Source organism: Pseudomonas sp. 3MA1 (assembly GCF_029237275.1).
GTDB classification, from domain to species: Bacteria; Pseudomonadota; Gammaproteobacteria; order Pseudomonadales; family Pseudomonadaceae; genus Aquipseudomonas; species Aquipseudomonas fluorescens_AP.
In genome coordinates this window covers 225,964-282,435 of record NZ_JAACFX010000002.1, presented here as the reverse complement: position 1 = coordinate 282,435, position 56,472 = coordinate 225,964, and the positions used below count along the sequence as shown (strand labels likewise).

Annotated in this window: 55 protein-coding genes (2 of these 55 cut by a window edge); 28 read left to right on the top strand and 27 right to left on the bottom strand. The window is 64.4% G+C overall.

Annotated elements, in window-relative coordinates:
• From tssG to GWQ44_RS06390, 6 genes are all read left to right on the top strand, one after another.
• Positions 1-491, top strand: partial view of a type VI secretion system baseplate subunit TssG gene (tssG, locus tag GWQ44_RS06415; protein WP_103741890.1) — the final stretch only. 562 nt of this gene lie to the left of the window's left edge; the window shows 491 of its 1,053 coding nt (coding positions 563-1,053); its start codon lies off the left edge, out of view; its stop codon occupies positions 489-491.
• A complete protein-coding gene (tssH, locus tag GWQ44_RS06410) occupies positions 484-3,159 on the top strand; it encodes a type VI secretion system ATPase TssH (RefSeq protein WP_275926907.1) in 2,676 nt (891 codons plus the stop codon). Before tssG ends, tssH begins: the two co-directional genes overlap by 8 nt.
• 84 nt (positions 3,160-3,243) lie before the next feature.
• Positions 3,244-5,181 carry a type VI secretion system tip protein VgrG gene (locus tag GWQ44_RS06405; protein WP_047306642.1) on the top strand — a complete coding sequence of 646 codons (1,938 nt, stop codon included), beginning with the start codon at positions 3,244-3,246 and terminating at the stop codon, positions 5,179-5,181.
• A gap of 18 nt (positions 5,182-5,199) precedes the next feature.
• Positions 5,200-5,625 (top strand): DcrB-related protein, encoded by a 426-nt coding sequence (locus tag GWQ44_RS06400; RefSeq protein WP_275926906.1) that lies wholly within the window; start codon positions 5,200-5,202, stop codon positions 5,623-5,625.
• A gap of 9 nt (positions 5,626-5,634) precedes the next feature.
• On the top strand, positions 5,635-10,095 hold the full coding sequence (locus GWQ44_RS06395; RefSeq protein ID WP_275926905.1) for an RHS repeat-associated core domain-containing protein: 4,461 nt from the start codon (positions 5,635-5,637) through the stop codon (positions 10,093-10,095).
• A 15-nt stretch (positions 10,096-10,110) separates the two neighbouring features.
• Positions 10,111-10,737, top strand: coding sequence for a hypothetical protein (locus tag GWQ44_RS06390; RefSeq protein ID WP_275926904.1), 627 nt, complete (start codon positions 10,111-10,113; stop codon positions 10,735-10,737).
• 25 nt (positions 10,738-10,762) lie between these two features.
• Here GWQ44_RS06390 and GWQ44_RS06385 read toward each other — a convergent pair whose 3' ends face one another.
• From GWQ44_RS06385 to GWQ44_RS06335, 11 genes are all read right to left on the bottom strand, one after another.
• Positions 10,763-11,023 carry a hypothetical protein gene (locus GWQ44_RS06385; RefSeq protein WP_275926903.1) on the bottom strand — a complete coding sequence of 87 codons (261 nt, stop codon included), beginning with the start codon at positions 11,021-11,023 and terminating at the stop codon, positions 10,763-10,765.
• A gap of 54 nt (positions 11,024-11,077) precedes the next feature.
• Positions 11,078-11,410 (bottom strand): hypothetical protein, encoded by a 333-nt coding sequence (locus GWQ44_RS06380; RefSeq protein WP_042940740.1) that lies wholly within the window; start codon positions 11,408-11,410, stop codon positions 11,078-11,080.
• Positions 11,411-11,584: 174 nt separating this feature from the next.
• Positions 11,585-11,848, bottom strand: a complete 264-nt coding sequence (locus GWQ44_RS06375) for a hypothetical protein (protein ID WP_275926902.1) — start codon at positions 11,846-11,848, stop codon at positions 11,585-11,587.
• Between the two features lie 40 nt (positions 11,849-11,888).
• The gene (locus GWQ44_RS06370) at positions 11,889-12,173 is read right to left on the bottom strand and encodes an immunity protein Tsi6 family protein (RefSeq protein ID WP_047306647.1); all 285 of its coding nucleotides are present in this window, start codon (positions 12,171-12,173) and stop codon (positions 11,889-11,891) included.
• Positions 12,170-13,462, bottom strand: a complete 1,293-nt coding sequence (locus tag GWQ44_RS06365) for a polymorphic toxin type 46 domain-containing protein (protein ID WP_275926901.1) — start codon at positions 13,460-13,462, stop codon at positions 12,170-12,172. The genes GWQ44_RS06370 and GWQ44_RS06365 overlap by 4 nt, the downstream gene beginning before the upstream one ends.
• Before the next feature lie 22 nt (positions 13,463-13,484).
• A complete protein-coding gene (locus tag GWQ44_RS06360; protein ID WP_103741766.1) occupies positions 13,485-13,919 on the bottom strand; it encodes a DcrB-related protein in 435 nt (144 codons plus the stop codon).
• A 121-nt stretch (positions 13,920-14,040) separates the two neighbouring features.
• The gene (locus GWQ44_RS06355) at positions 14,041-14,412 is read right to left on the bottom strand and encodes a hypothetical protein (protein WP_179599075.1); all 372 of its coding nucleotides are present in this window, start codon (positions 14,410-14,412) and stop codon (positions 14,041-14,043) included.
• On the bottom strand, positions 14,400-14,888 hold the full coding sequence (locus tag GWQ44_RS06350) for a hypothetical protein (protein ID WP_275926900.1): 489 nt from the start codon (positions 14,886-14,888) through the stop codon (positions 14,400-14,402). The genes GWQ44_RS06355 and GWQ44_RS06350 overlap by 13 nt, the downstream gene beginning before the upstream one ends.
• A 201-nt stretch (positions 14,889-15,089) precedes the next feature.
• A complete protein-coding gene (locus tag GWQ44_RS06345) occupies positions 15,090-15,365 on the bottom strand; it encodes an HU family DNA-binding protein (protein ID WP_011064269.1) in 276 nt (91 codons plus the stop codon).
• A 189-nt stretch (positions 15,366-15,554) separates the two neighbouring features.
• Positions 15,555-16,703 carry an FAD-dependent oxidoreductase gene (locus GWQ44_RS06340; protein WP_275926899.1) on the bottom strand — a complete coding sequence of 383 codons (1,149 nt, stop codon included), beginning with the start codon at positions 16,701-16,703 and terminating at the stop codon, positions 15,555-15,557.
• Between the two features lie 43 nt (positions 16,704-16,746).
• Entirely contained in the window at positions 16,747-16,914 is a 168-nt protein-coding gene (locus GWQ44_RS06335) for a rubredoxin (protein WP_016964948.1), read from the bottom strand.
• A 202-nt stretch (positions 16,915-17,116) separates the two neighbouring features.
• Here GWQ44_RS06335 and GWQ44_RS06330 point away from each other — a divergent pair, with 202 nt between their 5' ends.
• Together GWQ44_RS06330 and ubiA are read left to right on the top strand one after the other, a co-directional pair.
• Positions 17,117-17,680, top strand: a complete 564-nt coding sequence (locus GWQ44_RS06330) for a chorismate lyase (RefSeq protein WP_047306652.1) — start codon at positions 17,117-17,119, stop codon at positions 17,678-17,680.
• Positions 17,680-18,570 (top strand): 4-hydroxybenzoate octaprenyltransferase, encoded by an 891-nt coding sequence (gene ubiA / locus GWQ44_RS06325; protein WP_016964950.1) that lies wholly within the window; start codon positions 17,680-17,682, stop codon positions 18,568-18,570. The genes GWQ44_RS06330 and ubiA overlap by 1 nt, the downstream gene beginning before the upstream one ends.
• Before the next feature lie 83 nt (positions 18,571-18,653).
• Here ubiA and GWQ44_RS06320 read toward each other — a convergent pair whose 3' ends face one another.
• Positions 18,654-19,037 carry a hypothetical protein gene (locus tag GWQ44_RS06320; RefSeq protein WP_275926898.1) on the bottom strand — a complete coding sequence of 128 codons (384 nt, stop codon included), beginning with the start codon at positions 19,035-19,037 and terminating at the stop codon, positions 18,654-18,656.
• A 151-nt stretch (positions 19,038-19,188) separates the two neighbouring features.
• On the opposite strand from GWQ44_RS06320, the gene phoB reads away from it, so the two are divergent.
• The 3 genes from phoB to GWQ44_RS06305 all read left to right on the top strand — a co-directional run bounded on the left by phoB (position 19,189) and on the right by GWQ44_RS06305 (position 22,761).
• A complete protein-coding gene (phoB, locus tag GWQ44_RS06315) occupies positions 19,189-19,878 on the top strand; it encodes a phosphate regulon transcriptional regulator PhoB (RefSeq protein WP_003177195.1) in 690 nt (229 codons plus the stop codon).
• Positions 19,879-19,962: 84 nt separating this feature from the next.
• Positions 19,963-21,303 carry a phosphate regulon sensor histidine kinase PhoR gene (gene phoR, locus GWQ44_RS06310; protein WP_275927063.1) on the top strand — a complete coding sequence of 447 codons (1,341 nt, stop codon included), beginning with the start codon at positions 19,963-19,965 and terminating at the stop codon, positions 21,301-21,303.
• A 117-nt stretch (positions 21,304-21,420) separates the two neighbouring features.
• A complete protein-coding gene (locus GWQ44_RS06305; RefSeq protein ID WP_016964953.1) occupies positions 21,421-22,761 on the top strand; it encodes a hemolysin family protein in 1,341 nt (446 codons plus the stop codon).
• Positions 22,762-22,800: 39 nt separating this feature from the next.
• On the opposite strand, the gene GWQ44_RS06300 is transcribed toward GWQ44_RS06305, so the two are convergent.
• The 10 genes from GWQ44_RS06300 to GWQ44_RS06255 form a co-directional block, all read right to left on the bottom strand.
• Complete coding sequence (locus GWQ44_RS06300; RefSeq protein ID WP_103740613.1) at positions 22,801-23,697, bottom strand: peptidoglycan DD-metalloendopeptidase family protein; 897 nt, start codon at positions 23,695-23,697, stop codon at positions 22,801-22,803.
• A 61-nt stretch (positions 23,698-23,758) separates the two neighbouring features.
• A complete protein-coding gene (locus GWQ44_RS06295; protein WP_016964955.1) occupies positions 23,759-24,073 on the bottom strand; it encodes an XRE family transcriptional regulator in 315 nt (104 codons plus the stop codon).
• Entirely contained in the window at positions 24,066-24,401 is a 336-nt protein-coding gene (locus GWQ44_RS06290) for a type II toxin-antitoxin system RelE/ParE family toxin (protein ID WP_047306656.1), read from the bottom strand. Before GWQ44_RS06290 ends, GWQ44_RS06295 begins: the two co-directional genes overlap by 8 nt.
• A 452-nt stretch (positions 24,402-24,853) precedes the next feature.
• Positions 24,854-25,810: a response regulator gene (locus GWQ44_RS06285; protein WP_016964957.1), complete on the bottom strand. Its 957-nt coding sequence runs from the start codon at positions 25,808-25,810 to the stop codon at positions 24,854-24,856.
• Positions 25,811-25,976: 166 nt separating this feature from the next.
• Entirely contained in the window at positions 25,977-26,738 is a 762-nt protein-coding gene (gene phoU, locus GWQ44_RS06280; RefSeq protein ID WP_016964958.1) for a phosphate signaling complex protein PhoU, read from the bottom strand.
• Between the two features lie 114 nt (positions 26,739-26,852).
• On the bottom strand, positions 26,853-27,686 hold the full coding sequence (gene pstB / locus GWQ44_RS06275; RefSeq protein ID WP_016964959.1) for a phosphate ABC transporter ATP-binding protein PstB: 834 nt from the start codon (positions 27,684-27,686) through the stop codon (positions 26,853-26,855).
• Positions 27,687-27,866: 180 nt separating this feature from the next.
• On the bottom strand, positions 27,867-29,537 hold the full coding sequence (gene pstA / locus GWQ44_RS06270) for a phosphate ABC transporter permease PstA (protein ID WP_047306657.1): 1,671 nt from the start codon (positions 29,535-29,537) through the stop codon (positions 27,867-27,869).
• A 15-nt stretch (positions 29,538-29,552) separates the two neighbouring features.
• A complete protein-coding gene (locus tag GWQ44_RS06265) occupies positions 29,553-31,586 on the bottom strand; it encodes an ABC transporter permease subunit (protein WP_275927062.1) in 2,034 nt (677 codons plus the stop codon).
• Positions 31,587-32,060: 474 nt separating this feature from the next.
• Positions 32,061-33,044 (bottom strand): phosphate ABC transporter substrate-binding protein PstS, encoded by a 984-nt coding sequence (locus GWQ44_RS06260; RefSeq protein ID WP_016964962.1) that lies wholly within the window; start codon positions 33,042-33,044, stop codon positions 32,061-32,063.
• 260 nt (positions 33,045-33,304) lie between these two features.
• Positions 33,305-34,594 (bottom strand): MFS transporter, encoded by a 1,290-nt coding sequence (locus GWQ44_RS06255; RefSeq protein ID WP_177435115.1) that lies wholly within the window; start codon positions 34,592-34,594, stop codon positions 33,305-33,307.
• Between the two features lie 403 nt (positions 34,595-34,997).
• On the opposite strand from GWQ44_RS06255, the gene GWQ44_RS06250 reads away from it, so the two are divergent.
• A complete protein-coding gene (locus GWQ44_RS06250; RefSeq protein WP_003229628.1) occupies positions 34,998-35,402 on the top strand; it encodes an acyl-CoA thioesterase in 405 nt (134 codons plus the stop codon).
• Positions 35,403-35,460: 58 nt separating this feature from the next.
• Positions 35,461-36,360, top strand: coding sequence for a D-hexose-6-phosphate mutarotase (locus tag GWQ44_RS06245; RefSeq protein WP_275926897.1), 900 nt, complete (start codon positions 35,461-35,463; stop codon positions 36,358-36,360).
• 215 nt (positions 36,361-36,575) lie between these two features.
• Here the strand turns inward: GWQ44_RS06245 and GWQ44_RS06240 are convergent, their stop codons facing one another.
• The 5 genes from GWQ44_RS06240 to GWQ44_RS06220 form a co-directional block, all read right to left on the bottom strand.
• A complete protein-coding gene (locus GWQ44_RS06240; RefSeq protein ID WP_060841768.1) occupies positions 36,576-37,112 on the bottom strand; it encodes a DUF3299 domain-containing protein in 537 nt (178 codons plus the stop codon).
• A gap of 139 nt (positions 37,113-37,251) precedes the next feature.
• Positions 37,252-37,497 carry a GlsB/YeaQ/YmgE family stress response membrane protein gene (locus tag GWQ44_RS06235; RefSeq protein ID WP_016967062.1) on the bottom strand — a complete coding sequence of 82 codons (246 nt, stop codon included), beginning with the start codon at positions 37,495-37,497 and terminating at the stop codon, positions 37,252-37,254.
• 107 nt (positions 37,498-37,604) lie between these two features.
• Positions 37,605-38,687 (bottom strand): 5-(carboxyamino)imidazole ribonucleotide synthase, encoded by a 1,083-nt coding sequence (locus tag GWQ44_RS06230; protein ID WP_016967061.1) that lies wholly within the window; start codon positions 38,685-38,687, stop codon positions 37,605-37,607.
• A gap of 11 nt (positions 38,688-38,698) precedes the next feature.
• A complete protein-coding gene (gene purE / locus GWQ44_RS06225) occupies positions 38,699-39,190 on the bottom strand; it encodes a 5-(carboxyamino)imidazole ribonucleotide mutase (protein WP_016967060.1) in 492 nt (163 codons plus the stop codon).
• Positions 39,191-39,561: 371 nt separating this feature from the next.
• A complete protein-coding gene (locus tag GWQ44_RS06220) occupies positions 39,562-40,479 on the bottom strand; it encodes a LysR substrate-binding domain-containing protein (RefSeq protein ID WP_016967059.1) in 918 nt (305 codons plus the stop codon).
• Between the two features lie 181 nt (positions 40,480-40,660).
• On the opposite strand from GWQ44_RS06220, the gene aspA reads away from it, so the two are divergent.
• The 15 genes from aspA to GWQ44_RS06145 form a co-directional block, all read left to right on the top strand.
• Positions 40,661-42,085: an aspartate ammonia-lyase gene (aspA, locus tag GWQ44_RS06215; RefSeq protein ID WP_016967058.1), complete on the top strand. Its 1,425-nt coding sequence runs from the start codon at positions 40,661-40,663 to the stop codon at positions 42,083-42,085.
• Between the two features lie 481 nt (positions 42,086-42,566).
• On the top strand, positions 42,567-42,920 hold the full coding sequence (locus GWQ44_RS06210) for a DUF3077 domain-containing protein (RefSeq protein WP_275926896.1): 354 nt from the start codon (positions 42,567-42,569) through the stop codon (positions 42,918-42,920).
• A 631-nt stretch (positions 42,921-43,551) separates the two neighbouring features.
• Positions 43,552-43,905, top strand: a complete 354-nt coding sequence (locus tag GWQ44_RS06205) for a DUF3077 domain-containing protein (protein WP_275926895.1) — start codon at positions 43,552-43,554, stop codon at positions 43,903-43,905.
• Between the two features lie 184 nt (positions 43,906-44,089).
• A complete protein-coding gene (locus tag GWQ44_RS06200; RefSeq protein WP_275926894.1) occupies positions 44,090-44,815 on the top strand; it encodes a hypothetical protein in 726 nt (241 codons plus the stop codon).
• A gap of 98 nt (positions 44,816-44,913) precedes the next feature.
• Positions 44,914-45,573: a hypothetical protein gene (locus GWQ44_RS06195; protein ID WP_179599063.1), complete on the top strand. Its 660-nt coding sequence runs from the start codon at positions 44,914-44,916 to the stop codon at positions 45,571-45,573.
• A 35-nt stretch (positions 45,574-45,608) separates the two neighbouring features.
• Positions 45,609-46,628 (top strand): beta-ketoacyl-ACP synthase 3, encoded by a 1,020-nt coding sequence (locus GWQ44_RS06190; RefSeq protein ID WP_275926893.1) that lies wholly within the window; start codon positions 45,609-45,611, stop codon positions 46,626-46,628.
• Positions 46,628-47,635 (top strand): NAD(P)-dependent oxidoreductase, encoded by a 1,008-nt coding sequence (locus GWQ44_RS06185; protein ID WP_275926892.1) that lies wholly within the window; start codon positions 46,628-46,630, stop codon positions 47,633-47,635. The genes GWQ44_RS06190 and GWQ44_RS06185 overlap by 1 nt, the downstream gene beginning before the upstream one ends.
• Positions 47,632-48,486: an MBL fold metallo-hydrolase gene (locus GWQ44_RS06180; RefSeq protein ID WP_275926891.1), complete on the top strand. Its 855-nt coding sequence runs from the start codon at positions 47,632-47,634 to the stop codon at positions 48,484-48,486. Before GWQ44_RS06185 ends, GWQ44_RS06180 begins: the two co-directional genes overlap by 4 nt.
• Positions 48,476-49,834, top strand: coding sequence for a F390 synthetase-related protein (locus GWQ44_RS06175; protein WP_275926890.1), 1,359 nt, complete (start codon positions 48,476-48,478; stop codon positions 49,832-49,834). The genes GWQ44_RS06180 and GWQ44_RS06175 overlap by 11 nt, the downstream gene beginning before the upstream one ends.
• A complete protein-coding gene (locus tag GWQ44_RS06170; RefSeq protein WP_275926889.1) occupies positions 49,822-50,961 on the top strand; it encodes an ATP-grasp domain-containing protein in 1,140 nt (379 codons plus the stop codon). Before GWQ44_RS06175 ends, GWQ44_RS06170 begins: the two co-directional genes overlap by 13 nt.
• Complete coding sequence (locus GWQ44_RS06165; protein WP_275926888.1) at positions 50,958-52,112, top strand: hypothetical protein; 1,155 nt, start codon at positions 50,958-50,960, stop codon at positions 52,110-52,112. The genes GWQ44_RS06170 and GWQ44_RS06165 overlap by 4 nt, the downstream gene beginning before the upstream one ends.
• A complete protein-coding gene (locus tag GWQ44_RS06160) occupies positions 52,109-53,125 on the top strand; it encodes a Rieske 2Fe-2S domain-containing protein (RefSeq protein WP_275926887.1) in 1,017 nt (338 codons plus the stop codon). Before GWQ44_RS06165 ends, GWQ44_RS06160 begins: the two co-directional genes overlap by 4 nt.
• A 429-nt stretch (positions 53,126-53,554) precedes the next feature.
• Complete coding sequence (locus tag GWQ44_RS06155) at positions 53,555-54,994, top strand: alanine/glycine:cation symporter family protein (RefSeq protein ID WP_016967122.1); 1,440 nt, start codon at positions 53,555-53,557, stop codon at positions 54,992-54,994.
• A 104-nt stretch (positions 54,995-55,098) separates the two neighbouring features.
• Positions 55,099-56,100: an asparaginase gene (locus tag GWQ44_RS06150; RefSeq protein WP_103740627.1), complete on the top strand. Its 1,002-nt coding sequence runs from the start codon at positions 55,099-55,101 to the stop codon at positions 56,098-56,100.
• A gap of 151 nt (positions 56,101-56,251) precedes the next feature.
• Positions 56,252-56,472, top strand: the 5' portion of a protein-coding gene (locus GWQ44_RS06145; RefSeq protein WP_275926886.1) for an AraC family transcriptional regulator. The gene runs 772 nt beyond the window's last position; 221 of the gene's 993 nt are visible here — the first part of the coding sequence; the start codon lies at positions 56,252-56,254; its stop codon lies beyond the right edge, outside the window.

Sequence of the window (56,472 nt, the reverse complement as noted above, 5' to 3'; positions counted from 1 at the left end):
CGGCCCAGACCCGCTACCCGGATGGCCTGCGGGCGATCATCGGCGAGTACTTCGGCCTGCCGGTGGCAATCGAGGAATACGTCGGCCAGTGGCTGGAGCTGCCGGATCGCAGCCGGCTCGGGGTGCAGTCCCACCAGCTGGGGGTGGACTTCTGCCTGGGCAGCCACGTCTGGGACCGCCAGCACAAATTCCGCATTCGCCTGGGGCCGCTGAAGCTCGACGAGTACCTGGGGATGCTGCCCGACGGCCAGCAGTTCAAGGAACTGGTGGCCTGGGTCGCCGAATACCTGGGACATGAACTGGACTGGGACCTGAACCTGGTCCTGCAGAAGGACGAAGTGCCCAAGCTGCAACTCAACGGCCGCCAGCGCCTGGGTTTCAACACCTGGCTCGGTCAACCCGGCAGTGATGCCAAGGATCTCATTCTGGCCCGGCACTACGCCGATCAGGCCACTACCTCACGTACACCAAGGAGCACAGAGCATGGGTGAAATCAGTCGCGCGGCGCTGTTCGGCAAACTCAACAGCGTTGCCTACAAAGCCATCGAAGCCGCCACGGTCTTCTGCAAACTGCGGGGCAACCCCTATGTGGAACTGGCCCACTGGCTGCACCAGCTACTGCAACTGACGGACTCGGACCTGCACCGCATCATCCGCCAGTTCAACCTGGAGCCGGCGCGCCTGGCCAAGGACCTGACCGAGGCCCTGGACCGCCTGCCTCGCGGCTCGACCTCGATCACCGACCTGTCGTCCCACGTCGAGGAAGCGGTGGAGCGCGGCTGGGTCTACGGCAGCCTGATGTTCGGCGAAAGCCAGGTGCGCACCGGCTACCTGGTGATCGGCATCCTCAAGACCCCGAGCCTGCGCCACGCGCTGCTGGGGCTGTCCCGGGAGTTCGACAAGATCAAGGTCGAAACCCTGTGCGAGCGCTTTGACGAATACATCGGCGACTCGCCGGAAAACGCCCTGAGCGCCAGCGACGGCTTCAATGCCGGCGCGGTGCCCGGCGAAGCCAGCGGAGCCATGGCCCCCAGCGCCCTGGGCAAGCAGGAAGCCTTGAAGCGCTTCACCGTCGACCTCACCGAGCAGGCCCGCAGCGGCAAGCTCGACCCGATCGTCGGCCGTGACGAAGAGATCCGCCAACTGGTGGACATCCTCATGCGCCGCCGGCAGAACAACCCGATCCTCACTGGCGAGGCCGGCGTCGGCAAGACCGCGGTGGTGGAAGGTTTCGCCCTGCGCATCGTCGCCGGCGACGTGCCGCCGGCGCTCAAGGACGTCGAACTGCGCAGCCTCGACGTCGGCCTGCTGCAGGCCGGCGCCAGCATGAAGGGCGAGTTCGAACAGCGCCTGCGCCAGGTCATCGAAGACGTCCAGGCCTCGCCCAAGCCGATCATCCTGTTCATCGACGAAGCCCACACCCTGGTGGGCGCCGGTGGCGCCGCCGGCACCGGCGATGCGGCCAACCTGCTCAAACCGGCCCTGGCCCGCGGCACCCTGCGCACCGTGGCCGCCACCACCTGGGCCGAGTACAAGAAGCACATCGAGAAAGACCCGGCCCTGACCCGGCGCTTCCAGGTGGTGCAAGTGGCCGAGCCGTCGGAAGACAAGGCGCTGCTGATGATGCGCGGCGTGGCCTCGACCATGGAGCAGCACCATCAGGTGCAGATCCTCGATGAAGCCCTGGAAGCCTCGGTCAAGCTGTCCCATCGCTACATTCCGGCGCGCCAGTTGCCGGACAAATCCGTGAGCCTGCTGGACACTGCCTGCGCCCGCGTCGCCATCAGCCTGCACGCGGTGCCGGCGGAAGTGGATGACAGCCGCCGACGCATCGAGGCCCTGGAAACCGAGTTGCAGATCATCGCCCGGGAACAGGCGATCGGCGTGGCCATCGGCAACCGCCAGGTCAACAGCGAAAACCTCCTGGCCGCCGAGCGCGAGCGCCTGGCCGAGCTGGAAAACCGCTGGGCGCAAGAGAAGACCCTGGTCGACGAACTGCTGGCGACCCGCGCCCAACTGCGGGAGAACGTCGGCCTGGTGGACAGCGACGTCGGCGACGACAGCCACGGCCTGCGCGAGAAGCTGGTGGACCTGCAGCAACGCCTGAGCGCCCTGCAAGGCGAGAGCCCGCTGATCCTGCCGACCGTGGATTACCAGGCGGTGGCCTCGGTGGTCGCCGACTGGACCGGGATTCCCGTGGGGCGCATGGCCCGCAACGAACTGGAAACCGTGCTCAACCTCGACCAGCACCTGAAGAAACGCATCATCGGCCAGGACCACGCCCTGCAGATGATCGCCAAGCGCATCCAGACCTCCCGCGCCGGCCTCGACAACCCGAACAAGCCGATCGGCGTGTTCATGCTGGCGGGCACCTCCGGGGTGGGCAAGACCGAAACCGCCCTGGCCCTGGCCGAGGCCATGTATGGCGGTGAGCAGAACGTCATCACCATCAACATGAGCGAGTTCCAGGAAGCCCACACCGTGTCCACCCTCAAGGGCGCCCCGCCGGGCTACGTCGGCTACGGCGAAGGCGGCGTGCTCACCGAAGCGGTACGGCGCAAGCCCTACAGCGTGGTGCTGCTGGACGAAGTGGAAAAGGCCCACCCGGACGTGCACGAGATCTTCTTCCAGGTGTTCGACAAGGGCGTCATGGAAGACGGCGAAGGCCGCATGATCGACTTCAAGAACACCCTGATCCTGCTCACCACCAACGCCGGCACCGAGCTGATCGCCAACGTCTGCAAGAACCCGCAGGCTGTGCCCGAGCCGGAGGAAATCGCCAAGGCCCTGCGCCAGCCATTGCTGGAGATCTTCCCGCCGGCACTGCTCGGGCGCCTGGTGACCATCCCCTACTACCCGCTCAGCGACGAGATGCTCAAGGCCATCACCCGCCTGCAACTGGGGCGGATCAAGAAGCGCGTGGAAAGCACCCACAAGGTGGATTTCGATTTCGACGACGACGTCATCGACCTGATCGTCTCGCGCTGCACCGAGACCGAGAGCGGCGGGCGGATGATCGACGCCATCCTCACCAACAGCCTGTTGCCGGACATGAGTCGCGAGTTCCTCACCCGCCTGCTCGAAGGCCGCGCCCTGGCCGGGGTGCGCATCCGCCAGCGCGACAACGAACTGCACTACGACTTCAGCGAGCCGGCCTGAAAGCCAGAAGCAAGCGGCAAGCTTCAAGCTTGTCGCTAGCCACTTGCCGCTTGCCGCTGCTTTCACCATTCAACGAGACCGACGATGTTATTTCAGCAATCCACACGACTGGCACAGGTCAACTGCCCGCTGGGACCGGATGTCCTGCTGCTCAAGAGCATGGGCGGCGGCGAGGAGCTGGGGCGGCTGTTCGACTACCAGCTGCAACTGACGTCCAGCGACGCCAACATCGACCTCAACCAGCTGCTGGGCAAGCCCATGGGCCTCAGCGTGCAGCTGGACGGCGGTGGCCAGCGGCACTTCCACGGCATCGTCGCGCGCTGCAGCCAGAACATCGACAGCGGCCAGTTCGCCAGCTACCAGGTGACCCTGCGGCCCTGGCTGTGGCTGCTCAGCCGCACCTCCGACTGCCGGATTTTCCAGCACCTGAGCATCCCGCAGATCATCAAGCAGGTGTTCCGCGACCTGGGCTTTTCCGATTTCGAAGACGCCCTGAGCCGCCCCTACCGGGAGTGGGAGTACTGCGTGCAGTACCGCGAGACCAGCTTCGACTTCGTCAGCCGGCTGATGGAGCAGGAAGGCATCTACTACTTCTTCCGCCACGAAAAGGACCGCCATGTGCTGGTGCTGGCCGACGCCTACGGCGCCCACAGCAGCGTGCCCGGCTATGCCACGGTGCCCTACTACCCGCGGGACGAGCAGCAGCGCGAGCGCGACCACCTGTTCGACTGGCACCTGGCCCAGGAAGTACAACCCGGCTCGCTGGAACTCAACGACTACGATTTCCAGCGCCCCAGCGCCAGGATCGACGTGCGCTCGGCCATGCCCCGGCCCCACGCCGCCGGCGACTACCCGTTGTATGACTACCCGGGCACCTACGTACAAAGCAGCGACGGCGAGCACTACGCGCAGACCCGCATCGAAGCCCTGCAAAGCCTGCACGAGCGCATCGAGCTCAGCGGCAACGCGCGGGGCCTGGGGGTGGGCAACCTGTTCACCCTCAGCGGCTTCAGCCGCCAGGACCAGAACCGCGAATACCTGATCGTCGGCATCCGCTACTACCTGGTCCAGGAGAGCCTGGAAACCGGCGGTGGCGGCGGCTCGGCGCAGTTCGAAAGCCACCTGACCTGCATCGATGCCCAGCAGAGCTTCCGGCCCCTGGCCAGTACCCACAAGCCGATGGTCCAGGGCCCGCAGACCGCGCGAGTGGTGGGCCCGGCCGGGGAAGAGATCTGGACCGACCAGTACGGCCGGGTCAAGGTGCACTTCCACTGGGACCGCCACGACCAGTCCAACGAAAACAGCTCGTGCTGGATTCGCGTGTCCCAGGCCTGGGCCGGGAAAAACTGGGGCTCGATGCAGATCCCGCGGATCGGCCAGGAAGTGATCGTCAGCTTCCTCGAAGGCGACCCCGACCGCCCGATCATCACCGGCCGGGTGTACAACGCCGAGCAGACCGTGCCCTACGACCTGCCGGCCAACGCCACCCAGAGCGGGATGAAGAGTCGTTCGAGCAAGGGCGGCAGCCCGGCCAACTTCAACGAAATCCGCATGGAAGACAAAAAGGGCGCCGAGCAGCTGTACATCCACGCCGAGCGCAACCAGGACATCGTGGTCGAGGTCAATGAAAGCCACTCGGTGGGCAACAACCGCAACAAGAGCATCGGCCACGACGAGTACGTGACCATCGGCAACAAGCGCACGCGCATCGTCCAGCACGTGGATGAGCTGACGGTGGGCGAGAAGAAGCTCGACAGCATCGGCCAGAGCTACGTGATCGAGGTCGGCGAACGCCTGCGCCTGGTGTGCGGGGCCAGCATCCTGGAGCTCAATGCCAGCGGCCAGATCAACCTGTGCGGGGTCAACATCAGCGTGCATGCCTCGGCCGATGCCGAGATCAATACCGGTGGCGTGCTGCACCTGAACAACGGCGGCGGCCCGGGCACCACCACCGAGGGCCAGGGCGTGCAGGGTGCCATCAGCGCCAAGGCCAAAGCCCCCTTTTCCGCCCCCAAAGGCTAATGAACGGATGCCCATGCCATGACCTATCGCCTCAATGAATTGCAGTTCCAGCTGCCTGCCAGCGAATTGCAGGACGCCTCGATCAACATCCTCAAGTTCCCGGCCCTGGGCACTTCGCTGATCGTCAGCCGCAGCCTGCTGGGCGACGGCGAAACCCTGGAGAGCAGCCTGGCCAGCCAGTTGCAGCGGCTGGAGCAGCAAGTGCAGGAACTGCGGGTCAAGGGTCCGCAGCCGGTGCTGCTGGGCCCGGCCCAGGACATTCCGGGCCTGGAGCTGCGCAGCCAGTTCAGCAAGGGCAGCGAGCAGGTGTTCCAGTACCAGCTGGCCCTGGCGCTGCCCGGCACCCGGCAGATGCTCGCCATGAGCTACGTCAAGGCACAGAAGCTCGGCGACGCCGAAGCCGCCCATTGGGCGCAGATCAAGAACACCCTGGTGCTGGGCTGAGGCGGGCCCATGTCTGACGCGCTGTGGGCCGCCCGACTGGGCGACGGGCTGGAACACACCTCGGTGATGGCCGACATCCTCGGCGGCGTGCTGGAGGTAGCGGCCAACGTCGCCATAGGCGCCCTGGCGACCATGGCGGTGGCCGCGGCGGCGGGCATCACGGTGGCCACCGGCGGCCTTGGCGCCTGCGTGCTGGGGCTGGTGGTGGGCGTGGTGGTCGGCGTGGTCATGAGCAAGACCGGGGCCGACAAGGGCCTGAGCAATTTATGCGAGGGCTTCGCCAATGCCCTGTTCCCGCCCTCGATCCAGGCCACCATCGCCAGCGGCTCGAAAAAGGTCCTGACCAACAACAAACCGGCGGCCCGCGCGGCCGGTATCGCCCCGCCGTCGCAGATCAGCGGCGACGGCGCCGAGGAAGGCGAAGCCACCGACACCCCTTCGGCCACCCCGGAGGAAGGCCCGGGCTTTCTCGACATGGCCAAGGAATTCTTCTCGCAGATGTGGCGGCCCACCGTGGCTTCCCCGGCGCCCGGCTCGCAGACCAAGGAACTGGACCTGGTGACCTGCACCAAGCACCCGCCGATGCCCGTGCAGTACCTGGCCGAAGGCTCGGAAAAGGTCAGCATCGACGGCCAGCCGGCGGTGCGCAGCGGCGACCGCAGCACCTGCGACGCCAAGGTGGTGTCCGCCGGACCGATCTCCCCCGACGTGACCATCGGCGGCGGCTCGGTGGTGGTGCGCGAGATCCGCAGCGGCAAGACCCCGGGCGTGGGCCTGGCGGTGACCGTGCTGATGATGCTCAAGGGTGGCAAGGGCAAGTTCCTCAGCAACCTGCCGTGCATGCTGATGGCCGGGGTCAATTCGTTTGTCGTCAGCCAGGCGACCAATGCGCTGACCCAGGCCGTCGTCGCCTCGACCCATCCGGTGCATGCAGCAACCGGGGCCAAGGTGCTCGGGGCCGACGACGATCTGGACTTCACCCTGCCAGGGCTGGTGCCCATCGAATGGCAACGCTTCTACAACAGCCGCGACGAACGCCGTGACGGCCTGCTCGGGGCCGGCTGGAGCCTGCCTTACGAGGTCAGCATCCAGATCGAGCCCCATCCCGAGGGCGGCGAACGCCTGCTCTACATTGATGAGCAGGGACGCCGCATCGACATGGGTGCCATTGCCCTGGGCGGTGGAGCCTTCAGCCCCGGTGAAGGCTTGAGCGTGCGACGCAACGACAACGGGCAGTTGCTGATCGAAAGCAGCGACGGCCTCTACCGTCTGTTCGAGCCGCTGGCGAGCGATCCTTCGCGGTTGCGCCTGAGCCAGCTGGGGGACCGCAACGACAATCGCCTGCACCTGGAATACGACTCGTCCGGGCGGCTCTGGCTGCTGCGCGATACTTTTGAACAGGCGCAGCTCGAACTGGGCTACAGCACGCGCTGGCCCGGTCGGATTGCCCAGGTCGAACGGCTGTACCCTGACCAGCAACGGGAAGTGCTGGTCAGCTATGACTACGATGCCGCAGGGAACCTGGCACAGGTCCGCGATGGCGAAAGGCAGGTACAGCGGCGCTTCGCCTATGACGCCGGCCACCGGATGACCGAGCACCAGTTGGCCACCGGGCTGCGCTGCTTCTACCAGTGGACACTGTTCGCCGACCAGCAGTGGCGAGTGACCCGTCACTGGACCGACGAAGGCGATAGCTATCAGTACGACTATGATCTGGAGGCCGGAATCACCCAGGTCACCGACAGCCTGCAACGCATCAGCCGCCGTCGCTGGAACAGCCAGTTGCAGATCGTCGAGTACACCGACAACCTCAACCAGACATGGGCCTTCGAGTGGAACGACGAACGCCAACTGCTCAGCGCCACTGACCCCTTGGGAGGGCGCTATGCCTATAGCTACGACGAAACCGGCAACCTGATCGCCGAGACCGATCCTCTGGGGCACAGCCACTCGACCTTGTGGCTGGAGCACTGGTCGCTGCCACAGACCCTGACCGATCCTGCCGGCAAAAGCTGGCACTTGCGCTACGACCCCCGAGGCAATTGCATCGCCGAAACAGACCCGCTAGGCCAAGTGACTCAGTACCGCCACGACGCACACGGGCAGGTGGTGGAGATCATCGATGCCACGGGAAGAAGCCGGAAGATGCGCTGGAACTCGTCCGGGCAATTGCTTGAACACCTGGATTGCTCGGGCTATCCGACCCGCTTCGAATACGATCGACGTGGCAACGTGAAAGCCATCATCGATGCCCTTGGCGAGCACACTCGCTTCCATTACGACGGCCAGGGACGGTTGCTGAGCAGCCAACTGGCCGATGGCCGCGCCGAGCATTTTCAACGCAGCAGCAACGGCCAGCTGCAGGGCTACACCGACCCGTCCGGCTACACCACGCTCTACCAGTACAACCGGCGCGGGCAGATAAGCCAGCGCACCGACGCCCATGGCCGGCAGGTCCGATTCGACTATGACGCGTTCGGACGGCTGCTGGCGCTCACCAACGAAAACGGCGAAAGCTATCGCTTTGCCTGGGATGCCGGCAACCGTCTGAGCGAACAGCAGGACCTCGACGGCAGTGCCAAGCGCTATGGCTATGACTCACTGAACAACGTCGTCGAACTCCAGGCCCATGCCGCGCCTTATGGCTCCGGATTGAGCGCCGTGCCCGCGCAACCAATCGCACCAATCATCCACAAGTTCGAGCGCGATGCCGTGGGGCGGCTGCTGGCCAAGACCACGGACGATGGGCGCAGTCAATACACCTACGATCCCTTGAACCAACTGATCGCAGCCAGCTTTACCGACAACCTCGGCAACCAGCAGGCAGTGAGTTTCAGCTACGACGCCCTGGGCCAATTACTCGAAGAACACACAGCGGCCGGCAGCCTGAAACACCGATACGACGAACTGGGCAATCTGATTCAGACCCAGCTACCGGACACGCGCTGGCTCAATCGGCTCTATTACGGCAGCGGCCATCTGCACCAGATCAATCTCGATGGCCAGGTAATCAGCGATTTTCAACGTGATCGCCTGCACCGTGAAGTGCTGCGCACCCAGGGTCAGATCAGCACCCGCAGCGAATACGACCGTTGTGGCCGCCTGCGCGCACGCCTGCGGCATTCCAGCCTGCTGGCAAACACCCTGCCGACAGCCCCGGAACGGCACCTCGAGTACGACGACAGCGATAACCTGGTGGGCCTGGCCGAGCGGCATGTCAACGGCCAATATCGGCAACTGTTCCATTACGACGCGACCGGGCGAATCATCGCCAGCCAGGACGGCCTGCAGGGCCAGAAGGAAACCTTCGCCTACGACGCCGCCGCCAATTTGCTTGACGGCCCGAAAGCGGGCGCCGGGCTGGTGGTGCACAACAAGTTGCTGACCTACCAGGACAAGCGCTACCGCTACGATGCCTTTGGCCGAATGATTGAAAAACGCAGTGGTCGGCGAGGCGTGCAACGGTTTGCCTACGATGCCGAACACCGCTTGATCGAAGTGCGCAATCAGACCGCCAGCGGCGAAACCCTGGTCAGGATGAGTTACGACGTCCTGGGTCGACGCATCAGCAAGCGTGAGTACGACAGCCAGGGCAACCTTCTGGGTGAAACCCGATTCATCTGGGATGGCCTGCGGCTGCTGCAGGAACAGCGTAATCAACAGACCAGCCTCTATGTCTATGAAGACCAGGGCCACGCGCCCCTGGCGCGGGTCGATGGCCTCGGCGCGCAGCAGAAGATCCGCTACTACCACAACGACCTGAATGGCCTGCCCCACCAGCTTTGCGAGCCTGACGGCCACAGCGTCTGGCAGGCCCGCTATCAGGTCTGGGGCAACACCATCGAAGAAATACGCGAGCCCTACTACATCGAGGAGCAGAATCTCAGGTTCCAGGGCCAGTACCTGGACCGCGAGACCGGGCTGCACTTCAACACGTTCCGTTTTTACGATCCGGATATCGGGCGCTTCACCACGCCGGACCCCATCGGCCTGGCCGGAGGCTTGAACCTCTATCACTATGCTCCCAACCCGATCGGCTGGATCGACCCGCTGGGCTGGATCTGCAAATCGGCCTACAGCGGCAGAAGGGGCACTACAAAGGCCAAGGCCGACCTCGAGAGGAACGGTTTCACTGTGGTAGCTGAAGAACTGACCATGAAGGTCAAGCATCCTGTCACTCAGAAGTCCTACCGCATCAGGGCAGATATCATCGCCCAGGACAAAGCCGGCAACTACCACGTGTTCGAAGTCAAAAATGGCAGCGGCAAACTGACCAAGAACCAACAGGGATCGGGGATGTTCGACATGAGCAATACGGCCAATACCAACGGTGGCCTGGGCGGCGGCCTGATCAAACCGTCGGGCGCCACCCAAGGCCAGTTCGAAGTTGCGACCAAAAGCGGCAAAGGCACACCGTTCGGTGGAAATGGCGCACAGCATACGGCCAACTTCTGGCTTCTTCGCTATTGAACGAGTAATCGAGAAATGAAAGCAGACACCAAGGAATTGCGCAGCAACTTCGAAAAGGCACTCCAGCTTTTCTTGAAGAGCGAGCTCTCGGCTTATCCCGGCGTCAAAGTCACCCGGAACAAAGTGGTGATTGCCCATAAAGAATCGGGCGCCGTGGCGACCTTGCATTTCGAGTACCTGGCCAACACCCGCGCCTACGAAATCATCATCTTCGTCGAACACCCGGCCCTGCAGGCGGAGATCGAGCGGATAAGCCCGCCCTACCCATCCAACCTGGCCAATCCGAAACTGGTCTACTGCATGTCGACGGTCAGCGAAAAAGACGGCTGTCCACTGCTGCCCGTGACCGAACAAGGCATTGAAAATACCTGCCAGGTGATGCTGCGCCGGCTCCAGGATGTTCACCTGCCTATCCTGTACAACCTCCTCAATGTCAGCCCCGCACTGGTGAACGATGTCATCGAGAGGCCAAAGTATTACGCCTATCCGGTCCCGCTGATCGTTATCGCCTTGAAAACCAACGCAATCCAACCGGACGACGCAACGCTGGCGAAGATTCTGAGCGAGCAGACCCTGGGCTACACCAACAACCAGGAACTGAAAGAGTCGTTCAACAAGCAACTCCTGGCAGCGCTGAGCTGAGCAATTGCCGGAGTGCCGGGGCAGATCAGGCCGAGCCGCGATTCTTGCCCGGCTGGATGATCAGCAACCGATCCAGCTCGCGCCGTCTGGCGCGGGTGACGAACGCCAGCGCGGCGGGCAGGTCCTGTTCGAACCGCTCGAAGGTCGCGCGATCGATGGCGTAGAACTCCTCGTAGTCGACCACGCCGAGGCTGACCGGGAAGGAGACGTAGTGCTGGCCGCTGAGTGCTTCGATGCCCATGGAGAACATCTCCTCGCGGTTGACCAACAGATCGATGAATTTCATCTCGGTCCCGTGTAAGACCGCCACTGACCAAGGGTGGTCTTTCGAGGCGGACGATCAGACCTCGACCAGGTGATAGCGTCCGGGCTCGCGCCAGGAAACCCGGGTGAAGGTGCCGCTGAGCAGGTTCATGTCGCGCAGGTATTCAAAAACCTCGGCCGGGCACCATTCCTTGCCATCGGCGAAGGCCACGCCGAGCGTGCGCAGGGCATCGAAGAGCTGCGCCTTGCGCCCGTCGTCCGCTACGTCCAGGGCATACACCCCCGGTTCGATCGTTGCGCCAAACCCCAGGGCCACCAGGGCCGCGTCCAGCGAGGCGTCCATGACCCGAACACGTACTGTGTCGGCATCCGCCTTTTCCACATAGGCCTGCAATTCTTGCTCAGTCACTTACAAACACCTCAGTTAAGGTTTTGACCTCACTCAGATACTGGCGCGGGGCCTGGCATAACGGTGCATGTGGCTACCGGGGCAATTTCTCTGATATGGGATGGTCTGGCGCCCCAGCGCCCAGCGGCTCGATCTCAACGAGATCAGGCTTCTTGAGGACTCCCAGAGGATGGATCAGATCGCCGAGCCGCGATTCTTGCCCGGCTGGATGATCAGCAACCGATCCAGCTCGCGCCGTCTGGCGCGGGTGACAAATGCCAGCGCGGCTTGCAGGTCCTGTTCGAACCGCTCGAAGGTCGCGCGATCGATGGCGTAGTACTCCTCGTAGTCGACCACGCCGAGGCTGACCGGGAAGGAAACGTAGTACTGGCCGCTGAGTGCTTCGATGCCCATCGAGAACACCTCCTCGCGATTGACCGACAGATCCTTGAACAGCATGGCGCCCTCCGGCGGCATCACGGATAACCAAAGACGTGCCTCAGGGCAGGTCGACCTTCAAGCCACGCCCGGTCTGTACCGCCACGTAATATGCGTCTTTCAACGCCCGGGCCAGCTCCGGGTCGGTTTCGTCGAACTCCTTCACGGCAATGGCGCCAATGCTGATCTGGTGTAGCCCGGAGCGGTCCAGGCTGCGGTCCAGCAGCACCGCGCGAACGTACTGCAGCTGTTTTTGCAGGCTGTCGAAGACTTCGTAACCCGGCAGGACCAGGGCCCGCTTGGCTACCAGCGCCAGTGCGTGATCAATGTAGTCGATTGGTTTCATGGTCCACCGGAAGGAAGCGCGCCGAAGGCGCCTTTGTCATTGGAGAACAACTGCTGCGCCCCGCCCTTGGCGGGATAGGACTGCCCCTTGACCGACCAGAAGTCGTTGGTCGGCGCAGCCGTGCTGCGCAGGACCTGCACCTTGCGCGTTGTTCCATAGGAGTTGAGAACCTTGGGTTCAATGGTGTTGGCGGCGCGGTTGGTGCCCATGGGGTTGATCCCCAGCTCGGTCGGCTGCACCCGCGGGCTGAGAGTATACCAGTTGCCCTGGGGCGCTCCGGGGGACTGGTATTGCCACAGGTTCTTGCCGGGGGCCAGGGTCTCCACGCGCACCGGATGATTGAAATCCAGGCCGTTCATGTAGGACTGTGCATCGACCTTGGAATAGCCCTGGGACTCGAAGAAGTTCGCCGCCACTTCACGGTTGCCACGGTAGTTGATGTCGCCGTGCATGTCGCCGGAGCGGCCGAACTTCTGATTCAGGTAGGCACGCCGCGAGGTCAGCTCGGGCACCGCGGTCGCCGGTTTGCGCGCCGCCAGCTTCGGCCCCAGGCCCAGCAGGGCCATGCCGGCCACCCCTTGCAGCAGATCGCGATAGCCCGGCCCCAGGCGGTCGCCCAGGTCCCCCAGCAGGGCCATGCCGCCATACACCGCGACGCCCACTGCCAGGGCACCGGCCAATGCCGCTACGCCTGCCATGGCCGCCACTACCAGCCCGGCGCCGAGCGCCGCCAGCCCCAGCGCCTCCAACCCGGTGTGCATCCAGCCTTCGATATCCAGGACGAACGCCACCTGCACCGTGGGCCCGCCAATGAAGGTGTTCTCGCTGCCGGTCTTGATGTGGGCGCCGCAGACCATCTTGCTTTGCAGGCGCGCCGCCGGCTTGCCGTTGATGGTGACCTTGGCGCTGCCCTCGGCGATCAGTACCGGGAACGGCCAGATCGGGTGGTTCAGCGGCAGGCCGCTGCACGAGGACGAGTGATCCTGACCCGCGCGCATGGCGTTGCGCAGGTTGATGCGGACATTGAAGCTGCCCTCCACCAGCACCCCCGTGCCGGGTTCGGGCAGGTTGAAGATCGTGCTCAGGCCCTTGGCGATCTGGAACATCGACAGGCCGCCGGCGGCGACCGAACCGGCGATGATGGCGATCGCCACGCCACCGGTGGCCACGGTCGCCGCCACCACCGCGGCGCCGATCAGGGCGCCGACAACGGCTCCCGCCACCATCGCCGCCACGCCAAAACCGTGGGCGATTTCATCGCCCAGGCGCGCTGCTGCCAACATATCCATGGTGCGCTACTCAGCGAAGGGATCAGGCCCGCGAAGGCTGAGGCTTGAGGCTCTGCATGGCCTGTTTCCAGGCCGGCTCGTGGTGCACCAGGTCTTGCCGCGTGGTGGTCAGGGTGGTGATCAGCACCGCCGGCTTACGCTCGATGAACACCTGGCGCAGCATCAGCTCGCGGCCCTCGCGTTGCCAGCTGTAGTCCAGCAGGACCGAGGCGTGGCCGTGCATGTCGAAGTCCCAGCGCTTGATCAGGGTGAAACCCGGCAGTTGCTGCTCGGCGCTGCTCAGTTGCCGGGCCACGTAATCGGCGAATGAGGCCTCGCCCTGGCTCGGGTCGCGGCTGATGACGAAGCTGGCTTCCTGGGCGCCGCCCACGGCCGGCAGCTTGAAGATGTTGATGCTCTGGTCCTGCCAGGCGTCAGGAATATCGAGATCGGCTTCTTGAATGCGGTAGGAGGACAAGAGATTCGCGTTCCATGCTGAAAGGGTGATTCGGATGACGGCGAATTTTCAAGCAATGACTGGCAACAATCAAGGAACCACTCGGCAACTCTGCACTGCGCCAGTGGCGGCTGGCCGAGGCCTAGCGCGACTCCAGGCAGGACGCATAGGCCCGGGCAAAACGCGGGTCGAACTTGAGCGCCTGGGGCTCTTGCGGGTCGATGCTGACATTCCACAGTGCCTGCTGCGGCACGTCGTAACGGACCCAGCCGATGATTCCGCTGCCGGAGGTTTCGTAGAACAACTGCAGGCTCAACTGGTCACCATCATCACGGTCGATCAACAGCTTGAGGTGCTCCGGGGTGGTGAAGTCGCGGTAGGGAAAATCGCTGCTGCGCACCAGTTCGGTGAGGTGGCCATAGCAGCCCTGGCCCGGGTTGGCCTCATCGGCCAGGGCCGGCAGGCTGACGCCTGCGAGCAGCAGGCTCAGGCCCAGGGAGTTCAAGTACCGCATGATTGCCCCTTGAGGGTGAGGGTTTCGACCTGGTCGTTGATCTCGATGCGCGCCAGTACCTGGCGGTCGTGCGACTCCTGGTACTCGCTGAAGTTGTTGCGCTTGAGGATGTTCAGGGTGACGCGGATGTGGGCGCTGGCGTTCTGGTACTCGCTGCGCTCGGGGCCCTGGGCGGCGCCGGTCAGTTCCACCAGTTGGCCGGCGGACTTGAGGTAGAGAAAACGCTGGTCCACTTCCACCAGCAGACGCGGAGCCTTGGGCGCCACGCTGTAGTCCTCGCGGGCCAGGGAATAGCCGCACAGCCAGGCGCCGGAGCTGTCGTATTGCTGACTGTGGAACCAGTTGAGGGCTTCGCGATAACCGATCTGCCCCAGTTGCGAGCCGTTACCGGCAGAGGCCGATGACAGGCCAAGGGCGAGCAGGCAGCCCAGTATCAGGGTCGCTGGACCGGGGCTTCCCAGGCAGCGCAACAACACTGTCCATGAAACGGATCTGTCAGTGGGGCGGGTCATCCTTGGCCTTAGATCACAATTCAAACAAGCGCGCATCCTAGCCACGCCATTGCCGCTTCGCAAGCGGATGCACGGGCAATCGACAGGCAAAAAAAATAGGCACCCGATGCGCTCGGCGTGCCTATTTTCCCCTGCGCGCTCCCGCTGTGGGAGCCCGCGCAATGCTTATGGGTTGACGCTGTCTTTCAGCGACTTGCCCGGCTTGAATGCCACGGTGTTGCTGGCCTTGATCTTTACCGGCTCACCGGTTTGCGGGTTCTTGCCGGTACGGGCGCCACGGTGGCGTTGCAGGAACGTACCAAAACCGACCAGGGTGACGCTGTCTTTACGGTGCAGAGCCCCGGTGATTTCCTCAAGGATGGCGTTGAGCACGCGATTGGCCTGCTCTTTGGTCAGGTCCGCTTTCTCGGCAATGGCTGCGGCGAGTTCTGGTTTACGCATAGTGTGAAGCCTCTTTGACGGTTTTTTGTTGTTATGTCCGTGCTGTTCACGGGAACAGCGCCCAAGGCGCCGCAGGCTCTACGCTGCGGCAGACGGGTGTGAGGATGGCACGCGCTTGAAAGTGGCGCCAGTCTTGGCGCGACCTTTGTAGGGGCAAAATCCCGGTTATTCCGACAGAACGACCGGTATTTAAGCCAGCAGGGCCGGGAGTTCCTTGTTCAGGGCCAGTTTTTCCATCACCGCCGCCCCGGTCAGGGCGTAGCCCAGCAAGCGGCCGCTGGCGTCACGGCACAGAACCTTGATGTCGGCGCCCTGCCCTTCGACGCTCCAGACACCTTCGGCGCCCCGTGGCGGCGGCGACACCACCAGCGGGCAGACCGGGGTCTTCACGGTGATCGGCATCGGCCCGTAGCTGACCGCCGTCGGCTTGCCGGCCAGGGTCTGCGCCAGGGCCCGGGCGCAGCTCATCAGCGGCATCACGTACAGCAGGTTGAGGCCATCGACCTCGGCGCAATCGCCCAGGGCGTAGATGTTGGCGTGGGAGGTTTTCAGCTCGCGGTCCACCACCACGCCGCGATTGACCACCAGCCCGGCCGCCGCGGCCAGATCGATGCGCGGGCGCAGGCCAATGGCCGAGACCACCAGGTCGCAGGCGATCACCTGGCCATCGGACAGATGGGCCTCCAGGCCGTCATCGCTGCGTTGCAGGCGGTTGAGTACCGGGCCCAGGTGGAAGCGCGCGCCCAGGCTTTCCAGCCCGGCCTGCACCGCCGCCGCGGCGGCCGGGTGCAGCAGGGTCGGCATCACCTGCTCGCAAGGCGCCACCAGGTCCACGCCGTAGCCGCCGAGGATCAGGTCGTTGGCGAACTCGCAGCCGATCAGTCCGGCGCCCAGCAACAGCACCCGGCGCTTGCCGGCCGCCGCAGCGCGAAAGCGGGCGTAGTCTTCCAGGTCGTTGATGGGGAAAATCAGCTCAGAGGCGTCGCCCTGCACCGGCACGCGCACGGTTTCCGCGCCCCAGGCCAGGATCAGGTCGCGATAGGCCACCGCCTCTTCACCGATCCACAAGCGTTTGTGGCCCGGGTCGATGCCGCTGATGCGCGTGTGGGTGCGAACCTCGGCCTTGAGCTGCTCGGCCATGGCGCCGGGCTCGGCCATGCTCAGGCCGTCGGCATCCTTGTTCTTGCCGAAGCCGGTCGAAAGCATCGGCTTGGAATAGGAACGGCCGTCATCGGCGGTGATCAGCAGCAACGGCGTTTCACCGTCGAGCTTGCGAAATTCCCGGGCCAGGTTGTAACCCGCCAGGCCCGTACCCACGATCACCACCGGTGCGCTCATGTCCTAATCCTTGTTATGGGTTGTTCAGACTAAAAAGAGTCGATCAAGCGATCTCGATCATTTCGAAATCCGCCTTGCCCACGCCGCAATCCGGGCAGAGCCAGTCTTCGGGCACATCTTCCCAACGGGTCCCCGGCAAAATGCCGTCATCCGGCCAACCTTCCGCTTCGTTATAAATCAGGCCGCAGACCACACATTGCCACTTTTTCATTGCTGCATTTCCTCGGGAGTTCAGGCTCGGTCGATGAATCGACTCTAAAGGCCACGCTGATCAGCGTTCGGCACTGGGGTTTTTTACTGATCACTACCGGCAGATGCAAGCAGGTTCGTGCCGCCGGACGTCCTGGATCAATCAAAATCGCCGGTCGTCATGCTAAGCTCGCCGCCTCATTTGCTGCCAATACTGACCCACTGTGCCGCACTCAATGCCCCCCGCTCCGGCCCCGACCTGGCTGGTGCAAAGCCGTTTGTCCCCGTTCCCTGGCGCACCTGTTGCGAACTGGCTGTTCGACGAAGGATCGCTGACCCGGCGCCTGACCCGACTTTCGCAAAACGGCTTCAGCGTCACGCCGCTGGTGGAAGAGTGGCAGACCCTGCGCCACGACGAATGCGCGGCCCTGGGCCTGCCCGCACAGAGCGAAGGCTGGGTCCGCGAGGTGTACCTGCGGGGCCACGGCGAAGCCTGGGTCTTCGCCCGCAGCGTGGCCGCCCGCAGCGCCCTGCTCGAAGGCGGCCTGAATATCGACGAACTGGGCAGCCGCTCGCTGGGCGAGTTGCTGTTCTGCGACCAGGCCTTCACCCGCCAGCCGATTGAAGTCTGCCGTTATCCTCAAGACTGGCTGCCCGCCGCCGTTGCCAGCAGCGGCCTGTGGGGCCGGCGCTCACGCTTCGATCGCGGGCCCCTGAGCCTGCTGGTGGCGGAAGTCTTCCTGCCCAGCCTGTGGACCGCCATAGACGCCCGACCGGAGGCCTGCTGATGTACCTGAGCCTGCTCAAATCCCTCAATCGCCTGCACCCGCGGGCCTGGGACTTCCTGCAACTGGCGCGCATGGACAAGCCCATCGGCATCTACCTGCTGCTGTGGCCGACCCTGGTGGCGCTGTGGATCGCCGCCGAGGGCCAGCCGTCCCTGAGCCATGTGCTGATCTTCACCTTCGGCGTGGTGCTGACCCGCGCCGGCGGCTGCGCCATCAACGATTTCGCCGACCGCAAGGTCGACGGCCAGGTCAAGCGCACCGACCAGCGGCCCCTGGCCACCGGCAAGGTCAGCGCCAAGGAAGCCCTGGCGCTGTTCGCCATCCTCATGGGCGCGGCCTTCCTGCTGGTGCTGTGCACCAACGCCACCACGGTCTGGCTGTCGTTCGGTGCCCTGGCCCTGGCCGCCTGCTACCCCTTCATGAAGCGCTACACCTATTACCCGCAGGTGGTGCTGGGCGCGGCGTATTCCTGGGGCATCCTGATGACCTTCACCGCGCAGAACGGCGAATTGCCGGCCACTGCCTGGCTGCTGTACATCGCCAACCTGCTGTGGACCGTGGGCTACGACACCTACTACGCCATGACCGACCGCGACGACGACCTGAAGATCGGGGTCAAGTCCACGGCGATCCTGTTCGGCGATGCCGACCGGGTGATCATTCTCACCCTGCAGGGCCTGTCCCTGGGCTGCCTGCTGCTGGCCGGGGCACGCTTTAACCTGGGGGGCTGGTTCCATCTGGGGCTGGCGGTGGCGGCGGGATGTTTTGCCTGGGAGTTCTGGTACACCCGGGATCGCGACCGGATGAAATGCTTCAAGGCCTTCCTGCACAACCACTGGGCGGGCATGGCGATCTTTATCGGCGTGGTGCTGGATTACGCGTTGCGCTAGAGCGTCAAGCAAGGCCCTGCGGGCCTTTTCGCAGCTTCGCAGGCTCAGCAGCGGCTACAAGGTGTAGCCGCTGTCAGGCAGGGTCAGTCGGACTTGGCGACCTTCCAGGCGCCGTCCATCTTGCCTTCGCCGGTCATGTCACCGGCCTTCTTGTCCATCACGAAGCCATACAGCGGCTTGCCGTCATAGGCCCATTGCATCTTGCCATCGTCGCGCTTGATCACCGTCCACTTGCCCATGGCCTTGTCACTGCCCTCGACCATCAGCGGCGGCCAGTTGGCAGCGCATTTGTCGTTGCACATGGACTTGCCACCGGCATCCTTGGCAAAGGTGTAGAGGGTCATGCCCTTGTGATCCACCAGCACGCCGTCCTTGCTCATCGCCGGGTCGGCGGCCAGGGCGAATGTCGGCAGGGCCAGGACCGCGCCCACCAGCAGGACTTTCAACGATTGCTTGAACAGAGTCATGGAAACCTTCTTTTGTGGTTGTCAGGAATCGGACTCAAAGCTTAGTCGAGGAAGCTGAAGTGCGTTGCGCCACCTGAAATACTGTCACACGACTGCAATAATTCCGTTATCTAATGCGGCGCAAGACAGTTAAATGACAAGAGGTTCCAGCATGGTTGGCAGAAGCATTCTGATCGTTGACGACGAAGCGCCGATTCGCGAAATGATCGCCGTCGCGTTGGAAATGGCCGGCTATGACTGCATGGAGGCCGAGAACTCCCAGCAAGCCCATGCCATCATCGTCGACCGCAAGCCGGACCTGATCCTGCTGGACTGGATGCTCCCCGGCACCTCCGGCATCGAGCTGGCGCGGCGCCTCAAGCGCGACGAACTGACCGGGGACATCCCGATCATCATGCTCACCGCCAAGGGCGAAGAGGACAACAAGATCCAGGGCCTGGAAGTCGGCGCCGACGACTACATCACCAAGCCGTTTTCCCCTCGCGAGCTGGTGGCCCGCCTCAAGGCCGTGCTGCGCCGCGCCGGCCCCACCGATGGCGAGGCGCCGATCGAAGTCGGCGGCCTGCTGCTGGACCCCATCAGCCACCGGGTGACCATCGACGGCAAGCCGGCGGAAATGGGCCCCACCGAATACCGCCTGCTGCAGTTCTTCATGACCCACCAGGAGCGCGCCTACACCCGCGGCCAGCTGCTGGATCAGGTCTGGGGCGGCAACGTGTATGTCGAAGAACGCACCGTGGACGTGCACATCCGCCGGCTGCGCAAAGCCCTGGGTGACGCCTACGAGAATCTGGTACAAACCGTGCGCGGCACCGGCTATCGTTTTTCCACCAAGGCCTAACCACAGCGGCAAGCTCCAAGCCACAAGCGGCACGTTGATCACCGACGGCCTCTGAACTTGCAGCTTGCGGCTTACAGCATGGAGCTGCTCCCCAAAGTGAATCAAAACTGGCATGGCACCCTGATTCGCCACTTGTTGCTGTTGATCACCGGCTGTTTGCTGGTGGGCCTGATCAGCGGCTACTACGGCTGGAGCCTGGCCGCCGGCCTGGGCCTCTACCTGGCCTGGACCCTCAAGCAGCTGCTGCGCCTGCATGAATGGCTGCGCCTGCATCAACCCGATGAAGCGCCGCCCGATGGCTATGGCCTGTGGGGCGAAGTGTTCGACAGCATCTATCACCTGCAACGCCGCGATCAGCGGGTACGCGGGCGCCTGCAAGCGGTGATCGACCGGGTCCAGGAGTCCACCGCGGCGCTGAAAGACGCGGTGATCATGCTCGACAGCGACGGCAACCTGGAATGGTGGAACCGCGCCGCCGAAACCCTGCTGGGGCTCAAGACACCCCAGGACAGCGGCCAGCCGGTGACCAACCTGGTGCGTCATCCGCGCTTCAAGGAGTACTTCGAGCAGGACAACTACGCCGAGCCACTGGAGATCCCTTCCCCGGCCAACGACCGGGTGCGCATCCAGCTGTACATCACCCGCTACGGCAATAACGAGCACCTGATGCTGGTGCGCGACGTGACCCGCATCCACCAGCTGGAACAGATGCGCAAGGACTTCATCGCCAACGTGTCCCACGAGCTGCGCACGCCGCTGACGGTGATCTGCGGCTACCTGGAAACCCTGCTGGACAACGTCGAGGAAGTGAACCCGCGCTGGAACCGCGCGCTGCAGCAGATGCAGCAGCAAGGCGGGCGCATGCAGACCCTGCTCAACGACCTGCTGTTGCTGGCCAAGCTGGAGGCCACCGACTACCCGTCGGACAACCAGCCGGTGCCCATCGACGTGCTGCTGCAATCGATCAAGAGCGACGCCCAGGCGCTGTCCGGGGAGCGCAACCAGCGCATCACCCTGGAAGCCGACGCCTCGGTGCAACTCAAGGGCAGCGAGGCGGAACTGCGCAGCGCCTTCTCCAACCTGGTGTTCAACGCGGTGAAATACACCCCGGCCGAAGGCAACATCCGCATCCGCTGGTGGGGCGACGACCAGGGCGCGCACCTGAGCGTGCAGGATTCGGGGATCGGCATCGACAACAAGCACCTGCCGCGCCTCACCGAGCGTTTCTACCGGGTGGATTCAAGCCGCAACTCCAACACCGGCGGCACCGGCCTGGGCCTGGCCATCGTCAAGCACGTGCTGCTGCGCCACCGCGCGCGCCTGGAAATCAGCAGCGTGCTGGGCCACGGCAGCACCTTTACCTGCCATTTCGCCCCGGCCCAGATGAAAAAAACCACCGCCGCCGGCCTGACCGAACAGCGCTGACCGTGGCGTGCCCCTAGGCAATCGCCCTGTCAGCCGCTACATTGCGTAGCTTGTGCCTGCCTTTCAGGCACCGCCTTTCCTTCTTTTTCGAATACACGGAACCCGCAAAACTCCATCATGGACCCTTCCCCTGGTTTTACCCTCGCGTCTCTGTTCGCCGACTTCGGCATGATTCTTTTTGCTCTGATCCTGGTCCTGCTCAACGGTTTTTTCGTTGCGGCGGAGTTCGCCATGGTCAAGCTGCGCTCGACCCGGGTCGAAGCCATCGCCCACAAGAACGGCTGGCGCGGACAGATCCTGCGTACCGTGCACAGCCAGCTCGATGCCTACCTCTCGGCCTGCCAGCTGGGCATCACCCTGGCCTCCCTGGGCCTGGGCTGGGTCGGTGAGCCGGCGTTCGCCCACCTGCTGGAGCCGCTGCTGGGCGCGGTGGGCGTGAACTCCCCGGAAGTGATCCGCGGCGTGTCGTTCTTCACCGCGTTCTTCATCATTTCCTACCTGCACATCGTGGTCGGCGAGCTGGCGCCCAAATCCTGGGCGATCCGCAAGCCGGAGCTGCTGTCGCTGTGGACCGCGGTGCCGCTGTACCTGTTCTACTGGCTGATGTACCCGGCCATCTACCTGCTCAACGCCAGCGCCAACACCATCCTGCGCATCGCCGGCCAGGGCGAGCCCGGCCCGCACCACGAGCACCACTACAGCCGTGAAGAGCTCAAGCTGATCCTGCACTCCAGCCGCGGCCAGGACCCCAGCGACCAGGGCATGCGCGTACTGGCCTCGGCGGTGGAAATGGGCGAACTGGAAGTGGTGGACTGGGCCAACTCCCGGGAAGACCTGATCAGCGTCGAGTTCAACGCGCCGCTCAAGGAAATCCTCGCCCTGTTCCGTCGTCACAAGTTCAGCCGCTACCCGGTCTACGACAGCGAGCGCAACGAGTTCGTCGGCCTGCTGCACATCAAGGATCTGCTGCTGGAACTGGCGGCCCTGGACCACATTCCCGAGTCGTTCAACCTGGCCGAGCTGACCCGCCCGCTGGAGCGCGTGTCGCGGCACATGCCGCTGTCGCAGCTGCTGGAACAGTTCCGCAAGGGCGGCTCGCACTTCGCCCTGGTGGAGGAAGCCGACGGCAAGGTCATTGGCTACCTGACCATGGAAGACGTGCTGGAAGTGCTGGTGGGCGACATCCAGGACGAACACCGCAAGACCGAGCGCGGCATCCTCGCCTACCAGCCGGGCAAGCTGCTGGTGCGCGGTGACACGCCGCTGTTCAAGGTCGAGCGCCTGCTGGGCATCGACCTGGACCATATCGAAGCCGAAACCCTCGCCGGCCTGGTCTACGAAACCCTGAAACGGGTGCCGGAAGAGGAAGAAGTGCTGGAAGTCGAAGGCCTGCGCATCATCATCAAGAAGATGAAAGGACCGAAGATCATCCTGGCCAAGGTGCTGATGCTGGATTGACGGGCCGTTCGCCGGCAAGCCGGCCCCTGCAGGCAAAGATCATTTTTTGCCCAGGGCAAAATTCGGCAGATCCCCCAGCGGCTGGTTGAACTGATAGGGAATCGACACCAGCCCCAGCCCGGTATTGCGCTGCACCACGAAATGCAGGTGCGGCCCGCTGCTGTTGCCGGTGTTGCCCGACAACCCCAGCGGGCTGCCCACCGCCACCCGCTGCCCTTCCCGCACGCTGACCGAACCTTGCTTGAGGTGCAGGTACACGCCCATGGTGCCGTCGTCGTGCAGCACCCGGACGAAGTTGCCCGCCGGGTTGTCGCCCCGCCCGTTCTGGGCATTCTCGGTCTTGACCACCACCCCGCCACGGGCGGCAATGATCGGTGTACCCACCGGCATGGCGATGTCCATCGCGTAGCGGCTCCTGGGCCCGAAATGGCTGTATTGGCCATTGGCCCCCTGGGTCAGGCGAAACGGCCCGCCACGCCAGGGCAACGGGTAGCGGTAGGCCTGGGTGGCCTCTGCCGGGTCGCCCAGGGAGTAACGGAACCGGGGCACATAACTCAGGGGCTGATCGGCGTTAATCGCCGTGAGCAGCGCCAGACGCTGCCTGCTGCGGGCCGGCAGCACCTGACGGATGGGACGCCCGGGTGCACCCTTGACGTTGCGCAGGGCGGCAAAGCCCAGCTCGATCTCCACCGGCGCATACAGGTCATTGCGTACATACAGCGCATCCACGCCCTTTTGCTTGTGGATATCCAGGCGCACCTGACGCTCCAGGTGCTCTTCCATACGGTCGTGAAACACGAACGCCTGGGCTCCCGGCGAAGGCCGGTCGCTGTAGGACACCACGCCATCGGCGTCGACGGATTTGTAGACGGTCATCGCCGCCAGCGACGTGGCCAGCAGGGACAGTCCGCACAACAGCAGCAGGCGCACAAACATTGGGCAGCTTCTTGGCAGGTGATGCAGGCACGCTAACAGCCGGATATGCAGCTTGTGTGAATCAGGCCGGCACCAGGGGTTCCAGGCCTGGCCCATCGAAGCGCAGATCCACCCCCAGATGGGCCGCCTCCGAGAGGTTGACCAGGGCATCGAGGGAGAACTTGTTGATCTTGCCGCTGAGCACGTCGTTGAGCCGTGGCTGGGTGATATTGAGACGCTTGGCCGCCTCCTTCTGCGAGAGGCCCCAGGCTTGCACGGTCTTGCCCAGTTCGAGCATCAGCTTGGCCCGCAGGCGCATGTTGGCGGCTTCCTGGGGAGTGGCCTCAAGGGCATCCCAGACACTGGTGAACCGCTGAGTAACCGGTGAATCAGTCATGGCGTGAACCTGCTTCCTGATATCTGGCGCGAGCCAGTTCGATATCCCGCGCTTCGGTCTTGCGGGTGGTCTTGCGCACCGCGTGCAGCACATAAATGGCTGCGGGCCGCCTGACCACATAGAACACCCGAAACGCCCCTGAATCCTCATGGATCCTGATCTCGAAAACGCCCGGGCCAATGGTTTTCACCGACCTGCAATCGTAGGGCTGTTCACCCTGCTGCAGCAGATCCAGCTGGAAACCGGCGGCCCGCCGGGCATCTTCAGGGAACGCCCTGAGATCCCGCAGCGCGCTCCCGACAAACACCACATCCTTGTGCCTGGGCATCGAACCTCTCCTGTTAATGACCAGGGACAAGGCTAATCAACATGGCCAGGACCGGCCGCGCCGGGTTGTTTCAAGGCATGGCCGCAAGCGCTGAAAGACACGGAGCGCTCTGTGCAATCTATATCCAAACAGATATAAATCAAGAACAAAAAGATCAATCGGACGTACGGCAGAAAGTACCGAGGGGTACGGCGAGGGCCTTGTGGCTTGAGGGTTACGGCCTAGGTTGCGAGTGGTTCGCTCGATAGCGGGATGGCGCGGCAGGCTGCCTCAGCGCAAGGCAAAAATCCGCAACGGGAAAAGTGTTTTCCGCAGGTTTCCGCAGACTCGATCCTCGGAGGAGCCGGCTTGCCGGCGAAGAGGCCCGCAAGCCTTGTGTTGCTCTTGTGGGCGCTTTCGCTGGCAAGCCAGCTCCTACAGCAAGCCAGCTCTTATAAAGCGGATTGGGGAGATCAGGCGCCGGGAACGAAATGCTTCTGCGCGGTGCCGCGGGCGATCAGGCGCGAGATGTAGTCGAGCTTTTGTGCGTCCTGGTCGACGAAACGGAAGGTCAGCTGCAGCCACTCGCTGTCCGGCTTGGGCTCCAACGCCACCACCGCATGCAGGTAGCCATTGAGCCGCGCCACTTCGGCGTTGTCGCCCTGCTCCAGGTCCAGCACCGCGCTTTCCAGCACCTGCGGCAGGCTGTCGGTGCGCTTCACCACCAACAACGCTTCCTTGATGCTCAAGGCCTTGATCACGCACGGCTGGTTGCCGCTGGACAACCGCAGTTGACCCTGGCCACGACCGCCACTGGCCGCTGCCGCGGGCGTCGGGGCCTTGACCGGAGGGCTGTTGAGCAGGCCACGAGCCGGAGCCGCCGCGCCAGCAGCAGGCGCTGGAGCCGCCGCTGGTTTGGCGAACGGATTGACCGGAGCGGAAGCCGCCCCCACCGTCGCCGGCTTGCCGCCGGTCAGGGCGCTCAGGGAGTCGTTGCCGAAGGCCGAGTTCATCTTGGTCGGCGCGCTGTTCATCAAGGTGTCGAGCTTGCCGACCTTGTTCAGCGCCTGCTTGACCTTGGTCAGCAGCTGTTCGTTGGTGAAGGGCTTGCTCACATAGCCGGACACCCCGGCCTGGATCGCCTGCACCACGTTTTCCTTGTCGCCCCGGCTGGTGACCATGACGAACGGCATGGACTTCATGGACTCTTGCTCACGGCACCAGGTCAGCAGCTCAAGGCCGGACATTTCCGGCATCTCCCAGTCGCACAGGACCAGGTCGAAGGCTTCGCGAGCGAGCATCGCCTGGGCCTTCTTGCCGTTGATCGCGTCTTCGATCTTGATGCCAGGGAAGTAGTTGCGCAGGCACTTCTTCACCAGGTCACGAATGAACGAAGCGTCATCCACCACCAACACACTTACCTTACTCATCGACCACCCCTTTAAAAATCCCGGCAAGCATAACGCTGGCTGATGGCACTTTGCCAAAACTCTTCAGTCACGCCGGGACTTTTCGTTCGCGGGTGCTGCTTTTCAATTTTGAGGCGCCCAAACAAAAACGCCCGGCCAAAGGGCCGGGCGCTCTTCTAGGGCACTCTTACTTATCGTCAGCTTGATCCGGAACATTAGCGGATTCGCCACTTGTGCCTTCAACTTCTTCCTTCATGCGCTTGAGTCCCAGATGGCGCACATCGGTGCCGCGCACCAGGTAAATCACCAGCTCGGAAATGTTGCGCGCGTGATCGCCGATCCGCTCCAGCGAGCGCAGCACCCAGATAATGCTCAGAACCCGCGAGATAGAGCGCGGGTCTTCCATCATGTAGGTGGCCAGCTCGCGCAGCGCGGTCTTGTATTCGCGATCGATGATCTTGTCGTACTGGGCCACGGAAAGTGCCAGGTCGGCATCGAAGCGGGCAAACGCATCGAGGGCGTCGCGCACCATGTTGCGCACCTGGTCGCCGATGTGCCGCACTTCCACGTAGCCGCGCGGGGCCTCGCCCTCTTCGCAGAGCTGGATGGCCCGACGGGCGATCTTGGTGGCTTCGTCGCCGATGCGCTCCAGGTCGATCACCGACTTGGAAATGCTGATGATCAACCGCAAGTCGGAAGCCGCCGGCTGGCGACGGGCGAGAATGCGCAGGCATTCCTCGTCGATATTGCGTTCCATCTGGTTGATCTGATCGTCGATCTCGCGCACCTGCTGGGCCAACCCGGAGTCGGCTTCGATCAGCGCGGTGACCGCGTCGTTGACTTGTTTCTCCACCAGCCCGCCCATGGCCAGCAGGTGGCTGCGCACCTCTTCCAGCTCGGCATTGAACTGCTGGGAGATATGGTGAGTAAGGCCTTCCTTCGAAATCATCGTGTTCGCTCCGCGAAAGTTGCAAGCTTCAAGCCGCAAGCTTCAAGCAGTTAAATATTGATCCGGATACCGCCGCTGTCTTGCCGCTTGAAGCCTGCGGCTTGCAGCTGCTTTCTAGCCGTAACGCCCGGTGATGTAGTCTTCGGTCTGCTTCTTCGCCGGGTTGGTGAACAGGGTATCGGTATCGCCGAACTCCACCAGCTTGCCCATGTACATGAACGCGGTGTAGTCGGACACCCGCGCCGCCTGCTGCATGTTGTGGGTCACGATGACGATGGTGAACTTGGATTTCAGCTCGTAGATCAGCTCTTCGACTTTCAGGGTCGAGATCGGGTCCAGGGCCGAGCAGGGTTCGTCCAGCAGCAGCACTTCCGGTTCCACGGCGATGGTCCGGGCAATCACCAGACGCTGCTGCTGACCGCCGGACAGGCCCAGGGCCGAGTCGTGCAGGCGGTCCTTGACCTCATCCCACAGCGCCGCGCCCTTGAGCGCCCACTCCACGGCTTCGTCGAGCACGCGCTTCTTGTTGATGCCCTGGATACGCAGACCGTAGACCACGTTTTCGTAGATGGTCTTGGGGAACGGGTTGGGCTTCTGGAACACCATCCCAACCCGACGACGCAGCTCGGCCACGTCTTCGCCCTTGCGGTAGATGTTGTTGCCGTAGAGGTTGATCGCACCCTCTACGCGGCAGCCGTCTACCAGATCGTTCATGCGGTTGAAGGTGCGCAGCAGGGTCGACTTGCCGCAACCGGACGGGCCGATAAAGGCGGTCACGCGCTGCTTGGGGATGTTCATGCTGACGTCGAACAGCGCTTGTTTCTCGCCGTAGAACAGGCTCAGGCCGGGCACTTCGATGGCCACGGTTTCCTGTTCCAGGCTCAGGCTCTGCTTGTCGCGGCCCAGGGCGGACATGTTGATGCCATGGGTATGAGTTTCGTGTTGCATGGGCTCACTCCGTTCGTAGCTGCAAGTTGCAAGCTACAAGCTTCAAGTTGTGCGCAAGCTGCTGATCGCGGCTTGCCGCTTTGGGCTCGCTACGCTCGTAGCCGCAAGTTGCAGGCTACGAGCTTCAAGTTACACGCAAGCGGCTTGCCGCTAGAGGCTTGCCGCTTGCCACTGTTCTTCTTAGCTGTCCAGCGCCTTGTACTTCTCGCGCAGGTGGTTACGGATCCACACCGCCGACAGGTTCAGGGTGGCGATCACCAGCACCAGCAACAGCGCGGTGGCGTACACCAGCGGCCGCGCGGCCTCGACGTTGGGGCTCTGGAAGCCGACGTCGTAGATATGGAAGCCCAGGTGCATGATCTTCTGGTCCAGGTGCAGGTACGGGTAGTTGCCGTCCAGCGGCAGCGACGGTGCCAGTTTCACCACGCCCACCAGCATCAGCGGCGCCACTTCACCGGCGGCGCGGGCCACCGCGAGGATCATCCCGGTCATCATCGCCGGGCTGGCCATCGGCAGGACGATCTTCCACAGCGTCTCGGCCTTGGTCGCGCCCAGGGCCAGGGAGCCTTCACGCACGGTGCGGGGAATCCGCGCCAGGCCTTCCTCGGTGGCCACGATCACCACCGGCACCGCCAGCAGCGCCAGGGTCAGCGAGGCCCAGAGCAGGCCCGGGGTGCCGAAGGTCGGCGCCGGCAGGGCTTCGGGGAAGAACAATCGGTCCACGGAACCGCCCAGCACGTAGACGAAGAAGCCCAGGCCGAACACCCCGTAGACGATGGCCGGAACCCCCGCCAGGTTGTTCACCGCAATGCGGATCACCCGGGTCAGGGCGTTCTGCTTGGCGTATTCGCGCAGGTAGACCGCCGCCAGCACGCCGAACGGGGTGACGATCATGGCCATGATCAGGGTCATCATCACGGTGCCGAAAATCGCCGGGAAGATCCCGCCTTCAGTGTTGGCTTCACGGGGGTCGTCGCTGAGGAATTCCCAGACCTTGCTGAAGTAGAAGCCGATCTTGGTGAACGTGCCCATGGCGTTCGGCTGGTAGGCGTGCACCACCTTGCCCAGGCCGATCTCGATTTCCTTACCGTTGGCATCGCGAGCGGTCAGGCTGTCGCGGTTGAACTGGGCGTGCAGGTCGCTCAGGCGTGCCTCGATCTCCTGGTAACGGGCATTGAGCTCGGCGCGCTCGGCGTCCATGTCGGCCTGGGCGGCGGGGTTCATCTTGCCGTCCAGTTCCAGCTTGCGACCGTGCAGGCGGATGCGTTCCAGACCGGCGTTGATCGCGCCGATGTCGGATTTTTCCAGGGTCTTGAGCTGGGCCGCCAGCTGGTTCACGCGGTTGATCCGTGCTTGCAGCTCGGGCCAGGCGGCTTCGCCTTCGGCGATCACCTTGCCGCTTTCCTTGACGTTGACCAGGTAGCCGTAGAAGTTGCCCCACTCACGGCGCTCGATGGCCATCAGCTCCTTGGGGTAGCTCTGGTTGGTCAGCCACTCGCCGACGATCCAGGTGAAGTCGTTGCCGTTCAGGTCACGGTTGCCGACCTTGATCAGTTCGCGGGTCATGAACTCCGGGCCCTGGTCGGGCACCGGCAGGCCGGCACTCTTCAGGCGCGCCCGGGGCACTTCTTCCTTCTGCACCACTTCACCGATGACCAGGTGGTTGGCCTGGCCCGGTACGTCATAGCTGGCGTGCACCAGGTCGGCCGGCCAGAAGTGGCCGAGGCCGCGCACGGCGATCACCGCCAGCAAACCGATGGTCATGATGACCGCGATGGACACCGCGCCACCGCTGATCCAGACGCCCGGGGCGCCGCTCTTGAACCAGTCTTTTAGGGAGTTCTGTTTCACAGACTTCTACCTTTCTTAAAGCGACGAGTATTTCTTGCGCAGACGCTGACGGATCAGCTCGGCGAGGGTGTTCATGACGAAGGTGAACAGCAGCAGCACCAGCGCCGAGAGGAACAGCACGCGGTAGTGGCTGCCGCCGACTTCCGATTCGGGCATTTCCACCGCGACGTTGGCGGCCAGGGTGCGCAGGCCTTCGAACAGGTTCATTTCCATGACCGGGGTGTTGCCGGTGGCCATCAGCACGATCATGGTTTCGCCCACGGCGCGGCCCATGCCGATCATCAGTGCCGAGAAGATGCCCGGGCTGGCGGTGAGGATCACCACCCGCGTCATGGTCTGCCACGGCGTGGCGCCCAGGGCCAGGGAGCCCAGGGTCAGGCCGCGCGGCACGCTGAACACGGCGTCTTCGGCGATGGAGTAGATGTTCGGGATCACCGCAAAACCCATGGCCAGGCCGACCACCAGGGCGTTGCGCTGGTCGTAGGTGATCCCTAAGTCATGGGAGATCCACATGCGCATGTCGCCGCCGAAGAACCAGTTCTCCATGAACGGGCTCATGTACAGCGAGAGGAAGCCGACGAAGATGATCACCGGGATCAGGATCGCGCTTTCCCAGCCGTCCGGCACTTTCAGGCGCAGCGACTCCGGCAGTCGGCTCCAGGCGAAACCGGCCACCAGGATGCCGATCGGCAGCAGGAGCAGCAGGCTGAAGATGCCCGGCAAGTGGCCCTCGACATAAGGCGCGAGGAACAGGCCGGCGAAGAAGCCGAGGATCACCGTCGGCATCGCTTCCATCAGCTCGATCACCGGCTTGACCTTGCGGCGCATGCCCGGGGCCATGAAGTAGGCGGTGTAGATCGCCGCGGCCACCGCCAATGGCGCCGCCAGCAGCATGGCGTAGAACGCCGCCTTCAGGGTGCCGAAAGTCAGCGGCGAGAGGCTCAGCTTGGGTTCGAAATCGGTGTTGGCCGCGGTGGATTGCCAGACGTACTTAGGCTCGTCGTAGTTCTCGTACCAGACCTTGCTCCACAGCGCGCTCCAGGACACTTCCGGGTGCGGGTTGTCGAGCAGCAGCGGTTGCAGCTTGCCGCCGGCCTCGACGATCACCCGGTTGGCCCGTGGCGACAGGCCGAACAGGCCCTGGCCGTCCACCACCTGGTCCACCAGCAGGGTGCGATGGGCGGTGCTGTGGAACACCCCGAGCTTGCCGGCGGCGTCCAGGGCGACGAAGCCCTTGCGGCGCTCTTCGGCGGTGATTTCCACGATCGGCGCGGTGCCCATCTGGAAGGTGCGGATCTGCTTCAGGCGCAGCTCGCCGTCCGGGTCGCGGGCCATGAACCATTGGGCCAGGCCACCCTTGGAAGTACCGATAATCAGCGAGATGCCGCCCACCAGCTGGGTGCTGGCGGTGACTTCAGCGCTGGCGTCTTCCAGCAGTTTGTAGCGACCGTTGAGGCTCTTGTCGCGCAGGCTGAAGACGTCGGCCTGGGCCCGGCCATTGATCACATACAGCCATTGCTGGCGCGGATCGATGTACATGGCCTTGACCGCCTCGGTCATCTGCGGCAGCTCGATGCGGTTCTGCTCGCTGGTGACCTCGCCGGTCATCATGTTCTCTTCGCGGGTCAGCTTCAGTACATGCAACTGAGCACCGGTGGAACCGGCGACGATCAGCGACGAATCGGTGGCGTTGAGGTTGACGTGCTCCAGCGCGCCACCCTGCTCGTTGAGGGTGATCGGGGTGTCGCCGTAGGGGTACTCGATGGCCGGCGAGATGGTCTTCTTGCCGTCCGGGTAGCTGACCTTGTAGGTGTGACGGAACACCAGGGCCTGGCCGTTGGACAGACCGACCACCACCAGCGGGTTGCCGGGCTGGTCCTTGCCAATGGAGGTGACGCTGGCGCCAGCGGGGATCGGCAGGTCGACCTTGCGCAGCTCCGCGCCACTGTCGATGTCGAAGAACAGCGCCTGGCCCTTGTCGGAGACGCGCATGGCCACCTGATTCTGCTCTTCCAGGGAGAACATCAGCGGCTTGCCGGCGTCCTGCATCCAGGCGGGCGTCAGCGGGTCCTTGGCGGTCAGCTCGGCGCCCTGGAACAGCGGCGCAACGACGTAGGCGAGGAAGAAGAAGATCAGGGTGATCGCGCCCAACACGGCCAGGCCGCCAACAAGGACGTACCAGCGGGTCAGACGGTCTTTGAGCGCGCGGATGCGGCGCTTGCGTTGCAGCTCAGGCGTATTGAAGTCAATGCGCTTGGGGGGAGAAGTCGTAGTCATGGTGGAGTTGGCCAGATCATTCATGCGCACACCCTAGCGATCCTGTATGACAGAAAGATGACAATGCAGTGACGCAGCAAATCCGCCGCATAGCAGGGCTGGCAGCGGACAGAAAAATGAGGTTGCAGGAGCCGGCTGGCCGGCGCACCGGCCTTGAGCCTGGGTCGCCCTTTCGGGCGCTTTCGCCGCCCGGCCAACTCCTACGAAAACGAGAAGGTCCGGGGAGCCCGGACCTTCGGCGGCGACTTATGCGCCTTCTTTCAGGCCCAGGTCAGCCAGGGCCTTGGCGGCTACCTTGGCTGGCAGTGGGATGTAGCCGTCTTTGACCACTACTTCCTGACCCTGCTTGGACAGGACCAGTTTCACGAACTCGGCTTCCAGCGGGGCCAGAGGCTTGTTCGGGGCCTTGTTGACGTAAACGTAGAGGAAGCGCGACAGCGGGTACTTGCCGTTCAGGGCGTTTTCTTCGGTGTCTTCGATGAAGTCGCTGCTGCCTTTCTTGGCCAGGGCCACGGTCTTCACGCTGGCGGTCTTGTAGCCGATGCCCGAGTAGCCGATGCCGTTCAGCGAGGAGCTGATGGACTGCACCACCGACGCCGAACCAGGTTGTTCGTTGACGTTAGGCTTGTAGTCGCCTTTGCACAGGGCTTCTTCCTTGAAGTAGCCGTAGGTGCCGGATACCGAGTTGCGGCCGAACAGCTGAACCGGCTTGTTGGCCAGGTCGCCCTTCACGCCCAGGTCGCCCCAGGTCTTCACTTCTTCTTTAGCGCCACACAGACGAGTCGAGGAGAAGATCGCATCGACCTGTTCCATGGTCAGGTGCTGGATCGGGTTGTCCTTGTGCACGAACACCGCCAGGGCGTCCACGGCCACCGGGATAGCGGTTGGCTTGTAGCCGTACTTCTGCTCGAAGGCCGCCAATTCGGTGTCCTTCATCTTGCGGCTCATCGGGCCCAGGTTGGAGGTGCCTTCGGTCAGCGCGGGTGGCGCGGTGGCGGAGCCGGCGGCCTGAATCTGAATGTTGACGTTCGGGTATTCTTTTTTGTAGTTCTCGGCCCACAGGGTCATCAGGTTCGCCAAGGTATCGGAACCGACGCTGGACAGGTTGCCCGACACACCAGTGGTCTTGGTGTAGCTCGGGATAGCAGGGTCAACAGCGGCAACCGCGTGGGCAGTCGCAACGCCAGCGGCGACAAAGGTCATTGCCGCCATCAAACGCTTCAGTTTCATGCCTTACTCCTAGCAGATAGGGTGTGTTAAGTCGGGGCCAAGTATCTGTAGGCCGTGTGAACACTCTATGTCCGGAATATGACAATTAGATGAAAGGCCAGCACTCCTGAACGCAAGCGGGCCTTTCTTTATAGGGCGCTAAAACCTCTGTAGCCGCTGCCGCAGGCTGCGATCGACCCGCAGGGTCGCGACGCACTTCGGCGCACAGCAGGGCCTGCGCCCTGTCGCCGCCTGCGGCAGCGGCTAGAAGATGGCTAGGCTCAGCGGCCCTTGACCCACAGGTACAGCCCCACCAGCAGGCCGATGCCGCAAATGATTGCCACATAGTAGGCCGGGCCCATCGGGCTTTCCTTGAGCAGCCAGGTCACCACCATCGGCGTCAGGCCACCGAAGATCGCGTAGGCCAGGTTGTAGGAAAACGACAGGCCACTGAAGCGCACCACCGCCGGGAACGCCTTGACCATCACGTAGGGCACCGCGCCGATGGTGCCGACAAACAGGCCAGTCAGGGCATACATCGGGAACAGCCACTGCGGGTTGTCCAGCAGGCCGTGATAGAAGGTCCAGGAGGTGGCCAGCAGCAAGGCGCTGCCGAACACGAACACCTTGCCGGCGCCGAAACGATCCGCCAGAACCCCGGAGATCACGCAGCCCAGGCTGAGGAACACAATCGCCACGCTGTTGGCTTCCAGGGCGGTGATGGCCGGGAATTTATAGACCGTCTGCAGCACGGTCGGGGTCATCAGGATCACCACGATGATCCCGGCGGACAGCAGCCAGGTCAGCAGCATGGAAATCACGATGGCGCCGCGATGATCGCGCAGCACCGCGCGCAGCGGCAGCTCTTCGGCCAGGGCCTTGCGCTGCTGCAGTTCGGCGAACACCGGGGTTTCGTGCAGCAGGCGGCGCAGGTACACCGAGAACAGACCGAACACCCCACCCAGCAGGAACGGGATCCGCCAGGCGTAGTCGGCCACTTCCACCGGGGTATAGATGCTGTTGATGGCGGTGGCCACCAGCGAGCCCAGGAGAATCCCGGCGGTCAGGCCCGAGGTCAGGGTGCCGCAGGCATAGCCGATATGCCGCTGCGGCACGTGCTCGGAAACGAAGACCCAGGCGCCGGGCACTTCACCGCCGATGGCCGCGCCCTGGATCACCCGCATCAGCAACAGCAGGATCGGCGCCCACAGGCCGATCTGCGCGTAGGTCGGCAAGAGGCCCATGATCAGGGTCGGCACCGCCATCATGAAGATGCTCAGGGTGAACATCTTCTTGCGCCCCAGCAGGTCGCCGAAGTGGGCCATGACGATCCCGCCCAGGGGGCGGGCCAGGTAACCGGCGGCGAAGATGCCGAAGGTCTGCATCAGGCGCAGCCACTCGGGCATGTCCGCCGGGAAGAACAGCTTGCCGACCACGGTGGCGAAGAACACGAAGATGATGAAGTCGTAGAACTCCAGCGCCCCGCCCAGGGCGGACAGGGACAAGGTCTTGTAGTCACTACGGGTCAGCGGACGGGCGGGTTGCGCAGATTGCGCGGCGCTCGCAGGCACAGTGGTCATGGCAAGGGCTTCTCTTATTAGTCGGTTCTGGAAGCCGCAACAGCGCTGGTTGGGGCCTGGCAGGTTCGGCACGATAGCAAATTGTTCGAATGCGTACACAGCAGCGCACAAATGACTCACAAATTTGCGAACCGAGTGGGTCGTCGCGGAGTCTATCGACCGATATACTCGCAAACCTCGGAGCGCAAAGCCGCTCCTGGCAAGGGTTGCTGTGCGAAAACGCTGCTGCGCGCCCCAGTCCCTGGACAGTGCCAGTCGATTTCGCAGAGTTTCCCTTTAGCACGCCTTAGAAAGAACGTGACGAACGCAGTGTGTTCGGGCTGAATCGTTTTTCCTGAAGACGGCTATTCACCTGAAGTACCTAAGAAGCGTCACGGGTCAGAGGCCCCTCGGCATGATAGAGCTCGAACAAGAAGATCCAATCCCGCAAGGCGACCTGGCCCTGCAAATCACCGCCTTGCCCCGTGAAACCAACGGTTTTGGCGATATTTTCGGCGGCTGGCTGGTGGCGCAGATGGACCTGGCGGGCACCGCCATGGCCAGCCGCGTCGCCGGTGGCCGGGTGGCCACGGTGGCCATCGATCGCATGGCGTTCCTGGTGCCGGTAGCAGTGGGCGCGCAGCTGTCCTTCTATACCCAGACCCTGGAAATCGGCCGCAGCTCGATCCAGATGATGGTCGAAGTGTGGAGCGACGACCCGCTGTCCAGCGAATGGCGCAAGGTCACCGAGGCGGTGTTCGTGTTCGTCGCCATCGACGGCAGCGGCCGCACCCGCTCGGTCCCGCCCCGCGCACGTTAAACCTGGAGGCGGTCATGCGCGCCATGACCGCCCAAACCTTGCGAACGAGAACAGCAGCATGCCTACGCCCCAGGTCGAAACGGTCAAACTGGATGAACTGAACTGCTGGCGCATCCGCCACGGTGACGCCGAACTGCTGCTGGCCCAGCAAGGCGCGCACATCCTCAGTTATCAAGTGGCCGGGCAACCGCCGCTGATCTGGCTCAACGACGAGGCTGTGTTCAAAAGCGGCAAGAGCATCCGCGCCGGAGTGCCGGTGTGCTGGCCCTGGTTCGGCAACCTGGCGCGCAACCCGCAAAGCGTGCAGGCCATGCGCCAAAGTGCTGAACCGGCGCCGGCCCACGGCCTGGTACGCGCCACCGACTGGGAACTGCTGGGCATCGAAAGCGACGGCGACAGCCTGCTGGTGGAGCTGCGCCTGCCCTGCCCCGCTGACGGTTTTCCCGGCTGGCCCCATACAGTGGAACCGCGCCTGAGCATCCGCCTCGACCAGCAACTGCACATCAGCCTCAGCAGCCACAACCTGGGTACTGAAAGCGTGAGCATCAGCCAAGCGCTGCACAGCTACTTCGCGGTCAGCGATGTACGCAAGGTGCAGGTGGAGGGCGTGGATGGGCTGAACTACATCGAGACCCTGGAAGACTGGAAAACCAAGGTCCAAAGCGGCGCCCTGCACTTTAGCGGCGAGACTGATCGCATCTACCTGAACGTGCCGGCGCTGCTGGAGATCGTCGACCCCGAGTGGCAGCGGCGGATTCGCCTGAACAGCGCAGGCTCGCGCACTGCGGTGATCTGGAACCCCTGGATCGACCGCGCCGCGCAATTTGGCGACATGGCCGACGACGGCTGGCAGCGCATGCTGTGCATCGAAACCGCCAACGTGATGGACGACATCGTCACCCTGGCCCCCGGCGCCCGCCACACCCTGAGCGTGAGCATCAGCGCCGCCCCGCTCTGACCCGCGCTTGCGGCGATGGGCCCTGTGTTTAAGCCGGATGTGGCGAGGGAGCTTGCTCCCGCTGGAAGGCGCAGCCTTCCCAAGGCCTGAGTCCGCAGCCTGCCAGGCAGATCGCGGATTCAGGTCTTGCGGCCGCTACGCGCCCGAGCGGGAGCAAGCTCCCTCGCCACAACAGCCCTCCTGGCCGCAAATTCCTGACTGATCACCTGTCCCGATTACAGGTCCGACTCCTGCACCACCCGCACCTTCGCCGCATCCAGGGCGTAGGCCGCGTCGGCCAGGTCATTGCTGACCTTCTCGATCTTCAGGGTGCCGGTCACCCACAGCGGGGTGTAGATGTCATCCAGCTTCACGCCCTTGGGAAAGCGCACCAGCACCAGCTGGTTGGGCGGCGGTGGCGGCACGTGGATGCAGGCCCCCGGGTACGGCACCAGGAAGAACAGCGTGCTGCGCCCCTTGGCATCGGCTTCCAGCGGCACCGGATAGCCGCCCAGGCGAATCTGCTTGTCGTTCATCGCCGGCACGGTCTTGGTGGAATACATCACCGCCGGCAAGCCCTTGCTCTGCTTCAGGCCGCCCTTGTCGGTGAAGGTGCCATTGGCTTCGGGGGAGTTGTGGTCGATTTCCGGCATCTGCTCCAGGGCCTTCTGGTCCGACTTGGGCATCAGCTCCAGCCAGTCGGTTTCCGGCAGTTCGCCAGCGTGGGCCAGGCCGCAGCCCAGCAGAACAAAGGTCAATAGAAGACGGCGCATGAGAGGGTGGCTCGGTCAAAAAGAAAGGACGGAAAAAACCCGCGCATTCTAGTGCGCAACACGTCGGCTGCGTTGAAGTTTCAGATGAACAAAGGGGCTCCCCTCCGCCCGAGCGGCAGAGGGGGCTTGCAGGGGGGCATCAGCTTTTCTTGACGAAGCCGTAGATCACCAGCAGGACGATCGCGCCCACCAGTGCACCGATGAAACCGGCGCCCTGGCCCGCGTGGTAGATACCCAGCGCCTGACCGCCATAAGTGGCGGCGAAGGAGCCGGCGATGCCCAGCAGGATGGTCATGATCCAGCCCATGCTGTCGTCTCCCGGCTTGAGGAAACGCGCCAGCAGACCAACGATCAAGCCGATGAAAATGGTTCCGATAATGCCCATGGCTGTTCCTCTGTAAGGGGGGATCAAGCCAAAGCCTAGTCAGCGCTCTGGCCTCCCGCTATCAGAGATCGGCGGGAAACGAAGGTTCCCGCCAGCCGGTGGATTTGTTACTCGGCGATCAGCGCCTGCACCTTGAGGATCTGCGCTTGCAAGGTCGCCTGATCGGCGCAACGCAGGTTGGCGTGGCCAACCTTGCGCCCGGCCTTGAAGGCCTTGCCGTAGTGATGCAGGTGGCAGTCGTCGATGGCGATGACGTGGTCCACCGGCGGCACTTCGCCGATGAAGTTGATCATCGCGCTCTCACCCACCTTGGCGGTGGAGCCCAGAGGCAGCCCGGCCACCGCCCGCAGGTGGTTTTCGAACTGGCTGCACTCGGCGCCTTCAGTGGTCCAGTGCCCGGAGTTGTGCACCCGCGGAGCGATCTCGTTGGCCTTGAGGCCACCGTCCACTTCGAAGAACTCGAAAGCCATGACACCGACGTAATCCAGCTGCTTGAGCACGCGGCTGGAGTAGTCCTCGGCCAGGGCCTGCAACGGGTGGTCGCTGCTGGCCACCGACAGGCGCAGGATGCCGCTGTCGTGGGTGTTGTGCACCAGCGGGTAGAAACGGGTTTCCCCGTCGCGGGCACGCACGGCGATCAGCGAGACTTCGCCGGTGAAGGGCACGAAGCCTTCCAGCAGGCAGGGCACGCTGCCCAGTTCGGCGAAGGTGCCTTCGACATCGGCGGCGCTGCGCAGGACCTTCTGGCCCTTGCCGTCGTAACCCAGGGTGCGGGTCTTGAGCACGGCCGGCAGGCCGATGCGCGCCACGGCGGCGTCGAGATCCGCCTGGGACTGGATGTCGGCAAACTCCGGGGTAGGAATCCCCAGGTCCTTGAACATGCTCTTCTCGAACCAGCGATCGCGGGCGATGCGCAGGGCTTCGGCGCTCGGGTAGACCGGCACGAACTGCGAGAGGAAGGCCACGGTTTCCGCTGGCACGCTCTCGAATTCGAAGGTCACCAGGTCCACTTCATCGGCCAACTGGCGCAGGTGGTCCTGGTCGCCATAGTCGGCCCGCAGGTGTTCACCGAGGGCGGCGGCACAGGCGTCCGGCGCCGGGTCGAGGAAAGCGAAGTTCATTCCCAGCGGAGTCCCCGCCAGGGCCAACATGCGGCCCAACTGGCCGCCACCGATTACACCGATCTTCATCGTCAACAACCTCAGGCGACGCGCGGGTCTGGATTGTCCAGGACGCTGTCTGTCTGTTCAGCACGGAATTTTTTCAGCACCGCATGGAACTGCGGGTGCTTGGCGCCCAGGATGCTCGCCGAGAGCAAGGCCGCGTTGATCGCACCCGCCTTGCCGATGGCCAGGGTGGCCACGGGGATGCCGGCCGGCATCTGCACGATGGACAGCAGCGAATCCACGCCCGAGAGCATCGACGACTGCACCGGCACGCCCAGCACCGGCAGATGGGTCTTGGCCGCACACATGCCCGGCAAGTGCGCCGCGCCGCCGGCACCGGCGATGATCACCTCGATGCCACGCGCCTCAGCCTCTTCGGCGTACTGGAACAGCAGGTCCGGGGTACGGTGCGCGGAAACCACCTTCACCTCGTAAGGGATGCCGAGCTTTTCCAGCATATCGGCGGTGTGGCTAAGGGTGGACCAATCGGACTTGGAGCCCATGATCACGCCAACCAGTGCACTCATCGTCGTGCCTCTTCTCTCTGGGCGCCCGCGGGCGCGTCAAAAACAACAAGCCACGCGAAAATGCGTGGCTTGACTGTACGAATAATGGCCGGACGAACCGGCCGAAGGCCGCGCAGTATACCGAAAAAGGTGCGTTAAACGCACTTTCGCCGACCATCTGTCGAACAAAGTATTTCCGGCGCAAAACCCCGGTTTTATTGACTCTGAAGTCAGTCTCCCCGAACTGAAAACCCCTCGCCGCCTGACCAGATCCCTGTAGCCGCTGCCGCAGGCTGCGAACGACGGCGCAGCCGGCGCCAGAGCCATATCCCCAATCCTTCAGACGCTCCGCAGCGCCAGATTTGGCGGCCCCTGCAGCAACGGCAACAGACTCACGTGTTGCTGGCGCTCTGTGCAGCGGCGCCTTCCAGCTTGCGCCAGAGCAAGCGCACGTTGGCCTTGCGCACCAGGGCGCAGCGGTACAGGCGGATCTCCAGCGGCACATGCCATTGCGCGCCGCCGCACACCACCAACTCGCCCCGGGCCAGTTCGGCGCGCACGCTCAACTGCGGCACCCAGGCAATTCCCAATCCTTCCAGGGCCATGCTCTTGAGGCTGTCGGCCATGGCGGTTTCATAGACGGTGGTGAAACGCAGATTGCGCTGGCGCAGCAGCAGGTTCACCGAACGCCCGAGAAAGGCCCCGGCGCTGTAGGCCAGCAGCGGCACGCTGGATTCGCCTTCCAGGTCGAACAGCGGCTTGCCCTGAGGATCGGCGGCGCACACCGGCAGCATCTCGGTATGCCCCAGGTGCAGCGAGGGGAAGATTTCCGAGTCCATCTGCAAGGCCGCGTCCGGGTCGTAGAAGGCCAGCATCAGGTCGCAACCGCCTTCGCGCAGGGCGTGCACCGCATCACCGACGTTGGTGGCCACCAGCCGCGTGGCGATGTTCAGCCCTTCGTTGCGCAGTTGCGCGATCCAGCGCGGGAAGAAGCCCAGCGCCAGGGAGTGGGCTGCCGCCACCTGCATCACCTCACCCTGCCCGCCTTCCAGGTGGTGCAGGTGGCGCACCACCTCGCCAAGCTGTTCGACCACGGTGCGCGCGGTAACCAGGAACAACTGCCCCGCCGCCGTCAGTTCCACCGGCGTGCGCGAGCGGTTGACCAGGGTCAGGCCCAGGGCCGCTTCCAGACTGCGGATCCGCCGACTGAAGGCCGGCTGGGTCACGAAACGTCGCTCGGCAGCCTGGGAAAAGCTGCGGGTGGCGGCCAGGGCACTGAAGTCCTCAAGCCATTTGCTTTCCAGATTCATCACGTCCTCCCGGACACGCACCATTTTAGGTCACACGCTCGCCGGCAAAGCGGCGTCACACCGGCATTATGCCGAATATGCATAGCCCAGTGTTTAACAGCATTGGCCCAAAAATTCCCTTCGGCCTAGGATTCGCAGCGTTCCCGGCACAGACCGGGTCCCTACCGAGATGATCTCCGTCATGTCCTCCGCTGCATCTTTCCGCACAGAAAAAGACCTGCTTGGCGTACTCGAAGTACCGGCTCAAGCGTATTACGGCATCCAGACCCTGCGAGCGGTGAACAACTTCCGTCTCTCCGGCGTTCCGATTTCGCACTACCCAAAACTGGTCGTGGCCCTGGCAATGGTCAAGCAGGCAGCTGCTGACGCCAACCGCGAACTGGGTCATCTGAGCGAAGCCAAGCATGCGGCCATCAGCGAGGCCTGTGCCCGCCTGATCCGCGGCGACTTCCACGAAGAGTTCGTGGTGGACATGATTCAAGGCGGCGCTGGCACTTCGACCAACATGAATGCCAACGAAGTCATCGCCAACATCGCGCTGGAGGCCATGGGCCACAGCAAGGGCGAATACCAGTACCTGCACCCGAACAACGACGTGAACATGGCGCAGTCCACCAACGACGCCTACCCGACCGCGATCCGCCTGGGTCTGCTGCTCGGCCACGACGCCCTGCTGGCCAGCCTCGACAGCCTGATCCAGTCGTTCGCCGCCAAAGGTGAAGAATTCAGCCACGTCCTGAAAATGGGTCGTACCCAGCTGCAAGACGCCGTGCCGATGACCCTCGGCCAGGAATTCAAGGCCTTCGCCACCACCCTGAGCGAAGACCTGGCTCGCCTGAAGACCCTGGCGCCGGAAGTGCTGACCGAAGTCAACCTGGGCGGCACCGCTATCGGCACCGGCATCAACGCCGACCCGCGCTACCAGGCCCTGGCCGTACAACGCCTGGCCACCATCAGCGGCCAGCCGCTGGTACCGGCCGCCGACCTGATCGAAGCCACCTCCGACATGGGCGCCTTCGTGCTGTTCTCCGGCATGCTCAAGCGCACCGCGGTCAAGCTGTCGAAGATCTGCAACGACCTGCGCCTGCTGTCCAGCGGCCCACGCACCGGCATCAACGAAATCAACCTGCCAGCGCGTCAGCCCGGCAGCTCGATCATGCCTGGCAAGGTCAACCCGGTGATTCCGGAAGCGGTCAACCAAGTGGCGTTCCAGATCATCGGCAACGACCTGGCCCTGACCATCGCGGCCGAAGGCGGCCAGCTGCAACTGAACGTGATGGAGCCGCTGATCGCCTTCAAGATCTTCGACTCGATCCGCCTGCTGCAACGCGCCATGGACATGCTGCGCGAGCACTGCATCACCGGCATCACCGCCAACGAAGCCCGTTGCCGCGAACTGGTGGAGCACTCCATCGGCCTGGTCACCGCGCTGAACCCGTACATCGGCTATGAAAACGCCACCCGTATCGCCCGCATCGCCCTCGAAAGCGGCCGCGGCGTACTGGAACTGGTGCGCGAAGAAGGCCTGCTGGACGACGCCATGCTCGACGACATCCTGCGTCCGGAAAACATGATTGCCCCGCGTCTGGTTCCGCTGAAAGCCTAACCGCCGCGCCCCCGAAACACGCAACACCGCTCACCAGGTTGAGGGACTAGACACCTCTCACCTTTTGAGGGCTTGGAGATACGTCTCCAGGCCCTTTTTTTTGCCTGGAGAAAAGCAGAGATTGTCAGGCGATGCCGCCCAGCATCGAAGCAGAATCTCTTTGTTTTGTAGGGCAAATCCGAGAGAATCCCCCACGCCTTTGAGCGCCTTGTACCCCTTCGAATGATCAGGCAGTCTCCCGGTGCCGCTGCAAAATCAGCGGCCCGGATGTGGAAGTCTGGGATAAAGGACGTGCAGTCGTCTCATTCGAACACCCTTGCCGATCCGGCTTGGGTGAACTCGATCTATGGCGGCTGTGCGTAGGGCACCTTCGGGTGCGCCGGTTCCTTTAGCCCGGTCTTCCACACCTGCGCACGGCTGCCACCCTCTCATGTGGAAGTGAGATCCGGCGGTTTCTTAAATTGCTAAAGGAACCAGTCTCATGAAAAAGCTCGTCCCCGATCCACCCTTGCCCACCGATCGTCCGCGCCGCGACCCGGAGCTGGACCGCGCCAAAGCCAACCTGCTGGCCGCCTTGCACGGCACCCGCCATCGCCCCTTCGGCCTGCGCGACGCTCAAGGCCATCCACTGTTCGCCGTACAGCCCCAGGTGAATGCCGAAGACGCCCTGATGCACGTTTCCCTGCTGCTCAAATGCGCCGAGGAGGTGTCCGATGAAATCACCGAACGGGCCAGCGGCATCGAACGCGGGCTGATCTGGTCCATGGTGCATTCCGTGGAAATGGCCCGCGCCGTGGTGGACGCCCTGCTCGACGGCGCCCGCCCCGGCCCCTGACGGCCTGTAGCCGCTGCCGAGCTCGCGAGGCTGCGAAAAGGTCCGCAGGACCTTCAACGACCTTGAGAACCCTGCGTCCCTTCGGGCCGTTCGCAGCCTGCGGCAGCGGCTACACCCCCCAACCTGAACTGCGACCGCGACCTCATTTGTAGCCGCTACCGAGCCTGCGAGGCTGCGAACGGCACCGCAGGGGCCGCAAAACCTGCCAGCACACGCTGACTGCCCTACCCCACTCGCACATTCAACAAAGCCCCTATCCCCCCTGCCCAGCACCCGATTTGTCAGGGAATACCGCCCAGTGCCGGAGCCGTTTCGCTTTGTTTTGTAGGGCAAATCCGAGAGAATCCCCCACGCCTTTGAGCGCCTTGTACCCCTTCGAATGATCAGGCAGTCTCCCGGTGCCGCTGCAAAATCAGCGGCCCGGATGTGGAAGTTCGGACCTGGGTAAGCATGAGCGCTCATGAGCATGGCTCGACGCATTGTCGTCGGCATCGCTTTATGGCGGTTGTGCGCGGGACACCTTCGGGTGTGCTGGGTTACTCAGTCCCGGTCTTCCACACCCTCGCACAACTGCCACCCCTCATGTGGAAGTGAGCTCGGCAGTCCGTTAACTACTGAGTGAGTGACCGTCATGAAAAAGCTCGTCCCCGATCCACCCTTGTCCACCGATCATCCGCGCCGCGACCCGGAGCTGGACCGCGCCAACGCCAACCTGCTGGCCGCCTTGCACGGCACCCGCCATCGCCCCTTCGGCCTGCGCGACGCTCAAGGCCACCCGCTGTTCGCCGTGCAACCCCAGGTGAATGCCGAAGACGCGCTGATGCACGTTTCCCTGCTGCTCAAATGCGCCGAAGAGGTGTCCGATGAAATCACCGAACGGGCCAGCGGCATCGAACGCGGGCTGATCTGGTCCATGGTGCATTCCGTGGAAATGGCCCGCGCCGTGGTGGACGCCCTGCTCGACGGCGCCCGCCCCGGCCCCTGACGCCCTGTAGCCGCTGCCGAGCCCGCGAGGCTGCGAAAAGGTCCGCAGGACCTTCAGCGACCTTGAGAACCCCGCGGCCCTTCGGGCCGTTCGCAGCCTGCGGCAGCGGCTACAGGTTTTGCCCGGCGCGGTGGATAATCAGCCTCCCGCCGCAGCCGGCAATGAATATCAAGGCACCCTGTCGATGGACCCGACGCACACCCAGGCCCTGCAACAGCTACGCAAGCTGATCCCCATCGGCCTGCGCCATGCCCAGGCCTTGCTCGCCCGCTGCGCCAATAATCCGCAGCAAGCCGCCGAGCTCTACAAAGCCGAGCTGTTGCAGGTGCTGGTAGACAAATCCGGCCTGCCCGCCGAGCAAGCCCGGGAACACTTGCTCAACGCCGGTTACGACCTGAACCGCGCCCTGCACGCTATAGAAGAAGCGCGTTTCACCCTGACCCAGCGCATCCTGCGCAAGCACCACCGGGACCCGGGCCAGGCCCTGGACCTGATTGCCCTGGCCATCGAAACCGCCGAGCAGCTGCCGCGTCAGTACTGGCTGGATTTCGCAGCGCTGGAGCAACTGCCCCCGGCACTGCGCTGCTTCATGGTCCTGCACGAATGGCTGGCCTTCGAGGGCTGGGAAGGCTTCGACAGCGCCCTGCACTTTCATCTGCCCCAGGCCATCGCTCAGTTCAGGCTCCTGCATCTGGACGCCCTGGCGGACACCCTGGAGCAGGCCGATCAGCGCCAGCAGCAACTACGAGCCGCCCATGCCGAGGGCGAAAGCCCCATCGAGCTGGCCCTGAGCATCAACCAGGACCCGTTCTTCAACCGCTGCCAGGACCACTTCAACCAGCAGCGGCCGCAACTGGACGAGCGCCTGTACCAGTGGGTGGAGCAACATCTGAAGCAGTTTCCAGCCTGAACAGCCGCTTGGCGTTGGTGCACACGCCGCTGCTCACCACACCCCAGAAGCCGGTAGACTGCCGCCCTCACCGAACACGGACCTCGGATTCAGCCCCCATGGAATTGCACTACCGCATCACCCCCGCCCACACCGAAGCCTGGATTGCCGAACCGCTGAAGCAGGAATTGCTCAAGGATGATCAACAGCATGTCCGGGTCATGAGCACATTTGCCCGGTGGCAAAGCCGCTTGATCGGTCCCGTGATGTTCACCCTGTGTCTGATCGGCGGCTGCCTGTCGATCTATTTCCCCGAGCGGACCTTCACCCCGGAGAAGGTCATCGCCATGGTGGCGTTCGCCTTGATCTTCATCCCCCTGTGGTGGCGCTTTTCCGGACGCTGGATCAAGCACCTGCAAGCCCGGATTGCCGCCACCCCGATCAAACCCCAAGCGCCGCTGCGCGGCCTGAACCAGCGCTTGATCGAAGCCCGCCTGCGGGCGCCCTTGAAGGCTACCGAAGGCACTTACACCCTGACATTCGACGACCAGGGTTTCACCCTGAGCAAACTCCCACGCGCCAAGAGCAGCCTGACCTGGGAGCAGGTCGTGTACCTGCGTGAAGCGGCCCACTTCTATGACGTGGCCAGCGCCGAGATGCAGCGCAAGGGCCAGGCCTGCCGCATCGCCAAACACAGTGAACTGATGGACGACGAGGCATATCAGCAAGGGCTGCAAGCCTTTCTGAGCCATTGCCCGGTCGCGCCGTCCGCCACCTGATCAAGCTCCCCCAACGCGTCACAAACGGAATTTGCATGCACACATCAGCGTCCTCCCCCCGCCCGGCCCGTGCGCTGGCCATCCTCGGCACCGGCCACGCCCTGCCGCAGCGGGTGGTCACCAGTGCCGAGCTGGACCGCCAGCTCGGCCTGGAAGCCGGCAGCGTGGCGCGCATCAGCGGAGTGCAGCAGCGCCACGTCGCCGATCCTGCGGACACCGCCGCCAGCCTCGGTGCCAGTGCCGCGCGCCAGGCCCTGGACGCGGCGGGCCTGGCGCTGGATCAGCTGGACCTGATCGTCTGCGCCAGCGGCACCCAGGACCAGGGCATGCCCTGCAACGCCGCGCTGCTGCAACGGGAATTGGGCCTGGGGCAGTCGGGCATTCCGGCCATGGACATCAACGCCAGCTGCCTGGGCTTTATTGCCGCCCTGGACACCCTGTCCTGGCCGATCCAGGCCGGGCATTACCGGCGCGTGCTGCTGGTGTGCGCCGACATCGCCTCCTGCGGCCTGGACTGGCAGCAGGTGGAAGTCTGCGGCATCTTCGGCGACGGCGCGGCAGCGGTGGTGCTGGAGGCGGGCGACGGCGGCCCGAAGATCCTCGCCTCGCGCCTCAAGACCTACGCCGAAGGCGCCGCGCTGTGCCAGATCCCCGCCGGCGGTTCGCGCTTTCATCCGCGACGCATCCAGGTGCCCTTCGAGCCCCTGACCAGCTTCGCGATGCAGGGCAAAGGCGTGTTCCGCCTCGCCGCCAAGCACCTGCCGGACCTGATGGACGATCTGTTACTGCAAGCCGGGGTCTCCCTTGCGCAGATCGACTGGATCATCCCCCATCAAGCCAGCCAACAGGCCATGCAACATGCGGCCAAACGCCTGAGCCTGGGGCCGGAGAAAGTCATCGATATCTTTGCCCAGCATGGCAATCAGGTGGCGGCCTCCCTGCCCACCGCTCTGGATATCGCAGTGCGCGACGGGCGCATTCAACGCGGACAAACCCTGATGCTGATCGGCACCGGCGCGGGCCTGTCCCTCGGCGGCATGATCCTGGAGTTTTGATGAAGATCCTGGTCACCGGCGGCACCGGTTTTATCGGACGGCATCTGGTCTGGAAGCTGGCCGCCGAAGGCTGCGAGGTGCAGTTCAGCGGGCGCAACCCCGAGGCGGCGGCGCAAGTCATTGCCCACAGCCCGGCGCCCGTGCGCTGGCTACCCCTGGAGCACGGCAGCCCGTTGGCCAAACGCCTGCTGGCCGATGCCAGCCGCGAGCATGACGCCATCGTGCATTGCGCCGCCTTGTCTTCACCCTGGGGTTCGCCCCAGGCCTTCGCCCGGGCCAACCTCGACTCCACCGCCGAGGTGATCCACGCCTGCGGCAAGAACCGCATCCCGCGGCTGGTGCATATCTCCACCCCCAGCCTGTACTTCAACTTCAGTGATCGCCTGGGCATCCGCGAAGACCAGCCGCTGCCGCCACCGGTGAATGACTACGCCCGCAGCAAGGCCCAGGCCGAAACCCTGCTGGCAGACGCCAAGCTGCCCGAATGCGTGATCCTGCGCCCCCGGGCGGTGTTCGGCCCCTGGGACGCAACCCTGATGCCGCGCCTGCTGCGGGTGATGCAACGGGGGGCGATTCCGCTGATGCGCGGCGGCCAGGCACAGCTGGACCTGACCTGCGTCGACAATCTGGTGCACGCGGTGTGGCTGGCGCTGACCCGGCCCCTGCCGCGCCCGCTGTGCGTGTACAACCTGAGCAATGGCACACCCCTGGCCTTCAAGGACCTGCTGCAACAGATGGCCGAGCACTTCCGCCTGCCCCTGCGCACCCGTCGCCTGCCCTGGCCTCTGGTGCACGGCGTGGCGCGCCTGCTGGAGCTCAAGGCACGGCTGGGCAACGGCGCCGAACCCTTGATTACCCGCTACGGCGCAGGCGTCCTGGCCTTCAGTCAGACCCTGGACATCAGCGCCATCCAGCGCGAGCTGGGCTATCGCCCGGTGATCAGCCAGGACCGGGGCATTGCCCAGCACGCCCAATGGTGGTTGGCCCAACAGAGACAAAAACCATGAGCCGCAGCGTCAGCTTGAAGATCCTCCGGGCCGGCTGGTGCCAGCATCTGGAATGCATGGCCGACCGTGGCGGGCGCCTGGCGCCGGTGCAATTTCCGGCACTGTGCGGGCTGATCCAGCACCCGGACCACGGCTGGATTTTGTACGACACCGGCTACGCCGAACACTTCTTCCAGGCCACCCGCGCCCTGCCCGAGCGCCTGTACCGCAGCGCAGTGCCGGTGCAGTTGCCGGTGGTCGAGCAATTGGGCGCGCAGCTGCATGAGTTGGGCATCGGCCCGGGGGATATCCGCCATGTGATCATTTCCCACTTCCACGCCGACCATATCGCCGGGCTGCGGGATTTTTCCAATGCGCGCTTTATCGCTCTGGAAGCCGATTACCGGCATATCGACAGCCTGCGCGGCCAGCGTTGGCGCGCCACCCTTGGCGGCCATCTGCCGGGCTTGCTGCCGGACGACTTCAGCACCCGCCTGCGCCTGGCCGAAGCCAGCCCCAGCTGTGCGCTGCCAAGCTGGATGGCGCCCTTCGAGCAAGGCCTGGACCTGTTCGGCGATGGCAGCCTGATCGGCGTGCCGCTGCCAGGGCACAGCAAAGGCCAACTGGGCCTGTTCATCCCCGACGCCCAGGGCCGGCCGGTGTTCCTGGTGGCCGACGCCTGCTGGTCGGTGCCGGCCTGCCGCGCCGAGCGCCTGCCGGCCGCCCCGGCGCTGTGGTTTGCAAGCGCCGACCGTCAGCAATATGTGCGCACCTACAGCGGTCTGGGCCAGTTGATCCGCCGCGAACCGGCGGTGGCAGTGCTGCCGTCCCATTGCACCCAGGCCTGGGAGGCCTTCGCCAATGAACAGTGAGCGCCTGCTGGGCACCCTGCGCAGCATCGGCGCCTTCGTGTTCAGCCGCTACGTCCTACGCTTTCGCCGTCGTGAGCGGCTGGAAGCCTGGCAGGCCCGACGCCTTAAGCACTTCATGGGCAAAATCATGCCCCGTGGCCAGCGCTTCAACGGGCTGACCCACGACGGCCTGCACAGCTTGCCGATCATGGACAAGGCAGCACTGATGAGCGACTTCGCCGCCTTCAACACCCGCGCCCTGAGCCTGGAGCAGGTGTTGCCGGTAGCTCTGCAGGCCGAGCGTTCCCGGGACTTCAGCCCGACCCTGGGCGACATCACCGTGGGCCTGTCCAGCGGCACCTCGGGGGCCCAGGGGGTGTTCCTGGTCAGCAGCGTGGAACGCCAGCGCTGGGCCGGCATCCTGCTGGCGCGCACACTGCCCCGGGCGCTGCTGCCGCGGCTGCTGTGCCCCTGGCTGGCGCCGCTGCGCATCGCCTTCTTCCTGCGGGCCAATAGCCGCCTGTACACCACCCTGGCCAGCCGCCGCATCGACTTCGCCTTTCATGACCTGACCCTGGGCCTGACCGCCTCCCTGCAACACCTGAACCAGCAGAACCCGGACGTGCTGGTGGCCCCGGCCACGGTGCTGCGGGGGCTGGCCCAGGCGGCCCTGGCCGGGCAGCTGACGATCCGCCCACGGCACATCCTGTCGGTGGCCGAAGTGCTGGAAAGCACCGACGCCGAGCTGGTGCAGCAAGCCTTCGGGCGCAAGCCGCAGCAGATCTATCAGGCCAGTGAAGGCTTTCTCGGCTACACCTGCGAGGCCGGCACCCTGCACCTGAATGAAAGCCACCTGCATATCGAACCGCAATGGCTGGACCCTGAGCGCACGCGCTTCCAGCCGATCATCACCGACTTTTCCCGGCGTACGCAGTTGATCGTGCGTTATCGCCTCAACGACATTCTGCGGGTCGCCAGCGCGCCCTGCCCCTGTGGCCGTGCGGAGCGGGCCATCGCCGCGGTGGAAGGCCGCGCCGACGAGATCCTCTGGCTGCCGCGGCTCGACGGCCAGCAGCTGGCGCCGCTCTATCCCGATGTGTTGCGCCGGGCCCTGCTGATGCTGGGGGCGGAACTGGAGGAGTACCAGATCCAGCAGCGCGGGCTGCTCTGGCAGGTCAACCTGCGTGCCTCGGGCGACTACCACGGGCTGTGCCAGCGCTTGCGCGAAGCCCTGGCCGAACTCTGCGCGCAACAAGGGCTGCAGACGCCGCAGCTGAGCTTCGGCCACTGGCAGGCACCGCCGCCACAGACGAAAAGACGCCGTCTGCTGATGCTGCAACTTCCCGAGGGACTGCCATGCGTGTACTGATTCTCGGCGCCCGGGCCCCGGCCTGCCTGGAGTGGGCCCGGGCCTTTGGCCAAGCCGGCTGGACGGTGACCGTGGCCGATTCCCTGGCCCAGCCCCTGAGCCGTTTCAGCCGCGCCGCCGAGCACTTCGTGCGCCTGCCAGAACCCCGCCACGACCCGGATGCCTGGATCGATGCCCTGGCCGGGGTCATCCGCCAACAGGCCATCGACCTGCTGCTGCCAACCTGCGAAGAAGTGTTCTACCTGGCCCACGGCCTGGAGCGCTTGCGGCCTTTGTGCCGGGTGTTCACCAGCGACTTCGAGCTGCTGCACCGCCTGCATCACAAGGGCGATTTCGCCGCCATGACCCAGGGCTGGGACGTGGCCGCGCCGCCAACCCAAGTGCTGCATGACCCGGCCGCGCTGCAAGCGCTGGCGGCGGAGCACGACGCCCTGGTGTTCAAGCCGGCCTATTCGCGCTTCGCCTCCCAGACCCTGATCCGCCCGAGCCCGGCGCAACTGGCCAAGGTCCGGCCCAGTAGCGATGCGCCCTGGGTGGCCCAGCAGTTCGTCCCCGGCCAGGAATACTGCAGCTTCAGCGTGCTGGTGGACGGCCAGTTGCGCGCCCACAGCAGCTACCAGCCGCGCTACCGGGTCGGGCGCGGCTCGGGGATCTACTTCCACAGCTGTGCCCCAGCGCCGATTCGCGCCTTTCTGGAGCAGTTCGGCCGGGCCACCGGCTACACCGGGCAAGTGGGTTTTGACTTTATCGAGGACCAGCAGGGCCGCTTCCACGTGCTGGAATGCAACCCCAGGGCCACCAGCGGCGTGCACCTGTTCGACGATCAGCGGGTGCAACTGGTGGCAGCGCTGGGCAGCGAAACCGACGCAACGCTGGAGGCGACCCTGGAACCGCGGATGATCGCCCTGGCCATGCTGCTTCTGGCGGCGCCGCAACGGGCCTTGAGCCGCACGTTCTGGCACGACTACCAACAAGCCCGGGACGTGATCGTGCAGGACGGCGATCGCGGCCCGCTGACCGCCCAACTGCTGAGCCTGAGCGAGATCATCGGCCGCGCCCTGACCCGCCGTTGCGGGCTGCTGGCCGCCTCCACCGCCGATATCGAATGGAACGGCCAGCCCCTGTGAGCACCGCGCCCATGAAGCTGCTGCTGCCCGAGCAACTGGCCCTGGAGCCCCCGAGCGCTGGCGACAGCCACGCCCGGCAGTACGTGCGCACCTGCGCCGGCGGCGCGCTGATCGGCAACGTCAGCACCGCCCTGGCCCTGCTGGACACCGGCCATCATCAGTTCCCCGTGAGCATCAACCACGGCCACGACCCTGTGGATAACTGCTACGTGGTGTCGCCGCAAACCGCCTACAGCGGCTACGCCCGGGAAGAACTACAGCGTCTGCAACGGCCCTGGCTGGCCTGGCCGCTGAAGCTGTTGACCCAGGGCGTGGACCGGCTGCTGAGCGCGGCCAAGGTCGACCGTTTGGTGCAGGTCAATAACTGGCTGTTGTCGACCAACCTCTACCCCGCCGATTGGGATGGTTCGGATTTGCCGGCGATCACCGAACTGCTGCGCCGGCAGTTTCCCGACCACGGCTTTGGCTTTCGCTCGCTCAACGACTTCAGCAACCGCGCACTGCGCAAGCGCCTGCAAGCCCTGGGCTACCTGGCGATTCCCAGCCGCCAGGTGTACCTGTTCGACGGCCGCGAGGGCGAGAATTCCGCCTTCCTGCGTCACCACAACACCCGCCTGGACGCCACCCTGCTGCGCCGCAGTCCGTATACGGTGGTGCCCGGCAGCGAGCTTAACGAGGCCGACTTCCAGCGCATCGAGCAGCTGTACAACCTGCTGTACCTGGACAAATACAGCCGCCTCAACCCCCACTACAGCGCCCAATGGCTGCAACGCGGGCAGGCCGAAGGCTGGCTGGAGGTGCGCGCCCTGCGCAACGCCGAAGGGCGCATCGACGGCGCCCTGGGCTGGTTCGCCAACAGCGCGCTGATCAGCACCCCCATCGTCGGCTACGACACCGCCCTGCCCCAGCGCGCCGGCCTGTACCGGCAACTGACCAGGCTGTGCCTGCAAGAGGCGGTGAACCGCCGTCAGGTGCTCAACTTCAGCTCCGGCGCCGCCGCCTTCAAGCGCCTGCGGGGCGGTGAGCCGCAGATCGAATACAGCCTGATCCACGTCGCCCACCTGCCCTGGTCGCGGCACCTGGTGTGGCAACTGATGGGCCTGCTGCTGCAACGGATCGGCGTACCACTGATGAGGAAGCTCAAATTGTGAACACTCACGCGGGCTGGTGGCCCGTCGCCCTGAGCCGGCACCTGCACAAGCAGCCCCTGGCCTGCACCCTGCACGGCGTGCCGCTGGTGCTGTTTCGCGATGCCAACGGCGCCGCCGCGGTGCTGCCGGACCGCTGCCCCCACCGCTTTGCGCCGCTGAGCGCCGGGCGGGTGCGTGACGGGCAGCTCCAGTGTCCCTACCACGGCTGGCGCTTCGACCCCCAGGGCCGCTGCACCCAGTTGCCCGGCCAGGAGCAGCAGCGGTGCAGCCAGCCCTTGCTGCAACCCGTGCACAGCTGCGAAACCCAGGGGCTGGTATGGGCCAGCCTCGCCAGCGAGCGGCCGCATGCGCCGCCGGTGGCCGCCGCCGAGCAGGCCCAGGCGCTGGATGTGTTCTGGATCAGCGACCGGGTGCAGTGCAGCTTGCAGGACGCCGCGGAGAACTTCCTCGACGGCTTCCACACCCATTTCGTGCACGCCGGCTGGATTCGCCACGATCGCCAACGCCAGCGCATTCACGCCTGGGTGCATCAGCTGGACGACGGGGTTGAAGCGCAGTACAGCGAAGAAGGCACCCAATCCGGGCTGATATCGCGGCTGTTCGAAGGCGAACGCGGCATCAGCATGGGGCGCTTTCGCCTGCCGGGGCTGGCGGAAATCGAATACCGCGACAGCCAGGGCCGGCTCAACCTGCTGGTCAGCGCCTGGCTGAGCCCGGCCGCCGAGGGCCAACTGCGGCTGTTCGCGCGCATCGCCACGGCCCGTGGCCGCACGCCGGGCTGGCTCAAGCGCGGCGTGCTGCAGCCCTTGTTCAAGGTGATCCTCAAGCAGGACCGGCAGATCCTCGAACAGGTCAGCGCCAACCAGCAGCGCTTTGCCCGGGTGCCGCTGCGCTGGCAGCGGCCCACCCCTCTGGACAGCTCGCTGGATCTGCTGGGGCCGTGGATCCGGCAGTTGCTGGAGCAGGGGGAACTGAAGGATTTCCAAGAGCGCCGAGAGCAATTCTGGCTGTAATCCCGAGCCGGCTTGCCGGCGAACAAGCCCTCAAGACGGCCACCGCTCAAACGGGCCCCTTCGCTGGCAAGCCAGCTCCTACGGCTTGGCGGCGATTTCGAGGGGATGATGCGGGCCTCTGCTCGCGGGGCTTTGCGGGCCGTGACAAGAACCGTTTCAGCCTCCCGCCCGACCTGCCGTTCCTCGGCTCGACGCGCAACATGCAGACGGCGAGCCCGCGCACCGGTATAGTGCGCCCCCTCTTCACGTGGACAGCCGTCGGTAACGAGGCTCAACCCCACGGGAAACCCGAACTAATAACAACCCGCGAAATATAGAACCGGGACGAACGCTCGCCCCACCGCCTTGCCGTGCGTGCAATCAGCGGTGTAACAGAATGTTTCCGTCCGCTCTGCTTTTGCCTACACAAAAAACAGCGAGGAATAATCCATGCTCGAAGTCATCAACGACTTCCTCTCAGGGAAAGTACTGATCGTGCTCATTGTCGGGCTCGGCAGCTACTTCACGATCCGCTCGCGTTTCGTTCAATTGCGCCATTTCCTCCATATGTTCGCGGTGTTCCGCGACAGCCTGAAAAGCAGCGGCGGCCAGCTCAGCTCGTTCCAGGCGCTGATGCTCAGCCTCGCCGGCCGAGTGGGCGCGGGCAACATCGCCGGCGTCGGCATCGCCGTGACCCTGGGTGGCCCGGGCGCGGTGTTCTGGATGTGGGTGACCGCGCTGGTCGGCATGTCCAGCAGCTTCTTCGAATGCACCCTGGCCCAGGTCTACAAGCGCGCCGACGGCGACGGCCTGTACCGTGGTGGCCCGGCCTACTACATCCAGCACGGCCTGAAGCTCAAAGGCATGGCGGTGGTGTTCTCGATCCTGCTGCTGGTCACCTACGGCTTCGCCTTCATCGGCCTGCAGTCCTACACCGTGACCCACTCGCTGCAGGACGCCTTTGCCTTCGCCCCAAGCCACACCGGCATCGTCCTGGCGGTGCTGCTGGCCATCACCTTCATCGGCGGCATCAAGCGCATCGCCGCAGTGTCCGACCTGCTGGTGCCGGTCAAGACCCTGGCCTACATCGCCGTGACCCTGTACGTAATCGGCACCCAGATCGAACACGTACCGGCCATGCTGGAAACCATCATCAAGAGCGCCTTCGGCCTCGACCCGGCCTTCGGCGGCCTGCTCGGCAGCGCCATCGTCATGGGCGTGAAGCGTGGCGTGTTCGCCAACGAAGCGGGCCTGGGCAGCGCGCCTAACGTGGCCGCGGTGGCTGCAGTGAAGCACCCGGGCGCCCAGGGCGTGGTCCAGGCGTTCAGCGTGTTCCTCGACACCTTCGTGATCTGCACCTGCACCGCGCTGCTGATCCTGCTGTCGGGCTTCTACACCCCGGGCTTCGAAGGCGACGGCATCGTCCTGACCCAGAACTCGCTGGCCGCCGTGGTCGGTGACTGGGGCCGCCTGTTCGTCAGCGTCGCGCTGTCGTTGTTCGTCTTCACCTGCATCCTCTACAACTACTACCTGGGCGAGAACAGCCTGCAGTTCCTCACCCGCAACCGCGCCGTGCTGATGCTGTTCCGCGGCCTGGTGCTGGCGCTGGTGGTCTGGGGTTCGATGCAGGACCTCTCGACCGTGTTCGCCTTCGCCGACATCACCATGACCTGCCTGGCCTTCGTCAACCTGGTGGCCCTGGCCATGCTGTTCAAGGTCGGCCTGCGGGTGATGCGCGACTACGACGAGCAGCGCCGCGCCGGCGTCGACCAGCCGGTGTTCGACTCGCGCAAATTCGCCGATCTGGACCTGGACCTGAAGGCCTGGCCTGCCGAACCTTCGGCCGCCACCCAGGCCGAGCCGCAAGGCGTGCCCGCAGCGCAACGCTGACGGGTGAACGACGGGCGCGTCCTCTGCGCCCGTCGGTTACAGTGCGATAAATGTGGCCGCAGGCTTGCCCGCGGCCACAGGTACTCACCGTTTCGGAGAATCCCATGAACCCTTCGACCTACCCTGCCGCCCAGCACGTCATGGTGCTCTACACCGGTGGCACCATCGGCATGCAAGCCAGCGCCGACGGCCTGGCCCCGGCTTCGGGTTTCGACGTGCGCATGCGCGCCTACCTCGACAGCCAGCCCGAACTGGTGGTGCCGACCTGGCGCTTTCGCGAGATGGCGCCGCTGATCGACAGCGCCAACATGACCCCCGACTACTGGCAGCGTCTGCGTGCAGCGGTGGTCGAAGCCGTGGACCAGGGTTGCGACAGCGTGCTGATCCTCCACGGCACCGACACCCTGGCCTACAGCGCCGCCGCCATGAGCTTCCAGTTGCTGGGCCTGCCGGCGCCGGTGCTGTTCACCGGCTCGATGCTGCCGGCCGGCGTGCCCGACAGCGACGCCTGGGAAAACCTCAGCGGCGCCCTGTTGGCCCTGGGCCAGGGCCTGGCACCGGGGGTGCACCTGTACTTCCACGGCGAACTGCTGGCACCGACCCGCTGCGCAAAAATCCGCAGCTTCGGCCGCCACCCATTCGCCGCCCTGCAACGCAATGGCGGCGGCGCAAAGGCCGAAGCGCTTCCTGCTGCGCTGGACTACCGCCAGGCCAGGCAGCTGGCCAAGGTCGGCGTGCTGCCGCTGTTCCCCGGCATCGGCGCCGAGCTGCTGGACGGCGTGCTCGACAGCGGCATCCAGGCCCTGGTCCTGGAATGCTTCGGCAGCGGCACCGGTCCTAGCGACAACCCGGCGTTCCTGGCCAGTCTCAAGCGCGCCCAGGAGCAAGGCATCGTCGTGGTGGCGGTAACCCAGTGCCATGAAGGCGGTGTGGAGCTGGACATCTACGAAGCCGGCAGCCGCCTGCGCGGCGTGGGCGTGCTGTCTGGTGGCGGCATGACTCGCGAAGCGGCGTTCGGCAAGCTCAACGCCCTGCTCGGCGCCGGGCTGGCCAACAGCGAAGTGCGACGCCTGGTGGAACTGGACCTGTGCGGCGAACTGGCCTGATCCATCCGTAGGAGCCGGCTTGCCGGCGAAGGCGGTCTTGAGGGCCTCTTCGCTGGCAAGCCAGCGCCTGCAACCAGCTCCAGCACCCGCAGATGCAGGGCGGCATGCAACTTGCTCCGGTTAAGGGTCTTTCCCTGGCTGGAATCTGCGCATGCTGCACTCGCACCTCACCACCCTCAACGCCGTTTCCCTGGTGCTCAACACCTTCAAGGAACAGGGCCAGGACAGTGAAGCCCTGCTAGCCGGCAGCGGGATAAACCCCGCCGACCTGAGCCGCGCCGACACTCGCATCACCACCAACCAGGAGATGCTGGTGTGCGCCAATGCCGTGGCCCTGCAACGGGACATCGGCCTGGAACTGGGCCGGCGCAT

Excerpts from the sequence above, each read along its gene's own strand:
- aspA (WP_016967058.1), top strand. The coding sequence starts at position 40,661 with ATGTCCTCCGCTGCATCTTTCCGCACAGAAAAAGACCTGCTTGGCGTA.
- GWQ44_RS06180 (WP_275926891.1), top strand. The coding sequence starts at position 47,632 with ATGAGCCGCAGCGTCAGCTTGAAGATCCTCCGGGCCGGCTGGTGCCAG.
- GWQ44_RS06365 (WP_275926901.1), bottom strand. The coding sequence starts at position 13,462 with ATGGATATGTTGGCAGCAGCGCGCCTGGGCGATGAAATCGCCCACGGT.
- GWQ44_RS06220 (WP_016967059.1), bottom strand. The coding sequence starts at position 40,479 with ATGAATCTGGAAAGCAAATGGCTTGAGGACTTCAGTGCCCTGGCCGCC.
- GWQ44_RS06155 (WP_016967122.1), top strand. The coding sequence starts at position 53,555 with ATGCTCGAAGTCATCAACGACTTCCTCTCAGGGAAAGTACTGATCGTG.
- GWQ44_RS06285 (WP_016964957.1), bottom strand. The coding sequence starts at position 25,810 with ATGAGTAAGGTAAGTGTGTTGGTGGTGGATGACGCTTCGTTCATTCGT.
- GWQ44_RS06195 (WP_179599063.1), top strand. The coding sequence starts at position 44,914 with ATGGAATTGCACTACCGCATCACCCCCGCCCACACCGAAGCCTGGATT.
- GWQ44_RS06355 (WP_179599075.1), bottom strand. The coding sequence starts at position 14,412 with ATGCGGTACTTGAACTCCCTGGGCCTGAGCCTGCTGCTCGCAGGCGTC.
- GWQ44_RS06185 (WP_275926892.1), top strand. The coding sequence starts at position 46,628 with ATGAAGATCCTGGTCACCGGCGGCACCGGTTTTATCGGACGGCATCTG.
- GWQ44_RS06175 (WP_275926890.1), top strand. The coding sequence starts at position 48,476 with ATGAACAGTGAGCGCCTGCTGGGCACCCTGCGCAGCATCGGCGCCTTC.
- phoB (WP_003177195.1), top strand. The coding sequence starts at position 19,189 with ATGGTTGGCAGAAGCATTCTGATCGTTGACGACGAAGCGCCGATTCGC.
- GWQ44_RS06240 (WP_060841768.1), bottom strand. The coding sequence starts at position 37,112 with ATGCGCCGTCTTCTATTGACCTTTGTTCTGCTGGGCTGCGGCCTGGCC.
- GWQ44_RS06305 (WP_016964953.1), top strand. The coding sequence starts at position 21,421 with ATGGACCCTTCCCCTGGTTTTACCCTCGCGTCTCTGTTCGCCGACTTC.
- GWQ44_RS06170 (WP_275926889.1), top strand. The coding sequence starts at position 49,822 with ATGCGTGTACTGATTCTCGGCGCCCGGGCCCCGGCCTGCCTGGAGTGG.
- GWQ44_RS06345 (WP_011064269.1), bottom strand. The coding sequence starts at position 15,365 with ATGCGTAAACCAGAACTCGCCGCAGCCATTGCCGAGAAAGCGGACCTG.
- GWQ44_RS06375 (WP_275926902.1), bottom strand. The coding sequence starts at position 11,848 with ATGCTGTTCAAGGATCTGTCGGTCAATCGCGAGGAGGTGTTCTCGATG.
- GWQ44_RS06245 (WP_275926897.1), top strand. The coding sequence starts at position 35,461 with ATGCCTACGCCCCAGGTCGAAACGGTCAAACTGGATGAACTGAACTGC.
- GWQ44_RS06320 (WP_275926898.1), bottom strand. The coding sequence starts at position 19,037 with ATGACTCTGTTCAAGCAATCGTTGAAAGTCCTGCTGGTGGGCGCGGTC.
- GWQ44_RS06400 (WP_275926906.1), top strand. The coding sequence starts at position 5,200 with ATGACCTATCGCCTCAATGAATTGCAGTTCCAGCTGCCTGCCAGCGAA.
- GWQ44_RS06290 (WP_047306656.1), bottom strand. The coding sequence starts at position 24,401 with ATGCCCAGGCACAAGGATGTGGTGTTTGTCGGGAGCGCGCTGCGGGAT.
- GWQ44_RS06150 (WP_103740627.1), top strand. The coding sequence starts at position 55,099 with ATGAACCCTTCGACCTACCCTGCCGCCCAGCACGTCATGGTGCTCTAC.
- GWQ44_RS06260 (WP_016964962.1), bottom strand. The coding sequence starts at position 33,044 with ATGAAACTGAAGCGTTTGATGGCGGCAATGACCTTTGTCGCCGCTGGC.
- purE (WP_016967060.1), bottom strand. The coding sequence starts at position 39,190 with ATGAGTGCACTGGTTGGCGTGATCATGGGCTCCAAGTCCGATTGGTCC.
- GWQ44_RS06205 (WP_275926895.1), top strand. The coding sequence starts at position 43,552 with ATGAAAAAGCTCGTCCCCGATCCACCCTTGTCCACCGATCATCCGCGC.
- GWQ44_RS06390 (WP_275926904.1), top strand. The coding sequence starts at position 10,111 with ATGAAAGCAGACACCAAGGAATTGCGCAGCAACTTCGAAAAGGCACTC.
- pstB (WP_016964959.1), bottom strand. The coding sequence starts at position 27,686 with ATGCAACACGAAACTCATACCCATGGCATCAACATGTCCGCCCTGGGC.
- phoU (WP_016964958.1), bottom strand. The coding sequence starts at position 26,738 with ATGATTTCGAAGGAAGGCCTTACTCACCATATCTCCCAGCAGTTCAAT.
- GWQ44_RS06370 (WP_047306647.1), bottom strand. The coding sequence starts at position 12,173 with ATGAAACCAATCGACTACATTGATCACGCACTGGCGCTGGTAGCCAAG.
- GWQ44_RS06200 (WP_275926894.1), top strand. The coding sequence starts at position 44,090 with ATGGACCCGACGCACACCCAGGCCCTGCAACAGCTACGCAAGCTGATC.
- GWQ44_RS06335 (WP_016964948.1), bottom strand. The coding sequence starts at position 16,914 with ATGAAAAAGTGGCAATGTGTGGTCTGCGGCCTGATTTATAACGAAGCG.
- GWQ44_RS06250 (WP_003229628.1), top strand. The coding sequence starts at position 34,998 with ATGATAGAGCTCGAACAAGAAGATCCAATCCCGCAAGGCGACCTGGCC.
- GWQ44_RS06385 (WP_275926903.1), bottom strand. The coding sequence starts at position 11,023 with ATGAAATTCATCGATCTGTTGGTCAACCGCGAGGAGATGTTCTCCATG.
- GWQ44_RS06300 (WP_103740613.1), bottom strand. The coding sequence starts at position 23,697 with ATGTTTGTGCGCCTGCTGCTGTTGTGCGGACTGTCCCTGCTGGCCACG.
- tssH (WP_275926907.1), top strand. The coding sequence starts at position 484 with ATGGGTGAAATCAGTCGCGCGGCGCTGTTCGGCAAACTCAACAGCGTT.
- GWQ44_RS06235 (WP_016967062.1), bottom strand. The coding sequence starts at position 37,497 with ATGGGCATTATCGGAACCATTTTCATCGGCTTGATCGTTGGTCTGCTG.
- GWQ44_RS06265 (WP_275927062.1), bottom strand. The coding sequence starts at position 31,586 with ATGCAGGACGCCGGCAAGCCGCTGATGTTCTCCCTGGAAGAGCAGAAT.
- GWQ44_RS06210 (WP_275926896.1), top strand. The coding sequence starts at position 42,567 with ATGAAAAAGCTCGTCCCCGATCCACCCTTGCCCACCGATCGTCCGCGC.
- GWQ44_RS06190 (WP_275926893.1), top strand. The coding sequence starts at position 45,609 with ATGCACACATCAGCGTCCTCCCCCCGCCCGGCCCGTGCGCTGGCCATC.
- GWQ44_RS06405 (WP_047306642.1), top strand. The coding sequence starts at position 3,244 with ATGTTATTTCAGCAATCCACACGACTGGCACAGGTCAACTGCCCGCTG.
- ubiA (WP_016964950.1), top strand. The coding sequence starts at position 17,680 with ATGTACCTGAGCCTGCTCAAATCCCTCAATCGCCTGCACCCGCGGGCC.
- GWQ44_RS06395 (WP_275926905.1), top strand. The coding sequence starts at position 5,635 with ATGTCTGACGCGCTGTGGGCCGCCCGACTGGGCGACGGGCTGGAACAC.
- GWQ44_RS06230 (WP_016967061.1), bottom strand. The coding sequence starts at position 38,687 with ATGAAGATCGGTGTAATCGGTGGCGGCCAGTTGGGCCGCATGTTGGCC.
- GWQ44_RS06295 (WP_016964955.1), bottom strand. The coding sequence starts at position 24,073 with ATGACTGATTCACCGGTTACTCAGCGGTTCACCAGTGTCTGGGATGCC.
- GWQ44_RS06340 (WP_275926899.1), bottom strand. The coding sequence starts at position 16,703 with ATGAGCGCACCGGTGGTGATCGTGGGTACGGGCCTGGCGGGTTACAAC.